The sequence below is a fragment of the Acetobacter okinawensis genome (genome assembly GCF_002153655.1).
GTDB classification, from domain to species: Bacteria; Pseudomonadota; Alphaproteobacteria; order Acetobacterales; family Acetobacteraceae; genus Acetobacter; species Acetobacter okinawensis_A.
In genome coordinates, this window is sequence record NZ_JOPJ01000004.1 from 56,287 (window position 1) to 101,503 (window position 45,217).

39 protein-coding genes and 1 tRNA gene (1 of these 40 cut by a window edge) are annotated in these 45,217 nt (G+C 59.8%); 24 read left to right on the plus strand and 16 right to left on the minus strand.

Annotated features, from left to right (window positions below):
- From HK26_RS02485 to HK26_RS02510, 6 genes are all read left to right on the plus strand, one after another.
- A protein-coding gene (locus tag HK26_RS02485) for an aminotransferase (RefSeq protein WP_086638336.1) crosses the window boundary here: on the plus strand, positions 1 to 764 show its 3' portion. Its footprint begins 397 nt before the window's first position; 764 of the gene's 1,161 nt are visible here — the last part of the coding sequence; its start codon lies beyond the left edge, outside the window; the stop codon is at positions 762 to 764.
- A gap of 78 nt (positions 765 to 842) precedes the next feature.
- Positions 843 to 918, plus strand: a tRNA-His gene (locus tag HK26_RS02490).
- Between the two features lie 201 nt (positions 919 to 1,119).
- Positions 1,120 to 1,560, plus strand: a complete 441-nt coding sequence (locus tag HK26_RS02495) for a hypothetical protein (RefSeq protein ID WP_086638337.1) — start codon at positions 1,120 to 1,122, stop codon at positions 1,558 to 1,560.
- A gap of 273 nt (positions 1,561 to 1,833) precedes the next feature.
- Entirely contained in the window at positions 1,834 to 3,054 is a 1,221-nt protein-coding gene (locus HK26_RS02500; RefSeq protein WP_086638338.1) for an NADP-dependent isocitrate dehydrogenase, read from the plus strand.
- A 171-nt stretch (positions 3,055 to 3,225) separates the two neighbouring features.
- Positions 3,226 to 4,245 (plus strand): NAD(P)/FAD-dependent oxidoreductase, encoded by a 1,020-nt coding sequence (locus tag HK26_RS02505; protein WP_086638339.1) that lies wholly within the window; start codon positions 3,226 to 3,228, stop codon positions 4,243 to 4,245.
- 142 nt (positions 4,246 to 4,387) lie between these two features.
- Positions 4,388 to 5,644: a D-amino acid dehydrogenase gene (locus HK26_RS02510; protein ID WP_086638379.1), complete on the plus strand. Its 1,257-nt coding sequence runs from the start codon at positions 4,388 to 4,390 to the stop codon at positions 5,642 to 5,644.
- A 128-nt stretch (positions 5,645 to 5,772) separates the two neighbouring features.
- Here HK26_RS02510 and HK26_RS02515 read toward each other — a convergent pair whose 3' ends face one another.
- Together HK26_RS02515 and typA are read right to left on the minus strand one after the other, a co-directional pair.
- Positions 5,773 to 6,039 carry a hypothetical protein gene (locus HK26_RS02515; protein ID WP_086638340.1) on the minus strand — a complete coding sequence of 89 codons (267 nt, stop codon included), beginning with the start codon at positions 6,037 to 6,039 and terminating at the stop codon, positions 5,773 to 5,775.
- A gap of 364 nt (positions 6,040 to 6,403) precedes the next feature.
- Positions 6,404 to 8,224: a translational GTPase TypA gene (typA, locus tag HK26_RS02520; protein WP_025826249.1), complete on the minus strand. Its 1,821-nt coding sequence runs from the start codon at positions 8,222 to 8,224 to the stop codon at positions 6,404 to 6,406.
- 356 nt (positions 8,225 to 8,580) lie between these two features.
- Here typA and HK26_RS02525 point away from each other — a divergent pair, with 356 nt between their 5' ends.
- On the plus strand, positions 8,581 to 9,738 hold the full coding sequence (locus tag HK26_RS02525) for an MFS transporter (protein ID WP_257640823.1): 1,158 nt from the start codon (positions 8,581 to 8,583) through the stop codon (positions 9,736 to 9,738).
- Between the two features lie 56 nt (positions 9,739 to 9,794).
- Here the strand turns inward: HK26_RS02525 and HK26_RS02530 are convergent, their stop codons facing one another.
- The 5 genes from HK26_RS02530 to HK26_RS02550 all read right to left on the minus strand — a co-directional run bounded on the left by HK26_RS02530 (position 9,795) and on the right by HK26_RS02550 (position 14,965).
- Positions 9,795 to 11,021 (minus strand): SMP-30/gluconolactonase/LRE family protein, encoded by a 1,227-nt coding sequence (locus tag HK26_RS02530; protein WP_086638341.1) that lies wholly within the window; start codon positions 11,019 to 11,021, stop codon positions 9,795 to 9,797.
- Positions 11,022 to 11,148: 127 nt separating this feature from the next.
- On the minus strand, positions 11,149 to 12,609 hold the full coding sequence (gene pyk / locus HK26_RS02535) for a pyruvate kinase (protein WP_086638342.1): 1,461 nt from the start codon (positions 12,607 to 12,609) through the stop codon (positions 11,149 to 11,151).
- 36 nt (positions 12,610 to 12,645) lie between these two features.
- Positions 12,646 to 13,653 (minus strand): SH3 domain-containing protein, encoded by a 1,008-nt coding sequence (locus tag HK26_RS02540; protein ID WP_086638343.1) that lies wholly within the window; start codon positions 13,651 to 13,653, stop codon positions 12,646 to 12,648.
- 135 nt (positions 13,654 to 13,788) lie between these two features.
- Complete coding sequence (locus HK26_RS02545; RefSeq protein ID WP_180539275.1) at positions 13,789 to 14,199, minus strand: DsrE family protein; 411 nt, start codon at positions 14,197 to 14,199, stop codon at positions 13,789 to 13,791.
- On the minus strand, positions 14,192 to 14,965 hold the full coding sequence (locus tag HK26_RS02550; protein ID WP_086638345.1) for a HesA/MoeB/ThiF family protein: 774 nt from the start codon (positions 14,963 to 14,965) through the stop codon (positions 14,192 to 14,194). The genes HK26_RS02545 and HK26_RS02550 overlap by 8 nt, the downstream gene beginning before the upstream one ends.
- Positions 14,966 to 15,157: 192 nt before the next feature.
- Between HK26_RS02550 and HK26_RS02555 the strand changes: the two genes are divergently transcribed.
- A complete protein-coding gene (locus HK26_RS02555) occupies positions 15,158 to 15,778 on the plus strand; it encodes a DUF2939 domain-containing protein (RefSeq protein WP_086638346.1) in 621 nt (206 codons plus the stop codon).
- Positions 15,779 to 15,854: 76 nt separating this feature from the next.
- Here HK26_RS02555 and HK26_RS02560 read toward each other — a convergent pair whose 3' ends face one another.
- Complete coding sequence (locus tag HK26_RS02560; protein ID WP_025826241.1) at positions 15,855 to 16,082, minus strand: DUF3126 family protein; 228 nt, start codon at positions 16,080 to 16,082, stop codon at positions 15,855 to 15,857.
- A gap of 57 nt (positions 16,083 to 16,139) precedes the next feature.
- Between HK26_RS02560 and HK26_RS02565 the strand changes: the two genes are divergently transcribed.
- The 3 genes from HK26_RS02565 (at position 16,140) to HK26_RS02575 (ending at position 21,013) form a co-directional block, all read left to right on the plus strand.
- Positions 16,140 to 16,844, plus strand: a complete 705-nt coding sequence (locus HK26_RS02565) for a hypothetical protein (protein ID WP_143296277.1) — start codon at positions 16,140 to 16,142, stop codon at positions 16,842 to 16,844.
- A 219-nt stretch (positions 16,845 to 17,063) separates the two neighbouring features.
- Positions 17,064 to 18,905 (plus strand): alginate export family protein, encoded by a 1,842-nt coding sequence (locus tag HK26_RS02570; RefSeq protein ID WP_086638348.1) that lies wholly within the window; start codon positions 17,064 to 17,066, stop codon positions 18,903 to 18,905.
- A gap of 164 nt (positions 18,906 to 19,069) precedes the next feature.
- Positions 19,070 to 21,013: an OPT family oligopeptide transporter gene (locus tag HK26_RS02575; RefSeq protein WP_086638349.1), complete on the plus strand. Its 1,944-nt coding sequence runs from the start codon at positions 19,070 to 19,072 to the stop codon at positions 21,011 to 21,013.
- A 24-nt stretch (positions 21,014 to 21,037) separates the two neighbouring features.
- On the opposite strand, the gene HK26_RS02580 is transcribed toward HK26_RS02575, so the two are convergent.
- Entirely contained in the window at positions 21,038 to 21,850 is an 813-nt protein-coding gene (locus HK26_RS02580) for a universal stress protein (protein ID WP_086638350.1), read from the minus strand.
- 168 nt (positions 21,851 to 22,018) lie between these two features.
- Between HK26_RS02580 and HK26_RS02585 the strand changes: the two genes are divergently transcribed.
- Positions 22,019 to 22,807: an alpha/beta fold hydrolase gene (locus HK26_RS02585; protein ID WP_086638351.1), complete on the plus strand. Its 789-nt coding sequence runs from the start codon at positions 22,019 to 22,021 to the stop codon at positions 22,805 to 22,807.
- Positions 22,808 to 22,835: 28 nt separating this feature from the next.
- Here HK26_RS02585 and HK26_RS02590 read toward each other — a convergent pair whose 3' ends face one another.
- Entirely contained in the window at positions 22,836 to 24,488 is a 1,653-nt protein-coding gene (locus HK26_RS02590) for an NAD(P)/FAD-dependent oxidoreductase (RefSeq protein WP_086638352.1), read from the minus strand.
- Between the two features lie 227 nt (positions 24,489 to 24,715).
- Here HK26_RS02590 and HK26_RS02595 point away from each other — a divergent pair, with 227 nt between their 5' ends.
- From HK26_RS02595 to HK26_RS02620, 6 genes are all read left to right on the plus strand, one after another.
- On the plus strand, positions 24,716 to 25,816 hold the full coding sequence (locus HK26_RS02595; RefSeq protein ID WP_086638353.1) for a cation diffusion facilitator family transporter: 1,101 nt from the start codon (positions 24,716 to 24,718) through the stop codon (positions 25,814 to 25,816).
- Between the two features lie 37 nt (positions 25,817 to 25,853).
- Positions 25,854 to 26,798, plus strand: a complete 945-nt coding sequence (locus HK26_RS02600) for a cation diffusion facilitator family transporter (RefSeq protein ID WP_086638354.1) — start codon at positions 25,854 to 25,856, stop codon at positions 26,796 to 26,798.
- Between the two features lie 112 nt (positions 26,799 to 26,910).
- On the plus strand, positions 26,911 to 28,284 hold the full coding sequence (locus HK26_RS02605; protein WP_086638355.1) for a chloride channel protein: 1,374 nt from the start codon (positions 26,911 to 26,913) through the stop codon (positions 28,282 to 28,284).
- Between the two features lie 116 nt (positions 28,285 to 28,400).
- Positions 28,401 to 29,408, plus strand: a complete 1,008-nt coding sequence (locus tag HK26_RS02610) for a CobW family GTP-binding protein (protein WP_086638381.1) — start codon at positions 28,401 to 28,403, stop codon at positions 29,406 to 29,408.
- On the plus strand, positions 29,405 to 30,466 hold the full coding sequence (locus tag HK26_RS02615) for a WD40 repeat domain-containing protein (protein WP_086638356.1): 1,062 nt from the start codon (positions 29,405 to 29,407) through the stop codon (positions 30,464 to 30,466). Before HK26_RS02610 ends, HK26_RS02615 begins: the two co-directional genes overlap by 4 nt.
- 123 nt (positions 30,467 to 30,589) lie before the next feature.
- Positions 30,590 to 31,873: an NAD(P)/FAD-dependent oxidoreductase gene (locus tag HK26_RS02620; RefSeq protein WP_086638382.1), complete on the plus strand. Its 1,284-nt coding sequence runs from the start codon at positions 30,590 to 30,592 to the stop codon at positions 31,871 to 31,873.
- A 65-nt stretch (positions 31,874 to 31,938) separates the two neighbouring features.
- Here the strand turns inward: HK26_RS02620 and HK26_RS02625 are convergent, their stop codons facing one another.
- Entirely contained in the window at positions 31,939 to 32,760 is an 822-nt protein-coding gene (locus HK26_RS02625; RefSeq protein ID WP_143296278.1) for an alpha/beta fold hydrolase, read from the minus strand.
- A gap of 63 nt (positions 32,761 to 32,823) precedes the next feature.
- Positions 32,824 to 35,271: a TonB-dependent receptor gene (locus HK26_RS02630; protein WP_257640824.1), complete on the minus strand. Its 2,448-nt coding sequence runs from the start codon at positions 35,269 to 35,271 to the stop codon at positions 32,824 to 32,826.
- Between the two features lie 306 nt (positions 35,272 to 35,577).
- On the opposite strand from HK26_RS02630, the gene HK26_RS02635 reads away from it, so the two are divergent.
- The 5 genes from HK26_RS02635 (at position 35,578) to HK26_RS02655 (ending at position 41,013) form a co-directional block, all read left to right on the plus strand.
- A complete protein-coding gene (locus HK26_RS02635; RefSeq protein ID WP_086638384.1) occupies positions 35,578 to 37,617 on the plus strand; it encodes a M13 family metallopeptidase in 2,040 nt (679 codons plus the stop codon).
- Positions 37,618 to 37,788: 171 nt separating this feature from the next.
- Positions 37,789 to 38,940, plus strand: coding sequence for an energy transducer TonB (locus HK26_RS02640; protein WP_086638358.1), 1,152 nt, complete (start codon positions 37,789 to 37,791; stop codon positions 38,938 to 38,940).
- A gap of 163 nt (positions 38,941 to 39,103) precedes the next feature.
- Positions 39,104 to 39,535 (plus strand): acyl-CoA thioesterase, encoded by a 432-nt coding sequence (locus HK26_RS02645; RefSeq protein WP_086638359.1) that lies wholly within the window; start codon positions 39,104 to 39,106, stop codon positions 39,533 to 39,535.
- Between the two features lie 200 nt (positions 39,536 to 39,735).
- Entirely contained in the window at positions 39,736 to 40,560 is an 825-nt protein-coding gene (locus tag HK26_RS02650; RefSeq protein WP_086638360.1) for a ferritin-like domain-containing protein, read from the plus strand.
- Between the two features lie 69 nt (positions 40,561 to 40,629).
- On the plus strand, positions 40,630 to 41,013 hold the full coding sequence (locus HK26_RS02655) for a VOC family protein (RefSeq protein ID WP_086638361.1): 384 nt from the start codon (positions 40,630 to 40,632) through the stop codon (positions 41,011 to 41,013).
- Between the two features lie 64 nt (positions 41,014 to 41,077).
- Here HK26_RS02655 and HK26_RS02660 read toward each other — a convergent pair whose 3' ends face one another.
- Together HK26_RS02660 and HK26_RS02665 are read right to left on the minus strand one after the other, a co-directional pair.
- On the minus strand, positions 41,078 to 41,848 hold the full coding sequence (locus tag HK26_RS02660) for an SDR family NAD(P)-dependent oxidoreductase (RefSeq protein WP_086638362.1): 771 nt from the start codon (positions 41,846 to 41,848) through the stop codon (positions 41,078 to 41,080).
- A gap of 123 nt (positions 41,849 to 41,971) precedes the next feature.
- Complete coding sequence (locus HK26_RS02665) at positions 41,972 to 42,436, minus strand: RrF2 family transcriptional regulator (RefSeq protein ID WP_086638363.1); 465 nt, start codon at positions 42,434 to 42,436, stop codon at positions 41,972 to 41,974.
- A gap of 513 nt (positions 42,437 to 42,949) precedes the next feature.
- On the opposite strand from HK26_RS02665, the gene purU reads away from it, so the two are divergent.
- Entirely contained in the window at positions 42,950 to 43,795 is an 846-nt protein-coding gene (gene purU, locus HK26_RS02670) for a formyltetrahydrofolate deformylase (RefSeq protein WP_086638385.1), read from the plus strand.
- Between the two features lie 95 nt (positions 43,796 to 43,890).
- On the opposite strand, the gene HK26_RS02675 is transcribed toward purU, so the two are convergent.
- Positions 43,891 to 44,328, minus strand: a complete 438-nt coding sequence (locus HK26_RS02675) for a hypothetical protein (protein WP_086638364.1) — start codon at positions 44,326 to 44,328, stop codon at positions 43,891 to 43,893.
- 185 nt (positions 44,329 to 44,513) lie between these two features.
- Positions 44,514 to 44,924 (minus strand): hypothetical protein, encoded by a 411-nt coding sequence (locus tag HK26_RS02680; RefSeq protein ID WP_086638365.1) that lies wholly within the window; start codon positions 44,922 to 44,924, stop codon positions 44,514 to 44,516.
- Positions 44,925 to 45,217: the final 293 nt, after the last annotated feature.

The window sequence follows — 45,217 nt, forward strand, 5'->3', positions numbered from 1 at the left end:
GCGGTATTGCGCGCATTGTGCGGCTACAAGCGCCAGACTGGGCGCTGCCACGGCAGGCGCTGGCCGATGCCTTCTCCCCCCGCACCAAAGCAATCCTTGTCAATTCTCCCATGAACCCGACCGGCAAGGTGTTCACGGCGGAGGAACTGGCCTTTATCGCCACCCTTGTGCAAAAGCACGACACCTTCGCCATCTGCGACGAGGTCTATGAGCACCTTGTCTTCAACACGCCCCACATCTCGCTCATGTCCCTGCCGGGCATGCGTGAGCGCTGCGTGCGGATCGGGAGTGCTGGCAAGAGCTTTTCCCTGACCGGGTGGAAAGTCGGATACGTCACCGCCCCCGCCCCGCTGGCCGCAGTCATTGCCAAGGCCCACCAGAACCTTGTGTTTGCCACCCCGCCCAACCTGCAACGCGCCGTGGCCTTTGGCCTGAACAAGGATACAGATTATTTTGCAACTCTGGCGCAGGACATGGCCACGCAGGGCACCCTCCTTGCATCCGGCTTGCAGCGGCTGGGTTTTGGCGTGCTACCGTATCAGGGCAGCTACTTTGTCATGGCTGACATTACCCCTCTGGCCAACGGGCTGGATGATGTGGCCTTTACCCGCCTGCTCAGCGAGCAGGCCCGCGTAACAGCCATTCCCGCTTCTGCGTTCTATCATGCTGACCCACCACGCAACCTGATCCGCTTTGCCTTTTGCAAACGCCCCGAAGTGTTGCGCGAAGCACTGAACCGGCTGGAGGCGTGGAAAAACCGGTAAAACGGTTTTTTCCACCCAACACGCAATTATCTAATTGACGGACCACACTCTTTTCTCTAAACGTCCGCTTGCTGTGCGGCGGACGTAGCTCAGTTGGTAGAGCGCCGGTTTGTGGTACCGGTGGTCGCGGGTTCAAGTCCCGTCGTTCGCCCCAGCCTCACATCTCCTTGTAAAAATATTGCATCAGCACTTCTCCCAGCTTCGGCTGGCAGGGCTATGCCTGTGCTTTACCCTCAGCCGAAGGCCAGAGCGCACATGACGAATTGCATGGCAAACCGCAGATAACGACAGCGTTCAGGCCAGAATCCCTCTATGGTGTATTCTCCAACCCTGTCGTCATGGCATAAAACATACCATGCAACGCATTCTCCCCTTCCCATGCCTGCTCGCCCTGTTAGCACTCTCCGCCTGCTCTGCCGCCACGGCACCGCCCAACACACCGCTGGCGGAATCCGCATTGTATCAGGCCAAGCAGAGTTGTGTGGACACCTACCAGACACGCCCCGGTCAGGTAGCACAGGGAAATATGGAAAAGCTGATGAACTGCTTAGCCAAAGCCACACAAAAATATGGGCGGCAGGCTTACGGGCCTTATGCCCCCATTTACATGGAAGGCGCATCTGAGGGAGTGGAAGCGGCACGGCACCTGAAGGAGGGGCTCTACACCCCCGACCAGTTCGGCAGTGAGATCGGGTTGATTGAAGAGCAGGAAAACTCGGCCATCTTGCAAAAAAAAGCTCAGATGAACGCCCCACTCGACCCCATTTTACAGCCCGTTCCTGCCGCATCACACTAACGCCCGAGCACACCACAGGCAGAGACCGACGGCACGCAGAACACGAACGCATCTGCCTGACCGGAATGTGATAACATGAACACATCGGCGCAAAACCGGCCATTTTAGCCAGATACCGCTCCAAAACCGACTATTCCTGTCCCGAATGTGAAGTGCCGGGCGCTTTACGGTCGGGGTAAGCTGTTCAATCCATAAGATGCATAACGCTCATACACATTGCGTAGCATTCGTGAGAACAAACAAGAAAACCATGTCGGAAATGGATTGGTAATCATGGCTAAAATCAAGGTCAAAAACCCGGTCGTAGAAATGGACGGGGATGAAATGACCCGTATTATCTGGCACTTCATCCGCGAACGGCTGATCCTGCCTTATCTGGATATTGACCTCAAATACTACGATCTGGGCATTGAACACCGCGACGCCACGAACGATCAGGTCACTGTGGATGCTGCCGAGGCGACCAAGCGGTACGGGGTTGCGGTCAAATGCGCCACCATTACCCCTGACGAAGCGCGCGTGGCGGAATTCGGCCTGAAAAAAATGTACCGCTCCCCCAATGGCACCATCCGCAACATTCTGGATGGCACCATTTTTCGTGAGCCCATCATCTGCTCCAACGTCCCCCGTCTGGTGCCCCACTGGACCAAGCCGATTGTCATTGGCCGCCATGCTTATGGAGACATCTACCGCGCGGCGGAAACCAGAATTCCCGGCCCCGGCAAAGTCACCCTGAATTATGTGCCAGACGATGGGGGCGAGCCAATTACGCTGGATGTGCACAACTTTACAGGTCCGGGTGTTACACTGGGCATGCACAACACGCGCGCATCCATCGAAGGCTTTGCCCGTGCATCGCTCTCCTACGGGCGGGACCGCAAACTGCCAGTTTACCTGTCCACCAAAAACACCATTCTCAAAGCCTATGACGGCATGTTCAAGGATGTGTTCGCCGAAGTCTATGAAGCTGAGTTCAAGGCCGAGTTTGAAAAACTGGGCCTGACCTACGAACACCGCCTGATTGATGACATGGTGGCCTGTGCGCTCAAATGGCCCGGTGGCTACGTCTGGGCATGCAAAAACTACGATGGCGACGTAGAGAGCGACATTGTCGCTCAGGGCTTTGGCAGTCTGGGCCTGATGACATCCGTCCTGCTCAGCCCCTCTGGCGATGTGGTGGAGGCCGAGGCCGCCCACGGCACGGTGACCCGCCACTACCGCGAACACCAGAAAGGCAAACCCACCAGCACCAACCCCATTGCCTCCATTTTTGCATGGACTCGGGGGCTGGCCTATCGCGGACGCTTTGATAACACCCCCGATGTGGTGCATTTTGCCAACACGCTGGAAAAAGTGTGCATTGATACGGTTGAAGGCGGTCAGATGACCAAAGACCTTGCCCTGCTCGTTGGCAAGGACGCCCGCTGGCTGGATACACAACCCTTTTTGGACGTGCTGGACGAGCGCCTTAAAAAGGAACTGGCAAAAGCCTGACTTTACCGTGCAGGCCCGTATACTGCGGGCCTGCACACCACTTTACCTCCACATGCCGCACTCCTTGCCAAATATGCGCAAAACCCTGCCATTTGCCATTGCGTCCAAACCGGCGCTGACGCAAAACAGGGCCTTAAATATGAGCATAACCTTAAGAGCAGGACCCTGCGCATGTCAGACTTCCCCGCAGAAACAGACGTTGCCATTATAGGGGCAGGCCCGGCCGGGCTGTTTGCCGCTTTCCAATGCGCCATGCTGCGCCTGCGTTGTGTGCTGATAGACGTCCTGCCCGAAGTGGGCGGCCAGTGTGCGGCTCTCTACCCCGAAAAACCGATTTACGACATTCCCGCCTGCCCCGCCGTGGAAGGGGCCGAACTGATTGCCAATCTGGAACGCCAGATTGCCCCATTCAACATCCCCCGCCTGCTCAAACACCGGGTGGAAGGACTGAGCGGACAGCGTGGAGACTTTACGCTGACCACCGATCAGGGGAGCAGCCTGCACGCCAAAGCGGTAATTATTGCCGCAGGGGCAGGCGCCTTTGGTCCCAACCGCCCCCCGCTGGACGGACTTGGCGCGTATGAAGATAGCGGCGCAGTACAATACTATGTCCGCCGTAAGGCAGATTTCAAGAACAAGCGCATCGTCATTGCCGGTGGCGGAGATTCCGCGCTGGACTGGGCGCTCTCGCTCAAGGACGCGGCTGCCAAACTCTATCTGGTCCACCGCCGTGACCGCTTCCGTGGCGCGCCAGAAAGCCTGCGCCAGCTTGATGAGGCAGTCGCTGCCGGACAGATTGAAAAAGTCGTCCCCTACCAACTCCATGGCCTGCGCGGGGCAGATGGTGCTTTAAGCGGTGTGGATGTGATTGACATGGATGGCACCACCCGCACGCTGGATGCAGATGTGCTGCTGCCATTTTTTGGCCTTGCAACAGACCTTGGCCCTGTTGCCCGCTGGGGCATGGATACCCAGCGCTCCACCATTCCCGTCTCCCCCTCCAATTGCGAAACAAGCCTTGCAGGCGTTTTTGCCATTGGTGACGTGGCAACCTATCCGGGCAAACTCAAGCTGATCCTGCAAGGCTTTAGCGAGGCGGCAATGGCCGCACATGCCATTCACCCCATTATTTACCCCGAACAGGCCCTGCACTTCGAATATTCGACCAGCAAGGGTGTGCCTGCGGCGTAGCCCCTCCCTTTTGGCCTGCGGGGCCGACTGCCATAATACCACCTCCTTTAAGGGATAGGCGTGTCAGGGCAGGGTGCCAGCAGGCCCCGCTTCCATACTGCGGGAGAGTCTGTTCTCCCATCCCTTTACTAAGGATGAAGCCGTGAAAATCATTATCCTTGGCGCAGGTGTTGTGGGCGTTACGTCTGCTTGGTATCTGAACGCTGCGGGGCATGACGTTACGGTCATTGACCGCCAGCCCGCCCCTGCGCAGGAGACATCCTTTGCCAACGCGGGGCAGGTCTCGCCCGGCTATTCCACACCGTGGGCCGCACCGGGTCTGCCCTGGCAGGCCATGAAGTGGATGACACACCCACGCCACAGCCCGCTGGTCATACGCAAACGGCTGGACATGGCCATGCTGCGCTGGATTGGGCAACTGCTCAAAAACTGCAATGCACAGTCCTATGCGCTCAACAAAGCCCGGATGCTGCGCGTGGCCGAATACAGCCGCGACTGCCTGGACGCCCTGCGTGAGGAAACCGGCATAACCTATGATGACCGCCAGCAAGGGCTGATCCAGCTTTTCCGCACCGATGGGCAGATCAGCAAAATCCAGCGTGACATGCGCCTGCTGGATGAGAGCGGCATTCCCCACCTGTTATTGAGTGTTGATGACATTCTGGAGCATGAGCCGGGGCTGCGCCATGCGGCCCATCTGCTCAAGGGCGGGCTGTTCCTCCCCCATGACCAGTCGGGGGATGCGCATATTTTCACCCAGAGGCTGGCCCGCATGGCAGAAGCCAAAGGGGTCCGCTTTCTTTACAACACCACCATACAGGGGCTGGATGCAACGGGGGATAGTGTTGTCTCCGTCCGCACCAGTGCGGGGCATCTGAGCGCGGACAGCTATGTTATGGCACTGGGGAGCTACAGCGCACGCCTGCTGCGCCCGCTGGGCCTGCACCTGCCCGTCTACCCCGTTAAAGGGTACTCCCTGACCCTGCCCCTGACGGATGAGAGCCACGCACCCGCCGCCACGGTGAACGATGCAACCTACAAGGTCTCCATCACACGACTGGGCAACAGAATAAGGGTTGGTGGCACGGCAGAGCTGACGGGCTACAACCTTAAACTCAGCCCGGACAGGCGCGAAACACTGGAACTCTCTTTTTCCGAACTGTATGGCGGTGGGGATATGAGCGCTGCCACATACTGGACCGGCCTGCGCCCCTGCACACCCGATGGCACCCCCGTTATTGGCCCGGCAGCACCCTTTGGCAATCTATGGCTCAATACCGGCCATGGCACCCTTGGCTGGACCATGGCGTGCGGGTCTGGCCGCCTGATTGCCGACATGATCCTTGGCCGCAAGACCGACATACCCGCTCTTGATCTGGCTTTGAGCCGATACGGCTGAACTAGCGGCGCACCGCATATAACAAAAGGGCCAGAGAGTTCCCTCTCTGGCCCTTTTGTTTAAGGCACTCATGCCTCCGTCACTCACGGCGGCGGACTTAAGCCCACCGCCCCATAAGTGCGGAAGATTTACTGAGCGGATTCAGCAGCCGGAGCAGCTTCGCTCTTGGCAGCTTTTTTGCCGTGGTGCTTGCCACCATGCTTTGCATGCTTTGCGTGCTTTTCGGCTTTTTTGCCTTCTTCAGCAGCAGGAGCTGCAGGAGCAGCGGCTTCAGAAGCGGCGGGGGCAGCAGCAGCCGGAGCGGCAGGAGCAGCAGCTTCCTGAGCGAAAGAAGGAACAGCAGCGCCCATCAGGGCAACGGTGGAAAGAGCTGCGAGCAGACGACGAGAAATCATTTCTTAAATCTCCAATACAACCGACCAGAATTACCAGGATACCACTTTGGTCAGACCTGCTGTGGAACCTTTAGCCGGTTTCTGATTCAAGTCATATCACGGCATAAACAGACCGTCTGCGTTTAAAATTTGCGCAATAATTACACATATTATGGCTTTAACGCACTCGCGCCGCATTTTTGCCTTATTTGCCGAGGCGAAAACGAAAAAACCGCCCAAAAACGGCGGTTTTCCTTGGAATAGAGGCTGTGCGCAAAGTTTTCAAAGCTGTAATGCATGCTAAAAAAATGCATCGTGCCACATATTGCTCAGCCCCATTGACCAAAAAACAAGGGCCACGCTTGCGCGTGGCCCTTGTTTTTAATCAGCCTTCGCGGCTTTTGGAGCGCTTTTTGCGTTCATTCGGATCAAGGTAACGCTTACGCAGACGAATGGCCGACGGGGTCACTTCCACCAGCTCATCATCTTCAATGTAAGCAATAGCCTGTTCCAAAGACATACGGCGCGGGGGGGTCAGCATCAGAGCTTCGTCCTTGCCCGATGCGCGCATGTTGGTCAGCTTCTTTTCACGAACCGGATTCACTTCCAGATCGTTTTCACGCGAATGCTCACCAATAATCATGCCGACGTAGACTTTTTCGCCCGCATCCACAAACAGCGTCCCACGGTCCTGCAGGGAGAACAGGGAGTAGGTTGTGGTGTTGCCGTCTTCAGCCGAGATCAGCGACCCGTTGCGGCGCCCTTCAATGGTGCCAGCATACGGCTGATACCCAAAGAACAGACGGTTCATAATGCCCGTACCGCGCGTGTCGGTCAGGAATTCACCATGATAGCCGATCAGCCCGCGTGAGGGGATGATGAAGGTCAGACGCACCTTGTCGCCACCGGAGGGGCGCATATCCTGCATCTGGCCCTTACGCAGAGACATCTTCTCCACGACCACGCCAGAATAGGGTTCGTCCACGTCAATGGTGACTTCTTCGTACGGTTCTTCACGCTCACCGGTTTCTTCGTTCGTGCGGAACAGCACGCGCGGACGACCGATGGTCAGTTCAAACCCTTCACGGCGCATGGTTTCAATCAGCACGCCAAGCTGAAGTTCACCACGGCCTGCCACTTCAAACGCTTCGCTTTCGGGGCTGTCGGTCACGCGAATAGCAATATTGCTTTCGGTTTCCTTGAACAGACGGTCACGAATCTGGCGCGATGTGACCTTTTTGCCTTCACGACCACCCAGAGGGCCGTCATTGAGGCGGAAGGTCATGGACAGGGTCGGCGGGTCAACCGGAATGGCGTGCAGGGGCTCGCTCACTTCGGGGGCTGCGATCGTGTCGGGAATGGTCGCTTCGGACAGACCTGCAACGGCCACAATGTCCCCGGCTTCAACTTCCTCAACCGCCACGCGCTCAAGGCCACGGAAGGAGAGCAGCTTGGTCAGGCGGCCCGTTTCTACCACGGAGCCATCGGCGCGCAGCACCTTGACCGGCATGTTCACACGGGCACGCCCCTGCTCAACACGCCCGGTCAGCACGCGACCAAGGAAGTTGTCGTTTTCCAGGATTGTAGCCGTCATGGCGAACGGCTTGTCCTTGTCCAGCACGGGGGCCGGCACATGCTTGAGGATCAGGTCAAACATGGGGCTGAGGTCCTTACGGGCCCCTTCCAGCTCCAGATCGGCCCAGCCCTGACGGCCAGAGGCGTACAGCATGGGGAAGTCGAGCTGCTCGTCATTCGCACCAAGAGCTGCGAACAGATCGAACACTTCGTTATGCACTTCATCGGGGCGGGCGTCGCCACGGTCGATCTTGTTCACGACCACGATCGGCTTGAGCCCACGGGCCAGAGCCTTGCCCACCACGAATTTGGTCTGGGGCAGAGCGCCTTCAGCAGAGTCGACAAGCACAACCGCGCCGTCCACCATGCTCAGGATACGTTCCACTTCCCCGCCAAAGTCGGCGTGTCCGGGGGTGTCGATAATGTTGATGCGGGTGTCTTTCCACACAACAGACGTGCATTTCGCCAGAATGGTAATACCACGCTCACGTTCCAGATCATTGCTGTCCATGGCGCGTTCAGCAACGTGCTGATGCTCATGGAAGGAGCCAGACTGTTTCAGCAGTTCGTCAACGAGAGTGGTCTTGCCATGATCGACGTGTGCAATGATGGCGATATTGCGGATATCCATGAAGTCGGCCTGATTGCTCCTGCGCGCCTTACCGCCTCCTCCATGCTTGGAAGGGCGGTCAGCGATCGCTGTGGTGTTTGCGTGGCCGCACAAATAGCCCTCCCGGCACCAGAATGCACGTAAAATTCTTATGTCTACCGCTCATGGGGATTGACCTGAGCCGTGCGAACGTCAGAACCAGAGCGCCACACAACGGGCGCAAGCCCTTTCCACCGGGGCAGAAGACCACCGCGACTCCGCATAATCCTGATACCTGACAGGCCTGTAACCCGCCCCTTTGCCCACGCGCCACCACAGCGCGCCCAAGCACCAGCCCCCAACCTCGAGCCATAACGCCAACCCGCCGGAAAGACCGTATGCCAGGCCATGCAACGCCCCTGCCATCCCCTATTCAGATGCGCCCCACACTGAGCCTGACGTGCCTTGGCCTTGTTTTTGGGCTGGTCATGGGCTTGGGGGCACCCCTTTTTACGCTTGACCTGACCGAAAAAGGCTACGGCACAGCCATAGTGGCAGCCAACAGCATGATGCATGCGGTAGGAGCGCTGGCCATTGCCCCGTTCATGCCCCGGCTGGCCGTAAGGCTGGGACCACAGCGCGCCATTTTTCTGGCACTGGTCGGGGGCGGGGTCACGCTCCTGCTGTTTCCGTTCAGCGCATCCATCTGGCCCTGGTTCCCGCTGCGTATTCTGCTCGGTGCGTTTTGTGAAGTTATTCTGGTTCTCTCCGAAAGCTGGCTGAACCAGATAACGGATAACCATGCCCGTGGCCGCGTTATGGGGCTGTACAGCACTCTGCTTTCTGTTGGCATCGCCATAGGTCCGGCCCTGCTCAGCCTAACGGGCAGGCAGGGCAAGCTGCCCTTTATTGGCACTGCCGCCATTCTGCTGCTGGCGGCAGTGCTTATACGCGCACCGTGGATGGTCTCCCCGCCACCGGCCCCGCCAACGCAGCACCGACTCCGCCGCTACCTGCTGCTGGCCCCCATAGCCATTACCGCCACACTGCTGATTGCCATGCTGGACGGGGCCGCCACGTCCTTTTTAGCCCTTTACGCCATGCACTCCGGCTGGAGCGAGCACGCAGCCACCCTGCTGCTCAGCGTCATGCTGCTTGGCGCAACCGCCATGCAGGTGCCTATCGGCTGGGTCAGTGACCGCACAAACCGCCGCACCGTTATGATTGTGCTGTCCATTCTGGCCTGTGGCGGTGCGCTGCTATGGCCCGTGGCCTTGCGCCACCCAGCCTTGGCCTACCCACTGCTGTTTGTCTGGGATGGTGCTTTTGCCAGCATGTATTCCGTTGCCATGGCCGCGGCAGGCAACCGCTACCACGATGGCGATCTGGTTGCCATTTACGCCCTGTGCTCGCTGGCGTGGGGAATAGGCAGCTTTACTGGCCCCGCCATAAGTGCCGCCGCCATGCAGGCCAGCCCCCACGGGCTGGCCCTGTTTGCCGCAACGCTGTGCGGCCTGTTCACCCTGCTGCCCCTGTTTTTGAAAAAGAGCGTCTGAAACCATCTTGCCCCTTACGGGCAGGGTGGCAGACGTCACGCGGCGCGCAGGCCATGTCAGGCCGGGCCTGCTCCTTGCGTGTTGACCTGCAAACGGTAAAGCGATTCCCCGGCGCACATGAACAGCCAGTCCCGCTTGGGGCCGCCAAAGGTCAGGTTGGATACGCCATGGGGCAGGCGGATGCGCCCGATAAGATGCCCTTCGGGGTTAAAAACAAACACACCGCACAGGCCCAGTGGGCCACCCACACCACACCAGAGATTACCGTAAATATCCGCCTTGAGCCCATCCGGGATCATCTGCACGCCTTCAAAGCGCATATTTGTCAGCAGACGGGGGTTGGAGAGCGGGAGCTCCTGCCTGTGCAGGTCAAACGCATGCACGGACAGGTCTCCATCATGCCCGCCAGCCCCACTCTGCCGCCCGGAGGAAATAACGTACAACCGCGAAAAATCGGGCGAAAAGCATAACCCGTTGGGGTTGGGCAGTTGCTCCTGCGTTAACACAACATCAATCCGCCCCGATGGATCTACACGGAAGGTGTGGTCAGGCTGTTTGTGCATCCCCCCCACGGCCCCGATCAGCTCCTCGCCTACCCGCCAGCGGATGCGGCCATCGGGGTTTGCTTCCCCGCCTGCCGCATCGGCATGGCCTTCGGCAACGCTGTCCCCATATCCGGGGTCCGTAAACCAGATGCTGCCGTCGGGGTGGGCAATCACATCATTGGGGGAGCTCAGGGGTTTGTTTTCAAAATGATCGGCCACCACGTGCACGGAGCCATCATGCTCCCAGCGCACCACGCGGCGTAAAAAATGCTCGCAGGATATCTGGCGGCCCAGATAGTCGAACGTACTGCCATTGGTATGATAGGATTCCGGGCGAAAGAGCGTAACCTCCCCCGTCTCCCACAAATAGCGGTACTGCCGGCTTGTCACCGTATCGCTGAACAGAAGGTAACGCCCCTCGGCCGACCACGCGGGGCCTTCTATCCACGCGCCCTGATCCCACACACGGTGGATGGTGGCATTCCCACTCACCAGATCACGGAAGGAGCGGTCAATCACCACCACATCGGGATCGGGGGCGTAGGAGGGCGGCGCATTGGGTCCCCATTGCCGTGGCGGCTGGGTGGTCACATCAGGGGGAGGCGTCATGCTGGCCGCCTCACGCTCTGCCGCCCGTGCCTGCTCCCCCGTGCGGGCCAGCAGCAGACCGGCGGACAGGCCAGACAGCCCTTTGAGCACACTGCGCCTGACCAACCTGTTCCGTAATGAGGTTACCATTTGAGCCCCTTGCGCCTTGGCAGGTCAGCAGACCGACCATACGGCCCCTGCCCGGTTGCACCCCACGCACATACCTTGCCGGAAAAAGCCTGTCACCACCACCAGCGCCCTGAACTGCGCATAGCGCTCAGGGTACTGCGGCAACCCTGAGCAGGTTGGTGGAGCCACTCACGCCAAATGGCACGCCAGCCGCAATCACCACCGAATCCCCCGTGGCACCAACCTGCGCACGGCGCACAACATCAAGCGCATCGCGCACCATCTGCTCAACCGTGGTGGAGGCTGTATGGGGCAGGCTGACAAATGCCCGCACACCCCACACAAGAGCCAGCCGTCGGGCAGCCTGCGCCGTGGGGGTTACACCCAGCACCGGGCATGTCGGGCGCTCACGCGCAATACGCAGGGCCGTAGCCCCCCTGTGTGTGTACGCCACAATGGCAGGGGCATGGAGTGTGGCGGCAACCTGCTGGGCGGCACTGGCTATGGCATCCGCCACATAGTCCTCGGGGGCCAGACGGGCGGCAGCCATATGGGCCTGCCAGCCTGCGTCCTGCTCCACCCGCCACAAAATACGGTTCATGATCCGCACAGCCTCACGCGGGTACTGCCCTGCCGCCGATTCTGCCGAGAGCATGACAGCATCCGCACCGTCAAACACCGCTGTCGCCACATCCGATGCCTCCGCCCGTGTGGGCGTGGGTGCGGCAATCATGCTTTCAAGCATCTGGGTCGCAACGACCACCGGCTTACCCAGCCTGCGCGCCTCGCGGATAATGCGTTTTTGAATGAGTGGCACGCTCTCTGGCGGCAGTTCCACGCCCAGATCGCCACGGGCAACCATAACTGCGTCACTCAGCTCCAGAATGGCTGCCAGATTTTCCACCGCCTGCGGTTTTTCCAGCTTGGCCAGCAGGGCTGCGCGTTCGCCCACAAGGGCGCGTGCCTGCAACAGATCCTCCGGCCTTTGCACAAAGGAGAGAGCAATATACTCCACCCCCAGTTCCAAGGCATAGGCCAGATCAAGCCTGTCTTTTTCTGTCAGGGCAGGAATGGGGAGTGCCACATCGGGAACGTTGACGCCTTTATGGTCACTCAGCGGGCCACCGGTCTGCACCCGTGTTTGCAGCCAGTCAGGGCCAACCTGCTCCACCACCACAGCCAGTTTGCCATCATCCATCAACAAACGGCTGCCCGGCTTGGCCACACTTATAATTTCGGGGTGGGGGAGTTGCACCCGCGTGGTATCCCCCGGCGTGTCCGACAGGTCAAACCGGAACGCCGCCCCCGCTTCGAGCACCACCTTGCCACCAGCAAACTGCCCGACCCGCAGCTTTGGCCCCTGCATGTCGGCCAGAATACCAATCGGGCGGTCAAGCTCACGCTCCACCTGCCTTACAAAGGCATGGCGGCTAGCGTGGTCGGCATGGGTCCCGTGAGAAAAATTAAGGCGGAACACATCCGCCCCTGCCAGAGCAAGGTCGCGGATGGTTGCATAATCGGAGGAGGCAGGGCCAAGGGTTGCAACAATTTTTGTGCGACAGAGCGCCATCTCTGCCGTGTTATGGTCCGGCGTTGTGACAAGAGACATCTGCACCACTTCTCCCTGACTGTCCGCCGGAAAAACTCAGGACGGGCTGATCGCCTCCTCCGCGTCCACACCCCAGATGGCCCGGCGGGGCACCCATCCGTTATACTGCTTGACCGAGACCTTGCACCAAGCCGAGCCTGCTGCACACTCCCTGATCGAGCCAACCGTTCCCGGCCGCAGCACAGCCACAAGGGCTGCGTCATCACTGGCGCTGGCGCGCATCAACACCACATCAGGCATTTTTGCCGCATCTTCCGCCTTGGCAACACTGCCCAGAACACGGGCATCCATATGACCGGAGGGCAAGGTTTTTTCCCCATCCTTACCGGACTGGGCGGGGATGGGGCTCTCATCCCCCGGTGGCTCACCGGGAACCAGAAAATCACGCCCACCTGCAAGTGTGGCCTGCTGCATCCAGCCTTTTTGCCCGCTCTGGTCTTCCACCAGACGCCAGACATCAAACTCGCGCTCAACCCGCACCGGCATACCCCGGCGGTGATACACCCACAAAATGGGAAAGCGCTGGCCGGGGCCTGCACGCATGTTCACTTCATCCGAGCGCAGGGCAGCGTAGCGGGGCAAAGGTAGCCCGGTTACGCTCCCTTTTGCAGGGTCACCCTGCACCCCGGCATCCGGAGCGGCCATATCTGGCGTGGGGGTGGGGGTAGTGGCTCCGGCAGCGGTCGCTGCGGCCCCCGCGACAGCAGCACCCGCAGCCACTGCGGCTACGTGGTGGTGTGCGGGCGCATGGTGCGCGGGGCTGGTTGGTGCCGTGGCGTGGCCATGGGCATGCTTTTTATGATGCGCAGCTTTTTTAGCGCTCGGTGCTGCCGTGGCACCGGGTTTGGCCTTGCCCTTGGTACCGCTGGCCTTGTGTGCTGCTGCCTGCGGTGCAACCAGAACATGCTTGTGGTGCTTGTGCAGTGGCGGCGCCACGCTATCGGCCGCAAACCCGGCAGACGCCGTAACGCCAGAAAAAACTGCCATGCCGCCGACCACACAGGCCAGCAGACGAAACCGGAAAGAAGAGCAAGTGCACATCATGGCTGCATCCCTGCCAAGAGAGCGGCCCGGGGGCAAGAGGCCGCACGCACTTCGCCGCTGAGTTTGCGTGCCACGTCCGGGCAGACATGCCCTTCAACCCTTCTCAAACCTGCCTCCATCCTGAACACTTGCCCACTAGAACACCAGTTGCCGGGCATTGCCTGCCCGGTCAAAAAAACTGGGGAGCCCCACAACCTGAACCTGCTCCAGCAGATCCTCCGTGCCGACACCCAATGTTTTTACACCGGAGTCGCACACCATGAGTGCGCCCCCCATCTCCACCACGGCATCGCGCAGCACATCCAGCCCGGCAACACCCGCACGCTCGCGCATGGATGCACCGGCTCCGTCCTCCAGCCCTGTCCATGCCCGGCAGAAGGCGCAAACACCCGCCCCCATGCCAAAAAGCAGAACAGTGCGCCCCATGGCCGCAGCACTTGCCGCCAGCATGTAGGCCGCATGAATACGCTCGTACCGTGCCTCCACAATGAGCAACGTCAGATCACATTCCGGCTGTGCAGGCACGGTGGGTGCAGGCTCAACCATGTGCATGTTCTCCACCACAGATCGGGCAGGCCGGGTCGGCACTCAGGGTCATGGTTGTAAACTTCATGCGCAGGGCGTCCCACATCAGCAACTGGCCTATCCCTGACTGGCCAATCCCCAGTATCTGCTTGAGCGCCTGCGTTGCCTGCAAGGTTCCCATAACGCCTGTAACCACGCCCAGTACGCCCGCATCCCCGCAGCTCAGGCCGGATGCCTGTCCATCTGTTTCGGGGTACAGACAATTATAGCACCCACCACCCTGTGTGGGGCTGAATGTAGCCAGTTGCCCTTCAAACCGCTGGGCTGCGGCAGAAACCAGTACCTTGCCCGCACGTACGCAGGCCGCATTAACCGCGTAACGCGTGGCAAAGTTGTCGCATCCGTCGCACACCAGATCATAGCGGGACACAAGGTCATGCGCACTCTGTGCATCCAGCCGCATATCCCATGTTTCCACCACAATTTCGGGGTTAAGGGCCGTCAGCCGTTCGCGCGCGGACTCCACCTTTTTCTGCCCCACCGCATGTGTGACGTGCAGCACCTGCCGCTGAAGGTTGGAGAGTTCGAGCACATCGTCATCCACCAGACCGATTCGGCCAACCCCTGCGGCGGCAAGGTACAGCGCCACCGGCGCACCAAGCCCACCGGCCCCGACCACAAGCACGGATGCGTTCTTCAACGCGACCTGACCAGTGCCGCCGACCTCGGGCAGCAGAATGTGGCGAGAATAGCGCTGAATTTCATTTTCGCTGAGATCAAGCTTCATTGGTCTGTACTTACCCGCTCTTTGGCGCCTGCTGGCCCACATGGCCCGCAAACACGTTATGGGCGACCTAACACCGTGTAACAAAGGTCATATTTTTATAATATCACATGCAACCGCACACATTATTATCTGGTTAGATGATGGTATCTGTTCTATAAGAATTGCATCCAATGCATATGAGGAATGTGTAGCATGACAACCTCCACCCAGTCCGGACCCGCCGTCCGGCCAGCCAGTCTGCCCCGCCGCCAGACCGCGCGCCGGGTGTGTGTTGCCGCAGCCGCTGCCTCGTTCGGCCTGTATCTGGCCTCCCCTTTTGTCACGCTGTGGTCTGCCGCATCCGACCTACAGCAGCACAATGCTCTTGCGCTGGGGCAGATGATCAACTGGGGTGCGCTTGATGCGTCCCTCAAGCGGCAGACACTGGCTGGTCTGCACCTCAACATTCAGCCCGCAGCAGACGAACTGCCTGAATTTGGTACGTCCTTTGCATCCACCGCCGTTTCCAACGCGGTTGATATGACGGTGACACAGGCCAATCTGGGCGCGCTGATGGACGAGGCCATGCCTGCCACAACCTCTACCGCACAGCCTGCGGCACCGTCCTTTGCGGCACTGGTCTCCCGCGCATCTGTTCACTTCAACCGGCTGGACCAGTTTGTCATGGAACTGCCCTTACCCGGCCATGAGCGCGAGACCCCTTTGCGGGTTGAACTGCGGATTGAGGGCTGGGGCTGGAAGATTACCAACGTGGAATTTCCCATGCGGCGTGAGCCGATCATGCAGGCGTCGGCTACCCCGTCCAACGCCTGAACCACACACAGCATGCCATACAATAAAGGCCAGCCCCCGTTATGGAGGCTGGCCTTTATTCATACCCGCATGACGCTCAGGCGCGGGGCAGGTCTTCTTCCAAAACCACCATGTTCACAGCGTAGCTGACATCGCCATCCTCATCATCACGATGGATGGTGCCGATCACTTCACCCTTTACGGCCAGCTCAACCGACATGCCCGCACGCGGAGCCGGGTTGACGGTCAGCTCGGGTGAGCCCAGCAGGCGGCGCAGCGCGCTCTGGAGGCGGGTGATCTCTGAAGCAGAAAGAGAAGCGCTCATGTCATTTATTCCTTAGTCGAGCCAAAACATGCATGCAGGAAAAACGGAGCACAGGGCATGCCCGACCACCCGGCAGGCAGCGAGCAACCAGAACCCGGCGCACGCGCCTTCCCATCTGTTCCGCCCCCTATAGGCCATCCCGCTCAGGCGGGGCAACCTTTCGCACCCGTGCCACGCCCTTGCCATGCCCGCGCCATTTTCCACCGTGCAACTGTTCCTCTCACTACAGGAGAGACCCACACCGTGCGACCACTGCGCCCCCTTCTGTCTGCCCTGCTTGTCTGCCTGTCTGCCGGGTTGTGCATCATGGCAACGCAGAGCGGGCCACTGCCCCCCACCACGCAGGGCAGCAGAACAGAGCATGTGCTGTACATGACCACGCATGACGGCGCAGCCCAGACTGCCACAACACTGTCCCGCCCCCATGGATGGGACGAGGTGATGCATGCACTCGCGCAAGGCAAGCCGGAGGCCGCCCACATTGTGGCCACCGTCCTGCCCAAAGCAGATACCCACACGAGCAGAACACTTGTGCGGACCATGCGGACCCTCCTGCCCCGCCAGCCTGCAACAGTGCTGAGTGCAAGCGAGGTCAACAGGCAGGCGGCAGGCAGTGCGGCAAACATCTGCTCCCCCGTTGGCATGTCCGCCACATGGCGCAGGCAGGCCACGCAGGCGGTCACCACCGTGCATGACATTAGACTGGCAACCCGCACACAAACCTGCCTGCGCACGCTCCAGCACACGGCACGGGGCGCCTGAGTTGTGTTTTTTCTAACAAATATTTGAAAAAATACCGACAAATACACAGAATTTTCTGATTTTTTTATCGAAATGATGTGTTGCCTCCTTTATAAGGGATGCAACACACGCAAATGCGATATGACATAAGCGCATTTATAGCAATAATAGTAATATAAGACATTCATTAAATGAATGAATTGTCAGTCCTATAAAAATAACAAGAAGTGACCTCGGCCCATGACCGTAATCACCGACCATACCTCAGCCAGCCCCCCTTCCACCTGCGCACACCTGCTGCTCCACCCCACTGCCGCCGTGTCCATGCGCGCACGCATGCTGGCCTCCGGCTCTGCTCTGTTCTGCCTTTGGGCTGCCCCGGCTCTGGCCGAAACCGCACCCAATGCAGCTTATCTGCACCTGCCCCATACCCAGCCCGCCACACAGCAGAGCGTACCTGCGACCTCCCCCACCACCACACCGGTTGCGGGTACGCGCATCACCATAACGCCTGCCTCGGCCACACAGCCGCCCCAAGCTGGCTTTTGGGATAACTCGCGCCTGCTGCCCCCGCTGACCAGCCGCCCGGAAGCCTACGGCCAGCCCCAGTCGCTCGAACTCAAACCCCTGCCAACATCACTCCTGCACCAAGGCCCGTGGGGGGTGTTCAACGCCAACACAGGGGCCGCTGCGGGCTTTGGCACCGTGGGGTATTACGCCGTCTCGCGCTGGGCGGAGGACTGGTCCAGCCTGCGCGACAAGCGCAACCGGCTGGATATTATGGACTCGCTCAAATACATTCCCTTCAATACGAACGGGGATATTTACCTGACGTTGAGCGGCAACTTCCGCCAGCATAATTTTTATGACCAGCGGGCAGGTTTTGGCGCCACCAAAAAAGACCCCGCCTACCGCAACAACTACCGCTGGAATGTGGGGGGAGACCTCCATCTGGGCGAGCACGTCCGCCTGTATGGGGAGCTGATGAGCGGGCAGGCCGCAGGCGTAAACTATTATGGTTATGCCGGGGGCCGCTGGCGCAGCAGGCTGGACGCGCAACAGGCCTTTGTGGAAGTGCGTGGCCGGGTGCTCAATGCAACGGTTGGCGGCATGGCTGGCCGCATGACGTTTCTGGACGCTCCCCCGTACTTTACCGCTGGCAGCGTGTACCCTTCCATCCCCTATTCATGGAATGGGCTGCGCGGCTATGCCTTCTGGAAAAATTTCCGGATCGACGGGTTCTACCTGACCCTGACCAACAATGCCCCCTCCGCCATGTTCCACGATCAGGTTGGCTGGAACTCGCGCCTGTTCGGGGCCTATACGTCCTATGCGGTGCCCAGCTTCAAATTCATGGGGCGGAACAGCCAGATTTTTGTGGATACGTTCTATCTGGGCACCATTCTTTCCAACAGCCCCCTGCCTAGTCTGGGGGGCGGGTCCATTGCAGGCTCCACACACCGCGACACACCGGGAACACGCATCTGGGGCAACGCGGGACCGCTTGAATTTTCCATCGGGGCCATGTGGCAGGGGGGAGAATTCCGTGCGGCCAAAAGCGGGCCAACACGCCCTGTTTCCGCCTATGCCATTGACGCAACACTCTCCTGGCGGTTTGCAAAATGGCCGGGCCACCCCGCCATTGGCATACAGGTGGATGACGTGTCTGGTGGGAATATGCACAAGGGGCAGACCAGCTCGTGGGGGAGCTTTCTCTCCCCCTTCGTGCCCAGCGCCTACTACCTGGATATGAGCACCTACATTGGCCAGTCGAACATTATTGACGTAGGCCCCATTGCCACAATTGCGCCCACCCCCAACACCACCTTGCTGCTCAAGGTGCCAGCCGTATGGCGCAACAGCCGTGAGGACGCCATTTACGCCAGCGGCACCGCCTTTTACGCCTACCGCCCGCACGGGGCCTATACCGCAACCATGCCACAGGCCAGCTTTACCTGGCGGGCCACACGCCACATTACATTCAGCCTTGATGGAGAATATATTTTTGCCTCTCACAGCATGATCGAGGCCGGGGCCTCTTCTGGTGCGTTTGTGCAAAGTAACCTTGAACTGACCTTCTAACCCGCTTTGGTGCAGACAAATACCGGCGCGCATCGTATGTGCAAAAAGGAGTGGAGGAGTGCGGCCAGCCCGGCCCCTCCGCTCCCGAGCATCCACACGGTTACGCCCGAGCACCCCCATGGCCGGGAGCGTAACCTCCATGACCAGAGGGAAGAACAGGACGCATGGCCAGCCCGAACCCCCAGCGGGAGCTGACACTACGCGGCCTTGTGCTGGGTGCACTGATTACGGTCGTTTTTACCGCCTCCAATGTTTATCTGGGGCTGCGGATCGGGCTGACTTTTGCCTCCTCCATTCCGGCTGCGGTTATTTCCATGGCCGTCCTGCGCCTCATGGGCGGGGGCACACTGCTTGAAAACAACATGGTGCAAAGTCAGGCATCTGCTGCTGGCACTCTGTCCTGTGTGTTTGCAACCTTTCCCGGCCTCATTATTGCGGGGTTCTGGACACATTTTCCATTCTGGCAGACGGCTGGCCTGTCTTTTGCCGGGGGGGTACTGGGGGTGCTGTTTACCATTCCGCTCCGTCGGGCTCTGGTTACGCACAGTAGCCTGCCCTACCCCGAGGGCGTTGCCGCAGCCGAAATTTTGCGCGCAGGAGCGGACAAGGGCAACCAGCGGGGCCTGCAAGCCCTGATAAGTGGTGGCATCATGGCCTCCATTTTCTCCTTTTGCAGTGGCGGCCTGCGCCTGCTGGCAGATGGGCTGAGCCTGACAGCCACGGCAGGCAGCGCGGTTTTTCAACTCAGTGCAGCATTCTCCCCTGCCCTGATCGGAGCCGGGTATCTGGTCGGGTTGAGTGGCGGCATGGCCATGCTTGCTGGCTGCCTGCTGGCATGGGCGCTCGGTGTGCCTTGGCTGAGTGCTATACTGCCCAACCCGGCACATCTGCCGCCCGCCCAGTTTGCGCAGGACATATGGCTGCATAAAGTCCGCTTTGTGGGGGCCGGGGCAATTGCCGTGGCCTCTCTGTGGACCCTTATTGAACTGATGCCTCCCGTGCTGCGTGGCTTACGCAGCATGCTACGCAACACCCCGGAGCTAAGTGCCACAACCGAGCGGGACCTCTCCTCCTCCACCATGGGGTGGCTGCTTGGCGGGGCCGTGCTGTTACTGGCTGGTTTTTTTGCCGCCTTCCTTGCTCCCGTGGCCCACGGGTTCTGGCCTCTGGTCGGGGTGGCTGTGCTGTTCTGCGTTGTGTTCGGCTTTATCATGGCAGCAGCATGCGGATATATGGCGGGTATTGTTGGCTCCTCCTCCTCCCCCATTTCCGGCATTATCATTATCGGAGCGGTCCTGTGCGCCCTGATGATTCTGGGGCTGGAGGCTCTGGGGCTGACACCTGCCAGCATGATGGCAGATGGACAGAAACTGGCTACGGCGTTTACCATCCTGCTCCTGTCCGCCATTACAGCGACCATCGCCATTTCCAACGATAACCTGCAGGACCTCAAAACCGGCCAGCTTGTGGGCGCAAGCCCATGGAAGCAGGAAGTCGCCCTGATTGCAGGGTGCCTGGTGGGTGCGGCGGTTATTCCACCCGTGCTCAACCTCCTTTATCAGGCCTATGGCTTTACCGGCGCCATGCCCCGCGCGGGCATGGACCCAAGCCATGCTCTGGCTGCCCCCCAACCCGCCCTGATTACACTGATCGCCAAGGGTATTTTTACCCACTCCCTTGACTGGAGCATGCTCCGCACCGGTATGGCGCTTGGGGTGGGGCTGGTCATACTGGACCTTGCCTTACGCCGCCATGCCCGCGCACTGCCCCCGCTGGGCGTGGCTGTGGGGTTGTACCTGCCAGCCTCTGTCAGCTTGACGCTGGCCGCAGGCGCCATACTGGGGTGGGTGCTCCAGCGTGCAAACCGTAACCGCCGCCAGCAGACCAATGCGGAAAACGGCTCCATTGGCACCATGCTGGCATCGGGGTTTATTGTGGGCGAAAGCCTGAGTGGCGTGCTGCTGGCAGTTCTGTCCGGCACCACGGGGCAGGATAACGCTTTTTCCCTTGCCGCTTTTATGCCAGCGGGCTGGGCTACTGTGCTGGGAACACTCGCATTTGGGGCCCTTTGCTGGGCCTTTGCGCGCAAAACACTCCAGACACCTTAAAAACTATAGGGGGTAATGCCCCCATCAATGCTGCAACAATACCGGCACACGGGTATTGGCCAGAATATAGTCGGTAACACTCCCCACAAGACGACTGTAGATCATGTTGTGCTGGTAGCCGCCAATCACCAGCATGTCGGCCTGAAAATGACCGGCCATATCCAGCAGGGTCTGCCCGGCATTGCGTGTGTCCTGCACGACCGGCTGCTGCGTAAGCGCTACACCGGGCAAAATGTCCAGCGGCAGCGGATCTGCGACAGATACGGCCACACCCACCGCTTTTGCGGCCCCGACCAGCGAGCGGGCCGCAAAAAACGCACGGCGGCAGGAGGGGGTATCTTTCCATGCCATAAAAATCCGGTCGCCACTGGGCCTGTCCCAGAAGGGTGGCACAAACAGAACTGGTCGCCCGGATTCAAAAATGGCGGCACGGGTTGCCACGTGCTTTTGCGCACTGTCACGCGGGTCGGGTACCCCCATGACCAGCAGGTCCGCATCTTTGCCGTAACCTGCAATAATCCGGTCCACCGTAATTTCGGGGTCCAGCCAGTTGACCTCTACCTTGCCAAGCCGGTCCGCAGGTGCGCCATATTCCTGCGCCAGCCAGCTCTGGAAGCGTGTATGCAGGGTATCTGCCCACTCTCGCTGGCGCTCTCGCACGGCCTGCGCCTGCGTATCGGAAAAACCCATGCGGCCAAGGAGCTGCTCCGGCGGCTCCCGCGCCGCCAGCACATCAATCCGCTGCATCCCCCGAATGCGGGAGAGAGCCTGCGCCGCCATGTCCAGCAGAACCTCTGCCTGATCCAACTGGCTGAGAATAACAAGGCACCGTTGCATACACTCACGCTCCCTATGTTCTTATGGCGTGGCAGACTGTGGCACACATGCCCTCTCTCTGGAAGGTGAAGAAAAAACACGCCCGGCCCTCTCGCATTCATACGCAAAGCTGGGCAAAACTCCCGCAGGCGCGCCCCATGCCCGCCACAGCAGAGGAAAGAGCATACAGTGTTGCTAAACGTGAGCGAGCGCGGCCCCGAACACCCAACGCCAGCAGGTGCCCTGCCCGTTGTGCTGCTGCACGGCCTGTTTGGCCGGGCGCGCAATCTGGGTTTTGTGCAGCGCAGGCTGGCAGCAACCCGGCGCACACTGGCCATGGACCTGCGCAACCACGGCAGCAGCCCCCACGGCCCCATGAACTACCCCGCCATGGCGCAGGACGTGCTGGACACAATGCTCCACAATACCGCATGCCCAGCCATTGTGCTTGGTCATTCCATGGGGGGCAAAACAGCCATGATGCTGGCCTTAAGCCAGCCCACCGCCGTGCGCGCCCTGATTGTGGTGGACATTGCCCCCGCACAGGGCGGGTTTGACCGGCTGGACCTGCCGGACAATCTGGACAGTCTGGCCTTCCCCCCCCATCTGGACCTGCATGGCACCAACGACCTGCTCCGCCCCTATATTGCCAATGATGCCGTGCGCCAGCTTATGGCGCAAAACATACGACAGGGCGACAACCCCGGCTGGGCCATTGGCCTGAAGGATATTCTGGCCGCCATGCCTGACCTTATGAGCTGGCCGCAACTGCCCCCCGGCTTACACTATGATGGGCCAACCCTGTTTATCCGGGGGGAGGACTCAGCCTATATCAGCCCCGCAAACTACCCTGTTATGAAAGCACTGTTCCCCAACCACCGGCTGGAAAGCATAAGTGGAGCAGGCCACTGGGTCCATGCTGATGCCCCCCGCCGCTTTACCGAACTGGTAGAGGACTTTCTGGCGCATATCCCCTGACCCACCACCTGGCAGAGGAGAGAAGACCTTACCCCACAGCAGGGAGCAGGCCCGCCATCTCCCGCGCTACGGCCTCAGCCATGCGAATACCATCCATGGCGGCAGACAGAATACCCCCGGCATACCCGGCCCCTTCCCCCGCCGGGTACAGACCGGGGGTGTTGAGCGACTGCCCATCCTCCCCCCGAGGGACCCGAATGGGGGAGGAGGTGCGGGTTTCCACCCCGGTCATGACAGCATCATCCATGGTAAAGCCACGCAGCTTGCGCTCAAAGCGTGGCAGGGCCTCACGCAGGGCTTCCACCACAAAATCCGGCAGGCAGGTGGACAGGTCCGCCGGGGTCACACCCGGTTTGTAGGACGGCACAACATCACCCAGCGCGGTGGATGGGCGACCCGCCAGAAAATCCCCCACCCGCTGGGCCGGAGCGCGGTATTCCCCACCACCGGCCAAAAATGCCTGCCGCTCCCAGTGGCGCTGGTAGGCTATGCCGGCAAGCGGGTCATCGGGGTAGTCCTCACCGGGGCGCAGTTCAACAACAATGCCCGAATTGGCGTTACGCTCGGCGCGGGAATACTGGCTCATACCATTGGTGACCACCTGCCCCTCCTCCGAGGTCGCGGCCACGACCGTACCGCCGGGACACATGCAGAAGGAATAGACCCCGCGCCCGTTGGCTGCGTGGTGCACCAGCCGGTATTCGGCTGCACCCAGATGCTCGTTGCCCGCACTGGGGCCAAACTGGGCCAGATCAATAACAGACTGCGGGTGCTCGATACGCACCCCCATGGAAAACGGTTTGGCCTGCATGCTCACGCCCTGCTTTTGCAGCATGGCAAAGGTGTCGCGCGCACTGTGGCCCACAGCCAGCACCACATGGTCCGCCCTGATCACCGCACCATCGGCAAGCCGCACCCCTTCCACCATGCGGGTTGCGGGGTTGAGCAGCAGCTCATCCACACGTGCGCCAAAGCGGTATTCGCCACCAGCCTGCTCCACCTCCTTGCGGATATGCTCCACCATGGAAACGAGCCGGAACGTGCCAATATGCGGGTGCGCCAGATACAGAATATCCTCCGGCGCTCCAGCCTTTACAAACTCCTCCAGCACCTTGCGGCCCAAAAAGCGCGGGTCGCGTACCTGACTGTACAGCTTGCCGTCCGAAAAAGTGCCTGCCCCGCCCTCCCCGAACTGCACATTGCTTTCCGGGGTCAGGACCGAGCGCCGCCACAGGGCAAAGGTATCCACCGTACGTTCACGCACAACCTTGCCACGTTCCAGCAAAAGCGGGCGCAGGCCCATGCGTGCAAGCATAAGGGCTGCCATAAACCCACACGGCCCCGCCCCTATAACAACCGGGCGTTTGTAGCCCTCAGCCGCAGCCAGGGCTGCCCCATTGGTAATGGGCGCATGCCACGCCATGTCCGGGGCAGGCTGTACGTGGGTATTGCCGGGGTGCGCGCTACGGTAGCGGGCCAGAACGCCCTCCTCATCCTGCACGGTGCAGTCCAGCGTGTACACAAGCCATATGGCGGAGCGGCGGCGGGCATCATGCCCACGTTTGAATACCGTAAAATCTTCCAGCGCCTGAGCCGCAATGCCCAACCGCTCACAGATCGCCTGCCGCAGCGCTTCGGGCGGGTGGTCAAGCGGTAGCCGCAGTTCTGTCAGACGGAGCATGGGGCGTGTTCATCCAGTATGATTGCAAAAAACAGAGCAAAAGGGGCAAAGCAGCCCTCTGGCTCCTTCCCTATTCTGGAACGCCCCGCAGGTGCAATGTCTGCCGCCTGCCGTGCATGCGAATATTCCACTTCTATTCCGCTATCACCCACCTTACATAAGGGGCAGACCCCCGGAATGGGGCACCGTGCCCATATGGTTTTTGTTCACGAAAGCAGGCCTGCTCCATGTCCACCCCCGACACGCATCCCCACGACCACGCCGAACCCTCCGGCGGCACAAACGCCCCCCAAAAGGTGGCCTGCGCGCATGAGCATGAGCATGAGCATGAGCATGAGCATGAGCATGAGCATGAGCATGAGCATGAGCATGAGCATGGCGGTAACGCAGACTCCTGCGGGCACAAGCACGGTTTTGGCCACCACCATGTGCATACCCCAGCCTCCTTTGGCATGGCTTTTGCCATTGGGATTGCGGTGAATACGCTCTACCTGTGTGCCGAGGCGATCTGGGGCGTTTACGCCCATTCGCTCTCGCTCATTGCCGATGCGGGGCACAACCTGTCAGACGTGCTAGCACTGGCCGCCGCATGGCTGGCCGAGCACCTCTCGCGCAGAAGCCCTACCGCGCGCTTTACCTACGGGTTGCGCCGCTCCTCCATTCTGGCAGCTCTTGCCAATGCCATCATCCTCATGCTGGTCACGGGGGGTGTTGCGTGGGAGGCTATCAACCGCCTGATGGAACCAACACCTGTTGCGGGTAAAACCATGATGGTGGTTGCAGGGATTGGTATTGTGGTCAACGGGGCCTCCGCCATGCTGTTTGCTGCGGGGCAGAAGGGGGACCTGAACATTCGTGGCGCATTCCTCCACCTCATGGCCGATGCCCTGACATCCCTTGCCGTCGTGGTGGCTGGCGGGCTGGTGCTGCTGACCCATGTGGCCTGGATAGACCCTGCAATCAGCCTTGCCATTTCCGTTGTTGTGGTGCTGAGCACATGGTCCTTGCTACGGGATTCGCTGGATATGGCGCTTGATGCCGTCCCGCGTGAGGTGGACCCCGGTGCCGTGGAAAGCTTTTTGCGCGGCACACCCGGTGTTGCCGATCTGCACGACCTGCACATCTGGCCCATCAGCACGACCGAAACAGCACTCACCGTCCATCTGGTCCGCAGTGCAGACCCCGCAGACGGGCAGAGTGATACCAGACTGCTGGAGACACTGGTCAGCACCCTGCGCAAACGCTTTGGCATTGCCCACCCCACCGTACAGATGGAAACGGCGGATTACGGCCCCACCTGCCACCTGTCTGACCCACACACCGTCTGACAAACCCCTATAAACACCCCACAAACCACAAGAGCCCATGCCTGAACTCCCGCTCCCCAAAAGCAACAGGGGCATTGCCGTTGTCAGCCTGTTTGTCAGCCTTGTTGCACTCGGGCTCAAATACGCAGCCTTTGCCGTAAGCGGCAGCGTTGCACTGCATGCCGACGCCATAGAAACCATCATAAACGTGGTGGCCGCAGCCGGCGGGCTATGGGCGCTCAGCGTGGCCGAACGCCCTGCCGACCACAACCATACCTACGGCCATTACAAGGCGGAGTATCTGTCCGCCGTGGCAGAGGGTACGCTGGTGGTCATTACTGCCTTTTTGATTGCCCGCGAGGCGGTGGAAGGCTGGCTGCACCCCCACCCCGCACTGGCCCCGTGGAATGGCCTGCTCCTGAATGCCGCAGCAACCTGCGTAAACCTTGGCTGGGGGCTGGTCATGCTCCGTGCAGGGCAGGCCCGCCACTCCCCCGCACTGGTGGCCGGTGGACAGCATGTGCTGTCCGATGTGTGGACAGGCGTTGCCCTTGTGGCAGGTGTAGCGTTGATTCCCCTACTTGGCTGGCCACAGCTTGATGCGGTTCTGGCAGGCCTGGTGGCCATAAACGTGCTGCGCGTAGGCTGGGAGGTCATGCGGGACTCCATTGCCGGGCTGATGGACGAGGCCCCCGATAGACAGACCCGGAGCGAGCTCCGCCAGATCATCAGCACCAACGGGTATGGGGCCATTCAGGCGCATGACATCCGCACCCGCATTGTAGGAGCCATGACATTCCTTGAGTTCCATCTGGTTGTGCCCGGCAGCATGAGCGTAAAGGCCGCACATGACATATGCGACCGTATTGAACACGCCGTGCGCGCGCATATGGGCAGCACACTGGTGCATATTCACGTGGAGCCAGAAACCTGCGCCAAACAGGATGCCACGGTTGTCGCTATCCCTGCTGCACCCGCACCTCAGGCCAGTTCTGGCACCTGAACAAACAAATAAGCAGAAATTATTCTATAAAAATCCGGTAATAGCTTTCTTCTGCGGCATGAAATGTTAAACTGCGGCGCATCCTGCTGACTTTTTGATCAAGAGATGCCCCATGCCCGCGAGCGTGATCCCCAATGCGGAGTCCCTGCGCCATTTGCGTGAACACGCCAAGGCGGGAACAGTAAGCTGGCGCCGCAAGCTGATGTACTGGTCCGGTGCGGCCATGGTGGGTCTGGTGGCTGTGGCCTTTGCCAGACTGGCAGACACAGCAGCCCATGCCCGTACAGCCCTTTTGCACATCAACCCATGGCTTATGCTGCTGGTCACACCTTCGGGGCTTGCCCTGTCCACCTGGCTGACCCGCACATGGTTCCGCGGGGCACAGGGGAGCGGCATTCCACAAGCCATTGCCTGCATGCACCTGCATGACATGACCATTGTGGACAAGGTTCTGGCGCTGCGCATTGCGCTGGCAAAAATATGCCTGACATGCCTTGGCCTGCTCTCTGGCGCATCCATCGGGCGTGAAGGCCCGACCGTACAGGTTGGCGCCTCCATCATGCACACGGTCGGCCGACTTGCGGGCCTGACCGATGTGACCAAACAGCGCGCCCTGATAAAAGCCGGAGGTGCCGCAGGCGTGGCCGCCGCCTTTAACACCCCCCTTGCGGGCATTGTGTTTGGTATTGAGGAACTGGCCCACTCGTTTGAGCAGCGCACCAGCGGGACCATGCTGACCTGCGTTGTCATTTCCGGTGTGACCGCCATCGCCCTTGTGGGGAATTACACCTATTTTGGTCACACCTATTCCGCCGTACCGGTCGGGGCAAGCTGGCTGGCGGTTGTGGTCTGCGGAGTGCTGGGCGGGGTCAGTGGCGGCACGTTCTCCGCTCTGCTGGTGCGCATCTCACGCGGGATTCCGGGGGCCTTCGGGCAGTTTGTCAGTTTAAGGCCCATCCTGTTCGCAGCCCTGTGCGGGCTGGCACTGGCCATTCTGGGCCTGCTCTCGGGCGGGATGACATATGGCACGGGTTACACACAGGCGCGCGACATTATCATGGGGTCGGACCAGTATCCCGTCTCATTCTTTCTGTTCAAGCTGCTGGCTACCCTTGTCTCCTACTGTTCAGGTATTCCGGGCGGGCTGTTTGCGCCATCGCTCTCCGTTGGGGCTGGCATGGGGGGGTGGATCGCGCATTTTCTGCCCCACACCACGCCGGGGGCCGTAGTGCTGCTGGGCACCGTAGCCTATTTTGCCGCCGTCACACAGTCCCCCCTGACCGCCACCGTTATTGTGATGGAAATGTGCGATAACCAGCAGATTACCCTAGCGCTGCTGGCCAGTGCGTTCCTTGCCTTTGGTGTCTCCCGCGCATTGTGCAGCCATGCGCTATACGGCGCGCTGGCGGTACGGTTCCTGCGTTCGGCCGCCCCCAAACAAAAACCCCAAAAGCTGACAACCGCCACCGACACACATAAAAACTGAGCCTTTTGCAGCATTTATCCCCCATGCCAGTGGGGGCAAGGTGTGACGTCTCTCTGGTTTCTCACAATCTGGCGTCCTATATGAGAAGCACGATTGTTGAATTGGAGACCGACCTTATGTCTGACGCATCCTTCGCGCCGGAAAATGCCGCCACAGGCGCGGCCGACACCCGTGTGCCCGTTACGGTGCTGACCGGCTTTTTGGGCGCGGGCAAAACCACCCTGCTCAACCACATCCTGACAGCCGAACACGGACGCAAATATGCCGTGGTCATTAACGAATTTGGCGAACTGGGCGTGGACAACGATCTGGTTGTGGATGCGGATGAAGAAGTGTTCGAAATGAACAACGGCTGCATCTGCTGCACTGTGCGTGGCGACCTGATCCGTATTCTCAACGGGTTGATGAAGCGCCGTGGCAAGTTTGATGGCATTATTGTGGAAACCACAGGCCTTGCCGCCCCTGCCCCCGTGGCCCAGACTTTTTTTGCCGACGAGGAAGTGCGGGCAAAAGCCAAGCTGGACGCGGTGATCACGGTTGTAGACGCCTTCAACTTTCTCACCACTCTGGCAGAAAGCCCTGAGGCGCGTGAGCAGGTGGCTTTTGCCGATGTCATTATCCTCAACAAGACCGATCTGGTGGATGCAGCCCAGATTGCCCAGATTGAGGAGGGTATTCGCAAGATTAACGCCGCAGCCCCCATCCACCACGCCAAAAAGGGCAATGTACGCCTGACCGACGTGCTGGACCGTGGCGGGTTTGATCTGGCCCGTGTGCTGGAAAGCACACCGGATTTTCTTGAACACCCCGAACATCACCACGAGGCGGATATCGCCAGCGTATCACTCAGTGTCAAACAGCCACTGGATGCGGGTCGCTTTCAGGCATGGATCAGCGCGCTGTTGCAGGAAAAAGGGGCAGACATGCTCCGCACCAAAGGCATTCTGGACTTTGCAGGCCAGCCCGAACGCTTTGCTTTTCAGGCCGTACACATGATGGCCGATGGCAACGGCATTGGCCCGTGGAAAGATGGAGAACCGCGCGAGAGCCGGCTGGTCTTTATTGGCCGCAACCTGAACAGGCCGCAGCTCCGCCGTGGACTTGAAAGCTGCATTGCAGCATGAGCGCGGCACAGCAGCCCCTCCTGCGTGGGCTTATTGAAAAGCGCGGGGCACACAAACAGGTCGAGGGCGAAATTACCGCCTGCGTTGCATCGCGCGATTCCAGCCGCTTTGCCTTTACAACGGGCGAAGGCGATGTGGTGATTGCCCACCGGCATGACCTGAGCGCACCGGACGCATGGGCGACCTATGCCGTGCATGACGGGCCGGTGCTGGCCCTGTCCCCCGACACACTGGCCGACAGCTTTTTGACCGGCGGGGATGACGGGCGCCTGTGCCGCCTTGACCCGGCGGGGGAAATTGAGGAACTGGCCAAAACCCGGCGCTGGGTGGAGCATATTACCACCTTTGTGAGCGACAAGAATGCCCTGATTGCTGCCAGCGCGGGCAAAAACGTGGAACTGCGTGATGCCACGGGGCGCAACGTCATACGCACGTTTGAGCACCCCACCACCGTTGGCGGCATTGCGTTTGACCCCAAGGGCAAGCGGCTTGCCGCATCGCACTACAATGGCGTGTCCATGTGGTTCACCCAGTCCAAAGATGGCAGCCCGCGCCTGCTGGAATGGAAGGGTAGCCACCTTGGCGTTGCCATGCACCCAAAGGGGGAGGCAGTCGTTACCGCCATGCAGGAGAACGACCTGCACGGCTGGCGGCTGGCAGACGGGCACAACATCCGCATGAGCGGCTACCCGACCAAAGTGCACTCCATGGCTTTTTCCTCGACCGGCAAATGGCTGGCAACCAGCGGTGCGGATGTGGTGGTCATGTGGCCGTTTTTTGATGGCGGGCCCATGGGTAAGCCGCCAGCCGAACTGCCCGGTGCAGGGGGTGCGCTATGCACCCGCGTTGCCTTCCACCCCTCGCAGGAAGTTGTGGCCGCAGGCTTTGCCAATGGCACTGTTGTGATGATGGAGCCCGCGACCCAGCGCGTTCTTCCTGTATCATTGGGGCAGGCTGGCGCGGTCACGGCTCTGGCTTACAGCCCCGATGGCTGCACGCTGGGTTTTGGCACCGAAGACGGCGTGATCGGGCTGCTGGATCTGGCGAGCGCCACCTAAGCGGCCGCAAAGCCCTTACACCCCGCCATGGCCACTTTGCACCGTGGCGGGGCCTTCTACGCGGATAGTAAAACAGTGCTCCGCCTTGGGCCAAAAGGGCAGGAGACAAAGGACAGGAATGATATGACGAACAGGTTCCGGCTCGTGATTATTGGTGGAGGTGTTGCCGGTCTGGCCCTGGCAACCCGTCTGGGCAACACACTCGGCCGCTCGGGCAAGCTGGAAATCACGCTTGTGGACAAAGGGTTCAGCCATGTGTGGAAACCCATGCTCCACTGCTTTGCCGCAGGAACCGCCCGGAACGAAAACGACCGGATTACGTTTGTCTCCCACGCCGCTGCCCATGGTTTTCGCTTCTGTTATGGAGAGGTGGCACAGCTGGACCGGGCAAACCGGCGCATTACCCTTGCCCCGCTCATGGAAGAGAACAACCAGCTCCTGCTGGAAGAACGGCATCTGGATTATGACGCCGTCGTCTTTGCCATTGGCAGCCGCGCCAACGACTTTGGCACACCCGGCGTTGTGGAACACTGCATGTTCCTCGACAACGTAGTGGAAGCCAATAATTTTAACGAACGCTTCCGCCACGCCATTATTCAGGCCTATGGACGCGGCACACCTGTAGATATTGCCATTGTGGGCGGGGGCGCAACCGGCGTGCAGCTTGCCGCAGAACTGCACAAGGCGCTCGATATTGGCGCGCTGTATAATTTTACACCTGTTACACCCGAAATGCGCGTAACCCTGCTTGAAGCAGGACCGCGTATTCTACCCGCCTTCCCTCAAGCCGTCTCTGACGCAGCGCAGAAACAGCTTGAAGCCCTGAAGATTGATGTCCGCACCAACACCATGGTCAGCGGTGCAGACCAGACGGGCTTTATTCTCAAAGATGGCAGCCGCGTGAACGCGCAGTTCCGTGTGTGGGCGGCGGGCGTTAAAGCACCCGATGTCACGCGGGACATGGACGGGCTGGAATACCAGCGTGGCGGGCAGCTTACCGTGCAGACCAACCTGCAAAGCACGGTGGATGACCATATTTTTGCACTGGGGGACTGCTCCTTTGTCAAGGATGCGCCTGTTGCCCCCACTGCGCAGGTTGCGCGCCAGCAGGCCCACCATCTGGCCCGCTACCTGCCGGGTTATATCTTCAACAACAAACCCGTGCCTGACTTCCGCTTCCGTAACCGCGGGGCCATTGTTGCCCTTGGTGATTATAATGGCTGGGGGGCATTTGCGGACGGCAAAACCTTTGGCGGCGGTTTTTTAAACGGGCTGAGTGCCCGCCTTGGCCACATGGCTCTTTATCGCCAGCACCAGTTTGAGCTGTATGGCCCATTCCGTGGTGCCATCGCCTGCTTTACCGACTGGCTGGCGGGCTTTGTGCGCCCCCCCGTACGCATGGACTGATCCACTCCCTGCCCGCCTTGTGCAAAACGGCAGGGTTCTTGATTACAACCGGGCCAGCCCCCTGCTCAGGCGTGGTCACACGCCTGCAAAAATGCCCTGACCATGGCATTGACCTCACCCGCACGCTCAATGTGGGGCAGATGGCCTGTGCGGGGCAAAACATGGCAGGGTCGCTGCTCAGGTAACCCCTGTGCCTGTGTGACCGGCAGAACCCGGTCATCCGCCCCCCAGATAATCTGGGCTGGGCATGGCAGGTTTTGCAACAGCGGACGCAGGTCATTCGCCTGCTCCGCGTTGGGAAAACAGGCCCCCGCAATGGCCCGCAAGGCCTCCCGCGCACCGGGGGCCGCACGGGACTGCACCAGAAACTCCGCAACCTTGCGCCCGATCAGCCGTGGGTCATAGACCGCCATGCCCATGGCCGCCGCCATGCCCGCCACGGTGTGTGCCTCCACAAAGCCGGTAATGAACGCTTTATTCACATACCGCCCCAGCCCTGCTGGCGCCAGCAGGGACAGGCTGGCAACCCGTGCCGGATTTAAGCCACATAGGGACAGGGCAATACCACCGCCCAGAGAATGCCCCAGCACATGGGCCTGTTGCACCCCCATGCACGCCAGCACGTGCTCTGCTACCTGCGTCAGGCGCGCCAGTGTGGGGACCTCCTCCAACGCGGAGGACTGACCGTGCCCGGGCAGGTCAAAAGCTATAACCCTCCGGTTGGTGGCCTGTGCCTGCTGGGTCAGTTGCCAGTTACGCACACTGCCACCAAAACCGTGCACCAGCAGCAGGGGTAAGCCCGCCCCGCCCCCTATCTGGCGGACATGCACAGCCTGCCCTGCCGAGCGCAGCATAAAGGTCTGGGGCTGTAGGTTGTGTTCCGTCATAGGCACATCATGCCCTGTTTGCACCACAGGAGCCAGATTGGGGCTTACACACCACGCCTGCGCTTAAAAATGGCAGGCAATACGGCCACCAATAAAGCGCGGCTCCCCGGGGATGTAAAAATAGGTTGTGGTGGCCATGCCCCCGCTCTCGGCATAACGCCGGTCCAGAATATTGCGGGCATAAGCCGTAATATCCCACAACTGAGAGGGAGAATGCAGGGTAACATGCGCACCAAGCAGAAAATACGGTGGAAGGCGGTAAAAGCCCGTGCCCCCCACAGTAATGGCCTGACTGCCCCTGTACTGCCAGTCCGGCCCCATATCCAGCCTGTAACCCGCTGGCAGGGGCTGGCGCCACGTGGCGCTGCCGTTCAGTGTCAGTTTGGGGGAGCCGTTATCAACCCCGTTAAAGTTGCGCTCTATGGCTTTCCATTGATTGGTGGCTTTATGGTACGCATTGGTTGCGGCCCGGTCCACATTGGGAAAATCCTGAAAATTCCCACGTTGCCAGCCAATGTTCTGTAGCACAAACAGATGCCCGAACGGATGGGCCTCGAGTGTCCCCTCAAACCCCCAGCTCTCGGATTTGGGGGCATTGGTAATTTCGCTCAGCGGCCCATAATTGGGAATAAGCACGGTCCCCACAACCTGCTGGTTATGAAAATCGTTGTAAAATGCTGCGGCATTAAGCCGCAACCGCCCCGGAACCGGGTCTGATTTAAGGCCGAGTTCGTAGGTCAGAACCGTTTCGGGCTTGAAGGGGTCAAGCTGTGCCTGCACCTGCGTATTATTGGCCGTGAACCCTCCGGGCTTAAAACCCTTGCTCATTTTATAATACAACAAAGCCTGAGGTAGGAACTGCCACGAAACCCCAACCTGGCCCGCAAACTGGTTGGCCGCCGTGCTCTCGGGCATAAAATTCTGGGTTTTTCCGCCAAATATCTGCGACGTCAGCCCGGTAATGCCGCGATCATCCAGTTCATGCAAAAGACCAGCCCACAGTGTTACATTGTGCGGCAGCTTGTAACTGACATTCCCGAATTCGGAGACACTCTCCTGATTCATGCCAAAGCTGGTAGCCATCATGTAACCACGGGCGGTGTAATCCGTGTAGTCAAAGAAAAACCGCTGGTTCATGCGGCTGCGCTGGTAATAGGCCCCGACAACCCAGTTCAGCCGCCCATGCAGGGCCGCACCATTCAAGCGCGCTTCCTGCGTAAACACATTGGCATCTATGGTCCGGTAGGTATCGGCCTGAGAGAGGGCTGTTCCATCCTGATCGGTATATTCGCCCTGCCGTTCAGTCTCGAACGCGCTGATGGCTGTAAAGGCGGCGGGGCCAAAATCGTGGATGATCCTGAGGTCCGCCCCCCAGTACTGGTTATGCTCGCTGGGTTTAAGCCCCGCACCACGCCCGACAAGGTTTGCAAACTCGGGGCGTGCAGACCACGTAGCCTGCCGGCCCATGCCGTAACCGGGCAAGGGCTGGGTGCCAATCAGCCTGTCCACCGGCACGGCGGTGACAACCTGACTGTTATCTTGCACAAAATGACCGCCAAGCTGGATGGTGGTGCGGTCATTGGGTTGCCAGCGTAGTTTGCCGCGCAGCGCCCACAGGTCCGCATCCCCCAGATGTGCGCTGTTGCTCGGGTTATACTGCCACCCACCCCCCTGCCGGGTCTGCCCGGCCAGCCGGAAGCTCCACCCCTTGGCCAAAGGCCCGGACACATACGCCTCGCTCCGGCTGCGGGCGTAGGAGGCAATGTCTTCCATCCCGCCATAATGCCATGTGGTGGTCGGGTCGTTTGAGCGCAAACGCACCTCCCCCCCTGTGGTGGACTGGCCATGTTTGGTACCAACCGGCCCCGGCTCCACCTCGGCTTCCGCCAGATCAAACATCAGACCATTGCTCATGGCCGGGTAGGCGTAGGCCACATCGTCCATATAGGTCAGCACGGGGGGCATGTTGTTCTGCGTAAAATCGTTAAACCCGGCCCCTCGCAGATAAAAATTGCTCGAAGCCGTGCCATTGATGCTCTGCATGGTCAAATTGGGCGCAACATGCTCCAGCCCCCGCAGGGTTGTTACGTCCCGCTCACGCAGCAGGTCTGCACTCAGCCGTGTTGTGGCGTCGGGGTCATGCTGGGCCAAGGGGAAAGCAAAGTCAGACCTGCGCGCCCCTACGTCCACCTCGGTCACGCCCCGGGCCACGGCTGGTGCGGGTTTTGCCGGGGGCTGCGCGCCCACTGCCACGGGGTGGGTGGGCCGGCCTGCCGGGGTAGTCCGGGTCTGTGTGGCAGCCTGTGCTTGCGCGGCACCCGCAAGAGCCAGCGGTGTCAGGCTGAGACAACAGAGCATAAGCTGCCAGCGTTTAAGCCCCTCTTTGGAGGAATGTGTGACCAGAGGAAGGCCATGTCCTTGCTGCCGGAAAATAATCTGTTCCTCCACCACCCATGCGCCATCACCACCACGGCACCAGCCATGCTCCCCCCACAGGGCAGGCTCTCTCATGACGGAAACCGCCCCCTGTGTGCAAGGCTGTTCAGCCAAATCCGTCCTATTTTTAACAGTGGGCGAGAGCATACATGCCCATACCAGCACCCGTGCCGCCCTGTCGGATGTGCTGTATTTTTAAAAAAAACCTGCCCAGCATAGAGGGTAGGCAGGCATGACCAAGCTGGCTAAGGTAATGGCTCACCTTGTGTTTTGTTCAAAAACACGGCCAGCAATCCGTAGTGTTGCCAACACATATAATAAAGAAACCGGAGCTCCCCTGTGCCACATCTGTCCCTGCGCGCCATTTTCCGCCACACGCTCATGCTGTCCGCCATTATGGGAGCGGGCAGTCTGGCCAGCCAGTCATCCTTGGCTGCACCGCAAGCCACCGTGCAAAGCGAGTTTGGCACATGGGGTGTGGACCTTGCCGGGCGCGACCTTGCCATTGCTCCGGGGAACAATTTTTTCCGCTATGCGAACGGCACCTACCTCGAGCACCTGCAAATCCCGGCAGATATGACCAGCTATGGCCCCTTCAACGCACTGGCCGAGCTCTCCCGCACACGGGTGCAGAGTATTCTGGATGACCTGTCCGCTCACCCGGTCAGTGTGGCACGCACAACGGAAGAAAAACTGGGCACTTTCTACGCATCCTACATGGACACAGCACAGGTGGAACGCCTTGGCGCGCAACCGCTCCAGCAGGATATGGATGCCATCAAAGCCATAAAGGATATGGCGGGCTTTGCGGCACTCAGTGGTACGGCTGTCAGCTCGTTCCAGTTCGGCCCCTTCTCCCTTGGTATCAACCCTGATGCCAAAGACCCCACGCGCTATGCGCTCACGCTTGACCAGTCCGGGCTGGGGCTGCCAGACCGCGACTACTACCTCAAGCCCGCATTTGCCGCCAAAAAAGCTGCATATCAGACGTATATTGAAAAAGCGCTGACACTCGCAGGCTGGCCAGAACCAGCCAAGGCTGCCGCCGCGATTGTTATTTTTGAAAGCAAACTGGCCGAAGCGCACTGGCCCCGTGCGGAACTGCGCGACCCGCAAAAAACCTACAACCCCATGACTCTGGCTGAACTCAGCACCAAAGCTCCGGGGTTTGACTGGGCCGCATGGCTGGGGGCATCTGGCCTGCCCGCGCAGGATCTGGACAAACGGCATCTGGTTGTTGGCGAGCCCTCCGCCATTACGGGGGAAGCCCGCCTGCTGGCCGCAACGGACATGGACACGCTGCGTGCGTGGCTTGCCTTCCACCTGGTAGAAAATGCCACAACCTACCTGCCGGACAGCTTTGAGCAGGCCCGCTTTGTGTTCACCAAAGCCCTGACCGGCCAGCCAACCCTGACCGCACGCTGGAAGCGCGGCGTACAGGCCACCAGCGCGGCCATGGGCATGGCTTTAGGTAAAGTGTATGTGCAGCGCTACTTCCCGCCCGAGAACAGGGTGGCCATGCAAAAGCTCACCACTGACCTGAAAAACGCCTTCCGCGTCCGGTTGCAGAACAATAGCTGGATGAGCCCGGCGACCAAGGAAGCAGCCCTACGCAAACTGGAAAATTTTGAAATTCAGGTCGGCTACCCCAACAGATGGCGGGACTATACGGGGCTGGTCGTCAAAAAAGGCGAAGTGTACGAAAACGCCCGTAACGGTGTGGCGTTTGAATGGCACTACTGGCTGGAGCGGCTGGACAAGCCGGTGGACCGCAACGAGTGGGACATGACGCCACAGACAGTGAACGCCTACAACAACCCGCTGTTTGATCAGGTTGTATTCCCCGCCGCCATTCTTCAGCCGCCGTTTTTCAACATCCATGCTGACGCCGCCGTGAATTACGGCGCCATTGGCGGCGTCATCGGCCATGAAATGACCCACTCCTTTGACGATGAAGGTCGCCAGTTTGATGAACACGGCCGCCTGCGCGACTGGTGGACAAAGGATGACGCAGAACGGTTCCAGAAGCTGGCAGACCGTCTGGGTGCGCAGTATGATGCGTTTCAGGTGCTGCCGGGCGTGCATGTCAACGGCAAGCTGACCATGGGCGAAAACATTGCCGATCTGGGTGGGCTGACCCTTGCACTGGATGCCTACCATGCCTCGCTCGCAGGCAAGCCCGCCCCTGTTGTGGACGGGTTGAGTGGTGAACAGCGCGTCTTTTTAGGCTGGGCGCAGGTCTGGCGTGAAAAACTGCGCGAGGAGACCATTCGCAGGCTGGTGGTCACGGACCCGCACTCCCCACCAGAAGCGCGCGTAAACCTGCCGATGCACAATATTGATGCATGGTATGATGCGTGGAACGTCCAGCCGGGTAACACGCTGTACCTGCCACCCCAGCAGCGCGTTAAAATCTGGTAGCCCCACCGGCCCGGAGGTGTGCACAGCCTTGCGCCCCGGGCCATACCAGCGATAGTCTTTGTCACACCCCACCACCGCACAAGCCCCCTGATATAAAGTTCTCTCTGGCACCGGGGCTTGAGCAATGGCAAAATAACGGGCAAGTGGGCTATACCCACGCACACCAGAGTCATGCGGGGCAAGGGAGAACTCGGGCAGTTCATGGTCGATAAGCGCAGTTCTTCCACAGGCCAGCACGCCCACCTGCCCAACAGGCAGGAACCCCGCCTGCAACCCGCACACGCCCCCGTAACACAGCCCCCCGCCACGGAAAACAGCACGGGGCAGCGGTCCCGGCTCTTCCCCTTCACCCCCGTGCCCAAAGCGCCGGGGGGGCCAGTCCGGGGGACATCCACCCCCCTTATCCGCAGGGATGTGTACGCAGACCCCACTCTGGGGCCGGTTTTAACCGCATCGGCCCTTGCGCATTTTCTGTTACTCGGGGCACTGCTTTATCAGGCCACCCACCACGGGCAGACTGGCGCCCCCCAGTCCAGCCAGTCCTCCTCGGTGGAGATGGTTTTCTCCCAGCCTACACCCTCCACCGGTATGGTCGGCCCCCATTCGCCCGATGCGGGCGGAGGTAATGCAGCACCTCAGGCTGCTCCCCCTCCTCCGGCGGAACAGCAGCCGGACACCCAGAGCACGCCCCCCGCCCCCAGTGAAGCCGCGCCGGACGTACCCCCCCTTGCCCAGTCGGATGACGGCCTGCCCAAACCACAGCCCACACCCCAAAAGGCACGGCCAACGCCACACAAGCCACGCCAGCCCAGCCGGGCAACACCACGCCCACATACTGCGCAGCCATTGCCCAAAACGCTGCAATCCCTCCTCCAGCACCCGATGGACTACTCGTTTAACGAGGCCCCGGCCCCACGGCGTACCACACGCGGGCGACCCGGCGGCTCCTCCGCTCCGCTTGACCTTTCCATTGGTCCGATGGTGGAAAACGGGCAACTGAACGCCCATTACGCCTCCCGCACCAGCGTGCATGGCGTTAGCAGTGATTATGGTGCGGAAATTGACGCATGGATCCAGCGCCACCTGTACTACCCCCCCGAGGCCGCAGCACGGGGTGAGGAGGGCAGCACGTCGGTCCATGTTATTCTGGACCGTTCTGGTCATGTGTTCAAAGTATTCGAGACCGGGTCCTCGACCGAGGCGCTGGATGCCGCAACCATTGGCATGTTCCAAGGCGCGCAGCTTCCGCCCGTGCCACCGGACATGAAGGACAAATACATCAACTTTGACGTGACGGTGAACTATATCCTGATCCGCAACTAAGCCCATGCCCCCTAGCATCGCGCCTTTTATTCGCGTCTGGTGTGTGAAGGGGGCATGTGGATCACACAAAACTGAGGAGGTATCCTCGGGGCAATTCTGCTTATCTTGTCAACCAGCCCAAGCCGCACCACGCGGCCCGAAATGACTTAAGGACATACTTGCGATGCCACGTTCATCCAGCTCTGATCTGCCGCCGGGTGTGCCCACGATCCGTGTTGTGGCCATGCCAACAGACACCAACCCCGCAGGCGATGTTTTTGGCGGATGGATTGTCTCGCAGATGGACCTTGCAGCAGGCACCACGGCGGCCTTCCGGGCCAATGGCCGCTGCGTGACTGTTGCCATCAACAGCCTTGTTTTTCTCGAACCTGTTGTGGTGGGGGACGAGGTGAGCATCTACACCAAAATTATCCGTGCAGGCCGCACCTCCCTGACCATTCATGTAGAAACATGGCGCAGGGCGCGGCACACCCACATTACCTCCAAGGTAACGGAAGGGGAGTTCATTTTTGTCGCACTGGATGAACAGCGCCGCCCACGCCCCCTCCCCCCCTTTGAAGATACCCTGCCCTCCGCCAACTGCGAAAACGCCTGAGAGGAACCCTTACCCAGCCTCATCCTTTTGTAGTGAGGCTGGTGGTGCGCGAGCACACCCGCACTTTATTTAGCGTGCACCATTTTGCCAGCGCGCCATATGGTTTAAAAAACCCGCCGGCGTCTTCCATATGCGCCCCTACCGGGGGCAAGCACCATATGGAAGATATGGTGAATGTGGCGTAACAGGAGGTCGGGCATATGAAGCACTGGCAGATCGATCAACTGCCATGGGACAGGTTTGATCCCTCCAAGGTAGACCCAGAGCTGTTGCCCGCCATCAAGGCTGCCGCTGTTGTCGAGCGCAACAGTGTGGACTACGCCCATTACCTTAAAAACGTCTTCCAGAATGATCCCGACTTCTGCGCCGCAGCCGACCACTGGGCGGAGGAGGAAATCCAGCACGGGGATGCACTGGGCCGCTGGGCAACGCTGGCTGACCCGACATGGGACTACAAAGCCGCATTCCAGCGTTACCGCGATTTTTACAAAATTCCGCTTGATGTGGACCAGTCCGTACGAGGCTCACGGACGGGAGAGCTGATTGCGCGCTGCATGGTGGAAACAGGGACGTCCTCCTTTTACTCCGCTCTGGCCGATGCCACGGATGAACCTGTGCTTAAAGCGCTGTGTAAACAGATTGCCGCGGACGAGTTCCGCCACTTCAAACTGTTTTATGACCATATGCACCGCTACTTACAGCGGGAGAACATCGGGCTGTGGCAGCGTATGCGCATCGCATTGGGTCGTGTGACGGAAACAGAGGATGACGAGTTGGCATCCGCCTACTACACAACCAACGAACCAGCCGACCAGCCCTACGACCACACACGCTGCATTGCCGCGTACATGACTCGGGCCATGCGCTGCTACAAACCCCAGCACCTGCGCCGGGTTACGACCATGGTGTTCAAGATTATTGGCCTGCCCCCGCATAGCTGGCTGCAAACCGTGGCGTTCCGCATTTCAGAAAAACTGTTTTTCAGGCGCCAGCAGCGGTTTGCACGCATTGCGGGCATAAGCTGATCGGGGCTTGCAGCAGGCTGACTGGCAGGCCATCCTCTGCACGTTCCAACCGATGGAGAACAAAAGAGCATGTTCACGCACATCATGGTGGGCAGTAACGATATTGCCCGCTCCAAAAAATTCTACGATGCCATTTTTGCCGCTATGGACATCCCTCCATCAGAAATCGCAGCCAACGGCCGCATTTCCTATGGCAAGCACGAGGTGCGGTTTATTGTAACCCCTCCGCTGGACGGTAAAGCCGCCACCCCTGCCAATGGCGGCACCATCGGCTTTGCAGCAGAAAGCCCCGCCATGGCCGATGCATGGCACAAAGCCGGGGTAGAAAACGGCGGGCAGGCCATTGAGAACCCACCCGGCGTGCGCCAGAGCCCCATTGGCCCACTCTACCTTGCCTATCTGCGTGACCCGGATGGCAACAAGCTGTGTATTGCCTGCAAAATGCCGGTTTAACACCGCGTATTCACGCCAGCCCCCAAACACCTTACCGTTTTGGGGGCTGGCGTAGCCTACCTGTTCAGGCGGACATGGTCCGGTCCACCGCCAGACCGGCGGAGGCCTGACAGGTCGGCATCATCTCAACATGATTGATGTTGACGTGCGCGGGCAGCCCAAGCACCCATGCCACGGTCTCTGCTATATCCTCAGGTAGCAGGGGGGCTGTGCCCTGATAAACAGCACTGGCCTTGCTGGCGTCCCCCAGCCGGACCTGACTGAACTCACTCCCCCCGCACAGACCCGGCGCAATGGTGGTCGCCCGGACCTGCCTGCCCAGCAGGTCACTGCGCAAATTCCGCATAAACTGGTCCACAAAGGCTTTGGTCGCCCCATACACATTGGCACCGGGGTACGCGTACGTGCCAGCCGTGCTCCCAAGGGAGACAACATGCCCACAGTTGCGCTCCACCATACCCGGCAACAAGGCACGCGTTATCTCCACCAGTCCGGTCACGTTGGTGGCGATCATGGTCTCCCAGTCCTGCGGGCTGGTCTGCCACGCTTTTTCCAGCCCCAGAGCCAGACCGGCGTTGTTGACGAGCACATCCACCTCCCGCCAATCCTGCGGCAGGCTTTGTGGCAAAGCCCTTACGGCGGCCAGATCGGTCATATCCAGCCTGAACGGCAGAATACGGCCAGCCTCAACCTGCCCTGCCAGCGCATCGAGCCGCTCCTGCCTGCGGCCTGTCGCCACCACACGGTAACCCTCGCGCACAAGGCGGAGCGCTATGGCATGTCCAAACCCGGCCGTAGCCCCTGTAACCAGTGCAACCCTGTTTTTTTGCGACATCAGTCCCTCTCCATTCCGCCAGCATGACCAACAGCAGCCTATGCCAGCAGGCCAGCTACGCCAACCCACACCCACAGTAGCCGCAGCGCACGCAGCATGTGCTGCCCACCGGTTATGGGAGCATCAGGTGGAGCGGGAAGCGGCCGGGGCTGCCGCATGCATAAGCGTCTGGCGCTCATAGGGTTGCAAAAGGTCCGCCAGGGTCGCCTTGTCCAACACCCCCATAAATGCACCCAGCGCACTGCCCAGAACACCCCGCAGGTGGCACCCACCTGCCAGCAGGCACGGAACCTGCCCGTCTCCATTACAGCTCATGCAACCTACAAGGGCCATGTCCTCTTCCGTATGGCGCACAACGTCACCCACGCAAATCTCTTCAGGCGGCCGGCCCAGAGTCAGCCCGCCGCCACGCCCTCTTTGCGTATGCACAAAGCCACCGCGCCCCAGATGATGGATAATCTTGACCAGATGATTTTCGGAAATGCCATAAGTCTGGGCCACCTCACGTATGGAAACGCGGCGGCCCGTATGCACAGCCAGATACAGCAGAGTGCGTAGCGCGTAGTCAGTATACAAAGTCAGACGCATAACGGAAAAGTCGGCTCCGGCGAGCTAGAGTGACAGGGCATGACAAAAACCAGAACAGGCGGAGCCTACCCCAAACGCCAGCGAACCTGCATGGTTTTTATAAAATACGAACCAGCCACCCCCTGCACAAGGTTAATCGGGCGGAATAAGGAACAAATGCAGAAAGACGATGAAATATGTGCATCTGCCTGCCTTCCACAAAACTATCCACAAGGTTTTCCCGCAATCCGTCCCCCTGAACTGTGGATAAACACATAGCCACACCCCCCTGAATCTTACAAAAAAGGTCTGTTTCCTGCGGCTTGTAGCTTTTTTAAGCTTTTATGACACCAAACCCTCTTGACCTCTTACGCTTTCAACGAGTCGGTGTGTTGCAATTCATCCACAGCCTGCCGCACGGGCTACAGGGCCACAAACTCCCCCTCCATGCCCAACCACCCGATTGCGCAAAGAGCCAAACGGCTGGCACAGTACGGCGCGATCATTTTAGGCCAGAGGAGCAAACAAAGCCCCATGCAGTTCATTCTTACGTTCTCCTGCCCGGATCAGGCAGGCATTGTTGCTGGCGTGACCACGGTGCTGGCACAGCAGGGGGCCGATATTACAGAGACCCACCAGTTCAGTGACCGCAGCACGGGGCGGTTGTTCATGCGGCTGGCATTTGCCACGCCAGCAAACACCTGCATGGCGGACATACAGGCATGCCTTGCCCCGGTGGCACAGCAGTTTGGCATGGACATGCGCCTGCATGATGCCGCCAGACTCCCCCGCATCATTATTATGGTCTCCCGCTTTGACCATGCCCTGCTCAACCTGCTGTATCAGGTGCGGGTCGGATGGTTGCGTGCCGAAATTGTAGCCATTGTCTCCAACCATCAGGACAGTGAGGCCACGGCACGTCAGGCCGGAGTGCCGTATTACTACTGGCCCGTAAACCCGCAGAACAAGACCGAACAGGAAGACAGGCTCCGCACGCTTGTCACCACAACACAAGCTGATCTGATCGTTCTGGCCCGCTACATGCAGGTGCTCTCAGACACATTCAGCGCGCAGTTCAGTGGACGGATCATTAACATCCACCACTCCTTCCTGCCTTCCTTCAAGGGGGCACGTCCTTACCATCAGGCCTATGCCCGTGGCGTCAAGCTGATCGGGGCAACGGCGCACTATGTGACCGCCGATCTGGATGAAGGCCCGATTATTGAGCAGGAAACCGCACGGGTCAGCCACAACCTTTCACCCGATGACTATATTGCCACCGGTCGCGGCGTAGAATCACAGGTTCTGGCACGTGCAGTCAAACTTCATACAGAACACAGGGTCATGCTGAACGGACACCGCACCATTATTTTTTCCTGACCTGTCGTGCAGCAAAGCTCCGGCTTACTTAAGGGCTATGCTGCACTGATCATCCGCACAAAAGCAAAATACCCAAACTGGCAGAAAACCGCTTTTTAGTTTTCTGCCTCGTCAGATTTATCCCCCAACACGATCGTCTGGTCAGAAATGGAAACATCCGTGACCGCAGGGCGTTGCAGAACCTCTGTTGTGTCGCGCGCGATACCGGCAGTCCTGTCTTTAAGATCGGCCAGTTCCTCACGCACATCGGATAGAATTTCAAGCAGAGCGGCATGGTCTTCCGATGCACGCTGGTCCGCCCCCTGACTCAGGACCGCACTGCCCACCATCAGTGCAGGCAAGGCCACCAACTGAATGCAATTGCTGATGTAAAGCAGCGTATTCTGCCATTGCGGCACAATAACAGGCACCAAAGAGAAAACAAAAAACGCGTAAACACACCAGATGCTGCCAAACAGCATGGTCATTTTTACCGCCACGGTCACGTTAAACCGGGTAATAAGGGACTTGGCTATGGCTTCGGGCTTTTTCATGGTGTCTCTGTCTTGTTGTTACGCCGCGCAAACGCGAAGCAGGCGTGGCCACCTGCGCTGTAACATACTTCAGCCAACCTGTCCGCCAAGCGGGTTCGCGGCAGGGTTGCCCTGCATCAGGTGGATACATCCCCCCTGCCAAGACTTTTTGTGTAATCCGCCTGACCCGGCGCCAGCCTGCTAGCCTACCCCTCAGGCAGCCCCTTGCGCAAAAACCGTAGCCGGAAAAACGCAGCATGTCCGCGTGCAGCATCAGCCTTGCGTAAAAACACACCCACCACGTAAGTACCATCCCGCTCGGGCCTGCCTACATAAGCAGCGTTTTGTATCTGACTATTATACACCTCCGCCCCACCGGGATCACGCACCCAGAAGCTGACGCGCGCACTTTTTGCATTGCCCCCAACAAGCAAAAACTGCCCCACCTTTGCTGGCACCTTATACTGTACGACTTCCTCGCCCTCGACCGTACCAGCAACCGTTGCCTCATCTCCCTGCGCACGAAAATGCACTGTATGCTGGTAGGCATGGGCCTGACCTGCATGCCCGCCCAGCACCACAGCCACCGCCATAACCACCGCTCCCATCCAGCGCATGCCGCTATGCTCCCTGACTATGAAAAACCCTGCGTTATTTTTGCCATACGCCAGACTGGGCCACAGGTTCCCTGCTCCCCATCATACACCGCACATATTGGAACCTGCATGTTGTTTTCATGATTTCTGAATGCGCTGCCCTTGCGGGGAAGGTCAGTATTTACTCATAAAAAAACGGGCCAGCCCTGCGGCTCGCCCGTTTTTTGCAGCACTCGATACACTGCACTTACTGATCGACGAACTGTTCCTGCCCGACGATTCCCATCTGTGTCACGCCCAGGCGCTGTGCGTCG

Excerpts from the sequence above, each read along its gene's own strand:
- HK26_RS02645 (WP_086638359.1), top strand. The coding sequence starts at position 39,104 with ATGCCACGTTCATCCAGCTCTGATCTGCCGCCGGGTGTGCCCACGATC.
- HK26_RS02640 (WP_086638358.1), top strand. The coding sequence starts at position 37,789 with ATGCGGGGCAAGGGAGAACTCGGGCAGTTCATGGTCGATAAGCGCAGT.
- HK26_RS02525 (WP_257640823.1), top strand. The coding sequence starts at position 8,581 with ATGCCAGGCCATGCAACGCCCCTGCCATCCCCTATTCAGATGCGCCCC.
- HK26_RS02555 (WP_086638346.1), top strand. The coding sequence starts at position 15,158 with ATGACAACCTCCACCCAGTCCGGACCCGCCGTCCGGCCAGCCAGTCTG.
- HK26_RS02550 (WP_086638345.1), bottom strand. The coding sequence starts at position 14,965 with ATGAAGCTTGATCTCAGCGAAAATGAAATTCAGCGCTATTCTCGCCAC.
- HK26_RS02620 (WP_086638382.1), top strand. The coding sequence starts at position 30,590 with ATGACGAACAGGTTCCGGCTCGTGATTATTGGTGGAGGTGTTGCCGGT.
- HK26_RS02635 (WP_086638384.1), top strand. The coding sequence starts at position 35,578 with ATGCTGTCCGCCATTATGGGAGCGGGCAGTCTGGCCAGCCAGTCATCC.
- HK26_RS02680 (WP_086638365.1), bottom strand. The coding sequence starts at position 44,924 with ATGCGCTGGATGGGAGCGGTGGTTATGGCGGTGGCTGTGGTGCTGGGC.
- HK26_RS02540 (WP_086638343.1), bottom strand. The coding sequence starts at position 13,653 with ATGATGTGCACTTGCTCTTCTTTCCGGTTTCGTCTGCTGGCCTGTGTG.
- HK26_RS02505 (WP_086638339.1), top strand. The coding sequence starts at position 3,226 with ATGTCAGACTTCCCCGCAGAAACAGACGTTGCCATTATAGGGGCAGGC.
- HK26_RS02545 (WP_180539275.1), bottom strand. The coding sequence starts at position 14,199 with ATGGTTGAGCCTGCACCCACCGTGCCTGCACAGCCGGAATGTGATCTG.
- HK26_RS02495 (WP_086638337.1), top strand. The coding sequence starts at position 1,120 with ATGCAACGCATTCTCCCCTTCCCATGCCTGCTCGCCCTGTTAGCACTC.
- pyk (WP_086638342.1), bottom strand. The coding sequence starts at position 12,609 with ATGTCTCTTGTCACAACGCCGGACCATAACACGGCAGAGATGGCGCTC.
- HK26_RS02675 (WP_086638364.1), bottom strand. The coding sequence starts at position 44,328 with ATGAAAAAGCCCGAAGCCATAGCCAAGTCCCTTATTACCCGGTTTAAC.
- HK26_RS02665 (WP_086638363.1), bottom strand. The coding sequence starts at position 42,436 with ATGCGTCTGACTTTGTATACTGACTACGCGCTACGCACTCTGCTGTAT.
- HK26_RS02575 (WP_086638349.1), top strand. The coding sequence starts at position 19,070 with ATGGCCAGCCCGAACCCCCAGCGGGAGCTGACACTACGCGGCCTTGTG.
- HK26_RS02515 (WP_086638340.1), bottom strand. The coding sequence starts at position 6,039 with ATGATTTCTCGTCGTCTGCTCGCAGCTCTTTCCACCGTTGCCCTGATG.
- HK26_RS02605 (WP_086638355.1), top strand. The coding sequence starts at position 26,911 with ATGCCCGCGAGCGTGATCCCCAATGCGGAGTCCCTGCGCCATTTGCGT.
- HK26_RS02530 (WP_086638341.1), bottom strand. The coding sequence starts at position 11,021 with ATGGTAACCTCATTACGGAACAGGTTGGTCAGGCGCAGTGTGCTCAAA.
- typA (WP_025826249.1), bottom strand. The coding sequence starts at position 8,224 with ATGGATATCCGCAATATCGCCATCATTGCACACGTCGATCATGGCAAG.
- HK26_RS02600 (WP_086638354.1), top strand. The coding sequence starts at position 25,854 with ATGCCTGAACTCCCGCTCCCCAAAAGCAACAGGGGCATTGCCGTTGTC.
- purU (WP_086638385.1), top strand. The coding sequence starts at position 42,950 with ATGCAGTTCATTCTTACGTTCTCCTGCCCGGATCAGGCAGGCATTGTT.
- HK26_RS02560 (WP_025826241.1), bottom strand. The coding sequence starts at position 16,082 with ATGAGCGCTTCTCTTTCTGCTTCAGAGATCACCCGCCTCCAGAGCGCG.
- HK26_RS02570 (WP_086638348.1), top strand. The coding sequence starts at position 17,064 with ATGACCGTAATCACCGACCATACCTCAGCCAGCCCCCCTTCCACCTGC.
- HK26_RS02650 (WP_086638360.1), top strand. The coding sequence starts at position 39,736 with ATGAAGCACTGGCAGATCGATCAACTGCCATGGGACAGGTTTGATCCC.
- HK26_RS02660 (WP_086638362.1), bottom strand. The coding sequence starts at position 41,848 with ATGTCGCAAAAAAACAGGGTTGCACTGGTTACAGGGGCTACGGCCGGG.
- HK26_RS02500 (WP_086638338.1), top strand. The coding sequence starts at position 1,834 with ATGGCTAAAATCAAGGTCAAAAACCCGGTCGTAGAAATGGACGGGGAT.
- HK26_RS02580 (WP_086638350.1), bottom strand. The coding sequence starts at position 21,850 with ATGCAACGGTGCCTTGTTATTCTCAGCCAGTTGGATCAGGCAGAGGTT.
- HK26_RS02615 (WP_086638356.1), top strand. The coding sequence starts at position 29,405 with ATGAGCGCGGCACAGCAGCCCCTCCTGCGTGGGCTTATTGAAAAGCGC.
- HK26_RS02610 (WP_086638381.1), top strand. The coding sequence starts at position 28,401 with ATGTCTGACGCATCCTTCGCGCCGGAAAATGCCGCCACAGGCGCGGCC.
- HK26_RS02630 (WP_257640824.1), bottom strand. The coding sequence starts at position 35,271 with ATGAGAGAGCCTGCCCTGTGGGGGGAGCATGGCTGGTGCCGTGGTGGT.
- HK26_RS02655 (WP_086638361.1), top strand. The coding sequence starts at position 40,630 with ATGTTCACGCACATCATGGTGGGCAGTAACGATATTGCCCGCTCCAAA.
- HK26_RS02565 (WP_143296277.1), top strand. The coding sequence starts at position 16,140 with ATGCCCGACCACCCGGCAGGCAGCGAGCAACCAGAACCCGGCGCACGC.
- HK26_RS02625 (WP_143296278.1), bottom strand. The coding sequence starts at position 32,760 with ATGACGGAACACAACCTACAGCCCCAGACCTTTATGCTGCGCTCGGCA.
- HK26_RS02590 (WP_086638352.1), bottom strand. The coding sequence starts at position 24,488 with ATGCTCCGTCTGACAGAACTGCGGCTACCGCTTGACCACCCGCCCGAA.
- HK26_RS02595 (WP_086638353.1), top strand. The coding sequence starts at position 24,716 with ATGTCCACCCCCGACACGCATCCCCACGACCACGCCGAACCCTCCGGC.